General features: G+C 71.4%; 50 protein-coding genes (2 of these 50 only partly in view). 13 read left to right on the plus strand and 37 right to left on the minus strand.

The window, feature by feature from the left end:
• The 4 genes from ACQUFX_RS11255 to ACQUFX_RS11270 all read right to left on the minus strand — a co-directional run.
• Window positions 1–524, minus strand: partial view of a LacI family DNA-binding transcriptional regulator gene (locus ACQUFX_RS11255; RefSeq protein ID WP_428965955.1) — the 5' portion only. 481 nt of this gene lie to the left of the window's left edge; the window shows 524 of its 1,005 coding nt (coding positions 1–524); its start codon is at window positions 522–524; its stop codon lies off the left edge, out of view.
• A gap of 18 nt (window positions 525–542) precedes the next feature.
• Window positions 543–2,036 carry an MATE family efflux transporter gene (locus ACQUFX_RS11260; protein ID WP_428965956.1) on the minus strand — a complete coding sequence of 498 codons (1,494 nt, stop codon included), beginning with the start codon at window positions 2,034–2,036 and terminating at the stop codon, window positions 543–545.
• A 21-nt stretch (window positions 2,037–2,057) separates the two neighbouring features.
• Entirely contained in the window at window positions 2,058–3,047 is a 990-nt protein-coding gene (locus tag ACQUFX_RS11265; RefSeq protein WP_428965957.1) for a phosphotransferase family protein, read from the minus strand.
• A 207-nt stretch (window positions 3,048–3,254) separates the two neighbouring features.
• The gene (locus tag ACQUFX_RS11270; RefSeq protein WP_428965958.1) at window positions 3,255–4,250 is read right to left on the minus strand and encodes a glycoside hydrolase family 11 protein; all 996 of its coding nucleotides are present in this window, start codon (window positions 4,248–4,250) and stop codon (window positions 3,255–3,257) included.
• Between the two features lie 1,101 nt (window positions 4,251–5,351).
• Here ACQUFX_RS11270 and ACQUFX_RS11275 point away from each other — a divergent pair.
• Window positions 5,352–6,875 (plus strand): non-reducing end alpha-L-arabinofuranosidase family hydrolase, encoded by a 1,524-nt coding sequence (locus ACQUFX_RS11275; protein ID WP_428965959.1) that lies wholly within the window; start codon window positions 5,352–5,354, stop codon window positions 6,873–6,875.
• A gap of 322 nt (window positions 6,876–7,197) precedes the next feature.
• Window positions 7,198–8,589: an acyl-CoA synthetase gene (locus tag ACQUFX_RS11280; protein ID WP_428965960.1), complete on the plus strand. Its 1,392-nt coding sequence runs from the start codon at window positions 7,198–7,200 to the stop codon at window positions 8,587–8,589.
• A 65-nt stretch (window positions 8,590–8,654) separates the two neighbouring features.
• Here the strand turns inward: ACQUFX_RS11280 and ACQUFX_RS11285 are convergent, their stop codons facing one another.
• Complete coding sequence (locus ACQUFX_RS11285) at window positions 8,655–9,191, minus strand: hypothetical protein (protein WP_428965961.1); 537 nt, start codon at window positions 9,189–9,191, stop codon at window positions 8,655–8,657.
• Window positions 9,192–9,663: 472 nt separating this feature from the next.
• Between ACQUFX_RS11285 and ACQUFX_RS11290 the strand changes: the two genes are divergently transcribed.
• The gene (locus ACQUFX_RS11290; RefSeq protein WP_428965962.1) at window positions 9,664–10,014 is read left to right on the plus strand and encodes a hypothetical protein; all 351 of its coding nucleotides are present in this window, start codon (window positions 9,664–9,666) and stop codon (window positions 10,012–10,014) included.
• 66 nt (window positions 10,015–10,080) lie between these two features.
• On the opposite strand, the gene ACQUFX_RS11295 is transcribed toward ACQUFX_RS11290, so the two are convergent.
• The 3 genes from ACQUFX_RS11295 to ACQUFX_RS11305 are packed head-to-tail and all read right to left on the minus strand — an operon-like array spanning window position 10,081 to window position 12,135.
• A complete protein-coding gene (locus ACQUFX_RS11295; RefSeq protein ID WP_428962116.1) occupies window positions 10,081–10,845 on the minus strand; it encodes an ABC transporter permease in 765 nt (254 codons plus the stop codon).
• The gene (locus ACQUFX_RS11300) at window positions 10,842–11,567 is read right to left on the minus strand and encodes an ABC transporter ATP-binding protein (protein WP_428962117.1); all 726 of its coding nucleotides are present in this window, start codon (window positions 11,565–11,567) and stop codon (window positions 10,842–10,844) included. Before ACQUFX_RS11300 ends, ACQUFX_RS11295 begins: the two co-directional genes overlap by 4 nt.
• On the minus strand, window positions 11,560–12,135 hold the full coding sequence (locus ACQUFX_RS11305; RefSeq protein WP_428962118.1) for a TetR family transcriptional regulator: 576 nt from the start codon (window positions 12,133–12,135) through the stop codon (window positions 11,560–11,562). Before ACQUFX_RS11305 ends, ACQUFX_RS11300 begins: the two co-directional genes overlap by 8 nt.
• Window positions 12,136–12,294: 159 nt before the next feature.
• Between ACQUFX_RS11305 and nhaA the strand changes: the two genes are divergently transcribed.
• Complete coding sequence (gene nhaA, locus ACQUFX_RS11310; protein ID WP_428962119.1) at window positions 12,295–13,563, plus strand: Na+/H+ antiporter NhaA; 1,269 nt, start codon at window positions 12,295–12,297, stop codon at window positions 13,561–13,563.
• A gap of 235 nt (window positions 13,564–13,798) precedes the next feature.
• Here the strand turns inward: nhaA and ACQUFX_RS11315 are convergent, their stop codons facing one another.
• From ACQUFX_RS11315 to ACQUFX_RS11385, 15 genes are all read right to left on the minus strand, one after another.
• Entirely contained in the window at window positions 13,799–14,059 is a 261-nt protein-coding gene (locus tag ACQUFX_RS11315; RefSeq protein WP_428965963.1) for a superoxide dismutase, read from the minus strand.
• A gap of 5 nt (window positions 14,060–14,064) precedes the next feature.
• Entirely contained in the window at window positions 14,065–14,679 is a 615-nt protein-coding gene (locus tag ACQUFX_RS11320) for a superoxide dismutase (protein WP_428965964.1), read from the minus strand.
• A 151-nt stretch (window positions 14,680–14,830) separates the two neighbouring features.
• Window positions 14,831–16,207 (minus strand): hypothetical protein, encoded by a 1,377-nt coding sequence (locus ACQUFX_RS11325; protein ID WP_428965966.1) that lies wholly within the window; start codon window positions 16,205–16,207, stop codon window positions 14,831–14,833.
• 335 nt (window positions 16,208–16,542) lie between these two features.
• Window positions 16,543–16,851 (minus strand): hypothetical protein, encoded by a 309-nt coding sequence (locus ACQUFX_RS11330; RefSeq protein ID WP_428965967.1) that lies wholly within the window; start codon window positions 16,849–16,851, stop codon window positions 16,543–16,545.
• A gap of 50 nt (window positions 16,852–16,901) precedes the next feature.
• Entirely contained in the window at window positions 16,902–17,765 is an 864-nt protein-coding gene (locus ACQUFX_RS11335; protein ID WP_428965968.1) for an alpha/beta fold hydrolase, read from the minus strand.
• Window positions 17,766–17,914: 149 nt separating this feature from the next.
• The gene (locus tag ACQUFX_RS11340) at window positions 17,915–19,528 is read right to left on the minus strand and encodes an FAD-dependent oxidoreductase (RefSeq protein WP_428965969.1); all 1,614 of its coding nucleotides are present in this window, start codon (window positions 19,526–19,528) and stop codon (window positions 17,915–17,917) included.
• Window positions 19,528–20,235: a GntR family transcriptional regulator gene (locus tag ACQUFX_RS11345; RefSeq protein WP_428965970.1), complete on the minus strand. Its 708-nt coding sequence runs from the start codon at window positions 20,233–20,235 to the stop codon at window positions 19,528–19,530. Before ACQUFX_RS11345 ends, ACQUFX_RS11340 begins: the two co-directional genes overlap by 1 nt.
• Window positions 20,232–20,921 (minus strand): N-acetylmannosamine-6-phosphate 2-epimerase, encoded by a 690-nt coding sequence (locus ACQUFX_RS11350; protein WP_428965971.1) that lies wholly within the window; start codon window positions 20,919–20,921, stop codon window positions 20,232–20,234. Before ACQUFX_RS11350 ends, ACQUFX_RS11345 begins: the two co-directional genes overlap by 4 nt.
• Window positions 20,918–21,892 carry an N-acetylglucosamine kinase gene (locus ACQUFX_RS11355; RefSeq protein WP_428965972.1) on the minus strand — a complete coding sequence of 325 codons (975 nt, stop codon included), beginning with the start codon at window positions 21,890–21,892 and terminating at the stop codon, window positions 20,918–20,920. Before ACQUFX_RS11355 ends, ACQUFX_RS11350 begins: the two co-directional genes overlap by 4 nt.
• Entirely contained in the window at window positions 21,892–22,911 is a 1,020-nt protein-coding gene (locus ACQUFX_RS11360) for an ABC transporter ATP-binding protein (protein ID WP_428965973.1), read from the minus strand. Before ACQUFX_RS11360 ends, ACQUFX_RS11355 begins: the two co-directional genes overlap by 1 nt.
• A complete protein-coding gene (locus tag ACQUFX_RS11365) occupies window positions 22,886–23,908 on the minus strand; it encodes an ABC transporter ATP-binding protein (RefSeq protein WP_428965974.1) in 1,023 nt (340 codons plus the stop codon). Before ACQUFX_RS11365 ends, ACQUFX_RS11360 begins: the two co-directional genes overlap by 26 nt.
• An 83-nt stretch (window positions 23,909–23,991) precedes the next feature.
• The gene (locus ACQUFX_RS11370) at window positions 23,992–25,506 is read right to left on the minus strand and encodes an ABC transporter substrate-binding protein (protein WP_428965975.1); all 1,515 of its coding nucleotides are present in this window, start codon (window positions 25,504–25,506) and stop codon (window positions 23,992–23,994) included.
• A 21-nt stretch (window positions 25,507–25,527) separates the two neighbouring features.
• Window positions 25,528–26,466, minus strand: coding sequence for an ABC transporter permease (locus ACQUFX_RS11375; RefSeq protein WP_428965976.1), 939 nt, complete (start codon window positions 26,464–26,466; stop codon window positions 25,528–25,530).
• Window positions 26,467–26,478: 12 nt separating this feature from the next.
• The gene (locus tag ACQUFX_RS11380; protein WP_428965977.1) at window positions 26,479–27,402 is read right to left on the minus strand and encodes an ABC transporter permease; all 924 of its coding nucleotides are present in this window, start codon (window positions 27,400–27,402) and stop codon (window positions 26,479–26,481) included.
• A gap of 10 nt (window positions 27,403–27,412) precedes the next feature.
• On the minus strand, window positions 27,413–28,405 hold the full coding sequence (locus tag ACQUFX_RS11385) for a Gfo/Idh/MocA family protein (protein ID WP_428965978.1): 993 nt from the start codon (window positions 28,403–28,405) through the stop codon (window positions 27,413–27,415).
• A gap of 1,691 nt (window positions 28,406–30,096) precedes the next feature.
• On the opposite strand from ACQUFX_RS11385, the gene ACQUFX_RS11390 reads away from it, so the two are divergent.
• On the plus strand, window positions 30,097–30,612 hold the full coding sequence (locus ACQUFX_RS11390; RefSeq protein ID WP_428965979.1) for a helix-turn-helix domain-containing protein: 516 nt from the start codon (window positions 30,097–30,099) through the stop codon (window positions 30,610–30,612).
• A 48-nt stretch (window positions 30,613–30,660) separates the two neighbouring features.
• Here ACQUFX_RS11390 and ACQUFX_RS11395 read toward each other — a convergent pair whose 3' ends face one another.
• From ACQUFX_RS11395 to ACQUFX_RS11430, 8 genes are read right to left on the minus strand one after another with little or no spacing between them, the layout of a single operon-like run.
• Window positions 30,661–31,026 (minus strand): nuclear transport factor 2 family protein, encoded by a 366-nt coding sequence (locus ACQUFX_RS11395; protein WP_428965980.1) that lies wholly within the window; start codon window positions 31,024–31,026, stop codon window positions 30,661–30,663.
• Complete coding sequence (locus ACQUFX_RS11400) at window positions 31,023–32,693, minus strand: condensation domain-containing protein (protein WP_428965981.1); 1,671 nt, start codon at window positions 32,691–32,693, stop codon at window positions 31,023–31,025. The genes ACQUFX_RS11395 and ACQUFX_RS11400 overlap by 4 nt, the downstream gene beginning before the upstream one ends.
• 16 nt (window positions 32,694–32,709) lie before the next feature.
• Window positions 32,710–34,515, minus strand: coding sequence for a non-ribosomal peptide synthetase (locus ACQUFX_RS11405; RefSeq protein WP_428965982.1), 1,806 nt, complete (start codon window positions 34,513–34,515; stop codon window positions 32,710–32,712).
• Complete coding sequence (locus ACQUFX_RS11410; RefSeq protein ID WP_428965983.1) at window positions 34,512–35,267, minus strand: thioesterase II family protein; 756 nt, start codon at window positions 35,265–35,267, stop codon at window positions 34,512–34,514. Before ACQUFX_RS11410 ends, ACQUFX_RS11405 begins: the two co-directional genes overlap by 4 nt.
• Window positions 35,264–36,595 (minus strand): MFS transporter, encoded by a 1,332-nt coding sequence (locus tag ACQUFX_RS11415; RefSeq protein WP_428965984.1) that lies wholly within the window; start codon window positions 36,593–36,595, stop codon window positions 35,264–35,266. Before ACQUFX_RS11415 ends, ACQUFX_RS11410 begins: the two co-directional genes overlap by 4 nt.
• The gene (locus ACQUFX_RS11420) at window positions 36,589–36,801 is read right to left on the minus strand and encodes an MbtH family protein (protein ID WP_428965985.1); all 213 of its coding nucleotides are present in this window, start codon (window positions 36,799–36,801) and stop codon (window positions 36,589–36,591) included. The genes ACQUFX_RS11415 and ACQUFX_RS11420 overlap by 7 nt, the downstream gene beginning before the upstream one ends.
• Window positions 36,798–42,608, minus strand: a complete 5,811-nt coding sequence (locus tag ACQUFX_RS11425) for an amino acid adenylation domain-containing protein (protein ID WP_428965986.1) — start codon at window positions 42,606–42,608, stop codon at window positions 36,798–36,800. Before ACQUFX_RS11425 ends, ACQUFX_RS11420 begins: the two co-directional genes overlap by 4 nt.
• A 42-nt stretch (window positions 42,609–42,650) precedes the next feature.
• The gene (locus ACQUFX_RS11430; protein WP_428966932.1) at window positions 42,651–43,655 is read right to left on the minus strand and encodes a TauD/TfdA family dioxygenase; all 1,005 of its coding nucleotides are present in this window, start codon (window positions 43,653–43,655) and stop codon (window positions 42,651–42,653) included.
• 208 nt (window positions 43,656–43,863) lie between these two features.
• Here ACQUFX_RS11430 and ACQUFX_RS11435 point away from each other — a divergent pair, with 208 nt between their 5' ends.
• The 7 genes from ACQUFX_RS11435 to ACQUFX_RS11465 are packed head-to-tail and all read left to right on the plus strand — an operon-like array spanning window position 43,864 to window position 51,286.
• A complete protein-coding gene (locus ACQUFX_RS11435) occupies window positions 43,864–45,006 on the plus strand; it encodes a LeuA family protein (protein ID WP_428965987.1) in 1,143 nt (380 codons plus the stop codon).
• Window positions 45,003–46,400 carry a 3-isopropylmalate dehydratase large subunit gene (gene leuC, locus ACQUFX_RS11440; protein ID WP_428965988.1) on the plus strand — a complete coding sequence of 466 codons (1,398 nt, stop codon included), beginning with the start codon at window positions 45,003–45,005 and terminating at the stop codon, window positions 46,398–46,400. The genes ACQUFX_RS11435 and leuC overlap by 4 nt, the downstream gene beginning before the upstream one ends.
• A gap of 30 nt (window positions 46,401–46,430) precedes the next feature.
• Window positions 46,431–47,036 carry a 3-isopropylmalate dehydratase small subunit gene (gene leuD / locus ACQUFX_RS11445; protein ID WP_428965989.1) on the plus strand — a complete coding sequence of 202 codons (606 nt, stop codon included), beginning with the start codon at window positions 46,431–46,433 and terminating at the stop codon, window positions 47,034–47,036.
• An 8-nt stretch (window positions 47,037–47,044) separates the two neighbouring features.
• Complete coding sequence (locus tag ACQUFX_RS11450) at window positions 47,045–48,229, plus strand: pyridoxal phosphate-dependent aminotransferase (RefSeq protein WP_428965990.1); 1,185 nt, start codon at window positions 47,045–47,047, stop codon at window positions 48,227–48,229.
• 14 nt (window positions 48,230–48,243) lie between these two features.
• Window positions 48,244–49,473, plus strand: coding sequence for an ATP-grasp domain-containing protein (locus ACQUFX_RS11455; protein ID WP_428965991.1), 1,230 nt, complete (start codon window positions 48,244–48,246; stop codon window positions 49,471–49,473).
• A complete protein-coding gene (locus tag ACQUFX_RS11460; RefSeq protein ID WP_428965992.1) occupies window positions 49,470–50,159 on the plus strand; it encodes an HAD family hydrolase in 690 nt (229 codons plus the stop codon). The genes ACQUFX_RS11455 and ACQUFX_RS11460 overlap by 4 nt, the downstream gene beginning before the upstream one ends.
• A gap of 8 nt (window positions 50,160–50,167) precedes the next feature.
• A complete protein-coding gene (locus ACQUFX_RS11465) occupies window positions 50,168–51,286 on the plus strand; it encodes a Rossmann-fold NAD(P)-binding domain-containing protein (RefSeq protein WP_428965993.1) in 1,119 nt (372 codons plus the stop codon).
• Window positions 51,287–51,678: 392 nt separating this feature from the next.
• Here ACQUFX_RS11465 and ACQUFX_RS11470 read toward each other — a convergent pair whose 3' ends face one another.
• The 4 genes from ACQUFX_RS11470 to ACQUFX_RS11485 all read right to left on the minus strand — a co-directional run bounded on the left by ACQUFX_RS11470 (window position 51,679) and on the right by ACQUFX_RS11485 (window position 54,893).
• Complete coding sequence (locus ACQUFX_RS11470; RefSeq protein WP_428965994.1) at window positions 51,679–52,578, minus strand: hypothetical protein; 900 nt, start codon at window positions 52,576–52,578, stop codon at window positions 51,679–51,681.
• 156 nt (window positions 52,579–52,734) lie between these two features.
• Window positions 52,735–53,517: a transposase family protein gene (locus ACQUFX_RS11475; RefSeq protein WP_428961346.1), complete on the minus strand. Its 783-nt coding sequence runs from the start codon at window positions 53,515–53,517 to the stop codon at window positions 52,735–52,737.
• A 273-nt stretch (window positions 53,518–53,790) separates the two neighbouring features.
• Window positions 53,791–54,603 carry an ABC transporter ATP-binding protein gene (locus ACQUFX_RS11480; protein ID WP_428965995.1) on the minus strand — a complete coding sequence of 271 codons (813 nt, stop codon included), beginning with the start codon at window positions 54,601–54,603 and terminating at the stop codon, window positions 53,791–53,793.
• The gene (locus tag ACQUFX_RS11485) at window positions 54,600–54,893 is read right to left on the minus strand and encodes an iron chelate uptake ABC transporter family permease subunit (protein WP_428966933.1); all 294 of its coding nucleotides are present in this window, start codon (window positions 54,891–54,893) and stop codon (window positions 54,600–54,602) included. The genes ACQUFX_RS11480 and ACQUFX_RS11485 overlap by 4 nt, the downstream gene beginning before the upstream one ends.
• A gap of 66 nt (window positions 54,894–54,959) precedes the next feature.
• On the opposite strand from ACQUFX_RS11485, the gene ACQUFX_RS11490 reads away from it, so the two are divergent.
• Window positions 54,960–56,276 (plus strand): IS256 family transposase, encoded by a 1,317-nt coding sequence (locus ACQUFX_RS11490; RefSeq protein ID WP_428961222.1) that lies wholly within the window; start codon window positions 54,960–54,962, stop codon window positions 56,274–56,276.
• A gap of 290 nt (window positions 56,277–56,566) precedes the next feature.
• Here the strand turns inward: ACQUFX_RS11490 and ACQUFX_RS11495 are convergent, their stop codons facing one another.
• Window positions 56,567–56,758, minus strand: coding sequence for a hypothetical protein (locus ACQUFX_RS11495; protein ID WP_428965996.1), 192 nt, complete (start codon window positions 56,756–56,758; stop codon window positions 56,567–56,569).
• 442 nt (window positions 56,759–57,200) lie between these two features.
• Window positions 57,201–57,538, minus strand: the end of a protein-coding gene (locus tag ACQUFX_RS11500; protein ID WP_428965997.1) for a hypothetical protein. The gene runs 742 nt beyond the window's last position; only the last 338 of its 1,080 coding nucleotides appear in the window; the start codon falls outside the window, past its right edge — the gene reads right to left on this strand; the stop codon is at window positions 57,201–57,203.

The raw sequence follows: 57,538 nt of genomic DNA on the forward strand, positions 1-57,538 counted from the left end.
TGCACGGCGGCGTACGCGCCGCCGACGTTGTCGGCCTCGATCGCGGGTACCGACGGGGCCGTGGCGACCAGCGACACGGCCCGCCGGCAGCGGCGGTGGAACCGGGCGGCCATCGCCGGGGTGACCGTCGCGAGCACCGCGCCCGCCGTGGCGTTGGCCGCGATCGCGTCGATCGCGTCCGGCGTGGCGTCACTGCCCACGGCGCACAGGCGTAGCTGCACGTCGACGGCCTCCAGCACCGACATGATCCCCGCCAGCACCCGGCTGTAGTACGGGTGACCGCCCAGCCACCCCTCGTCCGGGCCGTACGTGATCGCGAGCACGTCGACGGTGCGCTGCCGGCCGGAGGCCAACGCCCGCGCGGTCTCGTTGGGCCGGTAGCCCAGCGCGGACACCGCGTCGTGCACCCGCGCCCGGACCGGCCCGGACGCCCCCGGCGCGTCGTTGAGCACCCGGGACGCGGTCGCGCGGGACACCCCCGCCACCCGTGCCACGTCGTTGATCGTCGGCTTGGAGATCCTCATGGCTGAATCCACACGTCGTCACCTGCCCGGACGCGAAGGACGCCCGGCCCCGTGCACGATAGGCCCGGAAGCGCTCTCACCAGAAGCCCGCGCCCGGGTCACCGGCCGCCGCCGGGCCGACCGGGTTCCGGTGCTGCCGCCGTCGCATCCGGCGGGCCACGGCCAGCGGCGCAGCACCAGCAGCGCCGCCCCGGCCGACACCAGCTCGGCGACCGGGACGCTGATCCACAGCGCGGTCACGCCGACGGAGCCGCCGGCCACCAGCAGCGGGATCTTCACCACCAGGACGGTCCCGATCGAGAGCAGGTACGACGGGAGGGGCTGGCCGAGGGCCTGGAACCGGGCCGAGAGCAGGGGCACGAGGCCGGCGGACGGGCACCCCAGCGCCACGATCCGCAGCGCCGTGGCGGCCTGCCCGCGCACGACCGGCTCGCTGGTGAACAGCCCCGCCAGGGGGTCGGCCGCGACGAGCAGGACCAGTCCCGCCACGACGCCGTACCCCACGGTGGCCCGCACCGTCAGCGTGGTGGCCCGCCGGACCCGGTCGACCGCCCCGCTGCCGGAGTTGAACCCGGCCACCGGCTGGAGGCCCTGCGCGATCCCGAGCTGCGGCATGGCCACCAGCGTGCCGACCCGCGCGCACAGCGCCCCCGCGCTCAACGCCACCGCCCCACCGGCGGCGACCAGCAGGTTGTTCGTCAGCGCGGCGAGCAGGGTGGCCCCCACCCCGGCCAGGAACGAGGGTGACCCGACCGCCACCAGACGGCGCAGCGTCGGCCCGTGCGGTCGCAGGTCGGTCAGGCCGATCCGGTACGGCCGGCGGTGCTGGCGCGGGCCGAAGAAGAACCACAGGCTCATCGCCGTCGACACCGCCTGCCCGGCGACCGTGCCCCACGCCGCGCCCCGGACCCCCAGCCCGAACCCGAAGATCAGCACCGGGTCCAGGACGATCTGGGTGGCCAGTGCCCACACCCACATCATGGTCGAGAAGCGCAGCCGCCCCTCGGCGCGGACCAGGCTGGAGAAGCCCGTCCCGGTGATCGCCCCGCCCAGGATGACGACCGCGTAGTCGCGGGCGTAGCCCCGCAGTTCCCCGGTCGCGCCGAGGAGGGTCAGCAGCGGGTCGACCAGGGCGACACCCGCGACGCCGCCCACGGCCGCCGTCGTCCAGAACACGACGAACGCGGTGCCGGCCGCCCGGGCCGCCTGCGCCGGGTCGCCGGCGCCGAGGCTGCGCGACACCAGCGACGCGGCGCCCGCGCCGACCGTGGCCGCCACCGCGCCGAGCGCCAGCAGCACCGGGGCCACGGTGTTGACGGCGGCGAGCGCGACCGGCCCCACCCCCCACGCGACGAACCACGCGTTGGTCACCGCGTAGAGCCCGTACACGCTGACCGACACGGTGGTCTGCGCGCACGAGCGCCACAGCAGCCGACCGACCGGCTCGGTCCCCAGCGCCGCCGCCTGCTCCCGATCGGAGCGCGGCGAAGGGGTCGTCGCGCCCCGGGTCACGCGTCCCCTCCGTCCGCGCGGCTACCGGCCGGCCCGCAGGCCCGCCAGTACCTCGGCGAGACGTGTCCTCGCCTGGTCGTACTGGGTCGGGTCGGTGTGTCCGCGGTACACCGTCTCGATCGCCATGACCAGGATCAGGTAGAGGTTGTACAGCCGACGCCGGGTCCGCTCCGCGGTGGTCACCGGCCGCCGTCCGTACCCGCGCAGGAACGGCGCCGGGTCGCCGAACGCGCCGGCCAGCTCCGTCGCGGCGAAGCCCGCCTCCATCAACGGGTCGCCGAAGAACGCCCGCTCGTGGTCGATGAGACAGACGATCGCGCCGTCGTCGACCAGGACGTTGCTCTCCCACAGGTCCCACTCGACCAGCACCGGCTCGACGACCTCGTCCAGGCAGCCGGCGTGCCCGGCCAGCACCGCCCGGACCACGTCGTAGTCGACCCCGAGGTCGACGCCCCGCCGCTGCCCGTCGCGCAGCACGTCGCGCACCATGCCGGTGAACACCGTCCGCCACGTCGCCGTGGGGTCGCCGCCGAGCAACGGGCCGAAGTGGCCGCCCCGGACCTGGTTCAGCTCCCGGTTCGCCGCCCCCAGCGCCTCCGCGTAGCGGGCGTACTCGCCGGCGGGCAGCCGGTCCATGACGATGCCGAGGTTCGCCGCGTCCACGTACTCCATGAAGAAGTAGTCCGCGTCGCACAGCTCCCGGCTCGGGTCGTGGTGGTGGACCCGGGGCACCCGGACCGTGGTCTCGCGCCGGATCAGGGCCAGCGCGTGTACCTCGGTCCGCATCATGTCCCGCTCGTAGGTCATCACCTCCACCCCCGCCGGTGGGGCGATCTTCACCGCGACCTGTCGCCCGTCGCGCAGCCGGATCCGGTACGCCACGTTGAACCAGCCGTGGCCGAGTTCCTCGGCCTCGATGTCGTCGGGGACCTGGTCGGCGCCGTACGCCCGGGTCGCCATCGCCCGCAGCACGTCCACCGGCTGCCGGTTCTTGGTAATGCTCTCCACCACGCCCCGCCCGCCGCTCGTCCCCGCGCCGCGACCCGACCTCGGCGTGGCCGGGGCTGGTCGTCGGCGTGCATGTCGACCGGACGATAGGCGCGGAAGCGCTCTCAGCAGAAGGGGCCGGCGGGTGGCCGGGGCGGCGGCCGGCTCGGGTCGGACGCGCGGGTGGGGCGCCGGCGGTGGCCGGCGCCCCACCCGTGGTCGTCCGGGCGGTCAGCTCGCCGCGCAGGTCGCGGTGGGTGTGGTGTTGTTGCCGTTCTTGTAGAGGGTGATGCCGAAGTTGTTGCCGTTGCCGTTCGGACGGGCGGTGAGGGTACCGCTGCTGCCACTGACCGAGGCGTTCCAACTGTTCTGCAGGCTCTGGCTGCCGTTGGTCCGGATGGACACGGTCCAGTTGTTGCTGCCGCTGACCGCGAAGTTCACGTTGAACCGGTCGCTCCACTCGTCGGCGCGGCTCACGCTGACCGTGCAGCCGCCGGTCGGCGGGTTGGTGGGGCCGGGTCCGGAGCCGGAACCGCCCACCGTGATGTTGGAGCTTCCGCTGCTCTGGTACCCCTCGGTGGCCATGATCTGGTAGTAGTGGTTGCCCAGGTTCATGCCCCGGCTGGCCCAGGCGTCGAAGTGGTTGCCGGTGGTGATGGTGCCGCCCACCCGCTTCGACGTCCGGACGCTCCAGTACTGGTAAAAGGTTTGGATGCCGTCGATCGAGGGCTGCTGGACCCGCTGGGTGCGGTAGATGTCGTAGGTACCGCCGTCGGTGTTGACCGTGCCCATCGAGCTCGCGCCCGGGGGCCGCCAGCTACCCCAGCTGTCCACGATGTAGTACTCGACGAGTGGGCTCCTCGTCCAGCCGTAGAGGGTCAGGTACGAGTTGCCGTTGGGGTTGAAGGTGCCCGAGTAGGTCACCGTCCGACGGGTACCCGGGTTCCAGCCCTTGCCGGCGACGAAGTTGTTGACGTTGCTCCACTGGGTGCTGTACTGGCCGCCGTTGCCCATGGTCATGGAGACGTTGCCGCTGTCCTTCCAGAAGGAGAAGAAGTAGCCGCTGTGGTTACCCTCCTGGTTCGACGTCACGGTCTGGGCCTGGGCGGGGGTGGCGACGACCGCCACCGTGCCGGTCGTGATCAGCGCGGCGGCGCAGGCGGCGCCGAGCAGCGACCGTAGGCGCCGGCGCCTACGGTCGCCTCGGGGGACGGGTCCGTTGTTCATGCTTCCTCCTCGTGGCGGCTGGCCGGTGGCCAGCGGTGCGCGACGAGCCGGCGGGTCTCGGGGGCCGGGCGACCGCCGTCGACGTGTCGGCGTGGTACCGCGCGGTGATGGTGGTGGGTGCCGGTCGTTCCGGACGGTGACCGGCGGAGCAGGTCGCACCGATCGACACCTATCTAGCTGCGTCGATGGCCATCAGTATTGGACCGGCGGCGTCAACCCGTCAACAATTTCCGGAAACACTCGGGAAACCTTGGCTTCATGACGCCTCCGTGTTAAACCTGTTGATGCTGCTCAGCAGCACGCGCCCAGGGACAGGCTGCGGGTTTCCCGCCGGAGATCGTCTACCGACGATCTCCGGCGGGACATGACGTCACCGAAAGTTTCAGCGGTATTCCGGATGGGTCGGGCCGCCCGCCCGACCCCTCGCCCTCCGCACACGCGGCTGCCGCGTCCGGGACGGGGCCGCCGCCGGGTCCCGTCGGACACCGCACCGCGGGCTGACATTAGGTGACCGTGGGTGACCGCACCGACCGTCGACATCGACCCGAGGCCGGGGCACCCGGGACGACGGCCCGGAGAGCGGGCCAGGCCGCTCCGGCGACCAGTCCCCGGCCGCCGGCCTGGCGGCGGGCGGCTGCCGTGACCGCGACGACTGCGGCGGTCGAGATCGAGCGACACCCTGACCGACCGGCCCCGTGGGGGAACAGCGTGGCCGGATCATACGGGGACATCAATGTTAACGCGCACAGAGGCCGCCCCGGCGGCGCTCATCCCCGGCGCAGGTCGGGTCGGTGGAGCGCGCCCGGCGAGGAGGGTGGGCGCGCCCAGGACAGCCGTGGCGGCCTCGGCCGCCGAGCATTCAAAACCAGAGCGTTACGACTTGACTAACGACATGTTATCGCTCACAGTCGATGGCCAAGGGCGGCGATGCCTGTGGCTTACCGGGCGAGCCTGCTTCGTCGGACCCCTGAGTCAGGCGCGCGGACAGGGCACGCGGAGGTCGTGTTACCGCGAACATCTCGACCGCGTACGCCCGACCCGCGCGTCGCGGTGCACCCGTCTCCGGGTGGACCGTCCGGATCATGGTCATTGAGGAGGATCATGTTTGCCTTCGGTAGGTCTGCAGCGATCACGTCGCCGCCACGGCGGCGGCGGTGGCTGCCGCGCGTCGTCGCCGCCGGCGTGGCGGCGGTGATGGTCGGTGGTGCCGCCGCCGTGATGGTGTCGACGCCCGCCGCCGCGGCGACGGTCGACACGAGCGCGTGGTACGTCTTGGTCAACCGCAACAGCGGCAAGGCGTTGGACGTGTACAACCTGGCCACCAGCGACGGGGCGCGGATCACCCAGTGGACCCGGAACAACGGTAACCAGCAGCAGTGGCAGTTCGTCGACTCCGGCGGCGGCTACTACCGGTTGAAGTCGCGGCTGTCCGGCAAGGTGCTGGACGTCTACAACTGGTCGACCGCCAACGGCGGCAGCATCGTGCAGTGGGCCGACAGCAACGGCGCCAACCAGCAGTTCCGGCTGGCCGACTCGGCCGGCGGCTACGTCCGGCTGATCAACCGCAACAGCAACAGGGCGGTGGAGGTGCAGGGCGCCTCGACCGCCGACGGCGCCAACATCGTGCAGTACGACGACTGGGGCGGCAACAACCAGCAGTGGCAACTCGTCCGCGTCGACGGTGGGACCAACCCCACCACGCCGCCGCCGACCGGTGGCTGCAACCTCCCGTCGTCGTACCGCTGGTCGTCGACGGGCCCGCTGGCGCAGCCGAGGGCGGGCTGGGCGTCACTCAAGGACTTCACCCACGCCCCCTACAACGGCCGGCACCTGGTCTACGCGACCACCCACGACAACGGCACGAGCTGGGGCTCGATGAACTTCGGCCTGTTCACGAACTGGTCGGACATGGCCTCGGCCAGCCAGAACCCGATGCCGTTCTCGGCCGTCGCGCCGTCGCTGTTCTACTTCGCCCCGCGCAACATCTGGGTGCTCGCCTACCAGTGGGGTGGGCCCGCCTTCTCCTACCGGACGTCGACCGACCCCACCAACGTCAACTCGTGGTCGGCGCACCAGACGCTCTTCACCGGGAGCATCTCCAACTCCGGCACCGGCCCGATCGACCAGGCGCTGATCGGTGACGACCAGAACATGTACCTGTTCTTCGCCGGGGACAACGGGCGGATCTACCGGGCCAGCATGCCGATCGGCAACTTCCCGGGCAGCTTCGGCTCGAACTACACGACCATCATGACCGACACGACGAACAACCTGTTCGAAGGTGTCCAGGTCTACAAGCTCGCGGGCCAGAACCGGTACCTCATGCTCGTCGAGGCGATCGGCGCGCAGGGTCGCTACTTCCGCTCGTTCACGGCCACCAGCCTGGGCGGCACGTGGACCCCGCAGGCCGCGACCGAGAGCAACCCCTTCGCCGGCAAGGCCAACAGCAACGCGAGCTGGACCAACGACATCAGCCACGGCGAGCTGATCCGCAGCAGCGCCGACCAGACGATGACCGTCGACCCCTGCAACCTGCAACTGCTCTACCAGGGCCGCGACCCCAACTCCGGCGGCGACTACGGCCGCCTGCCGTACCGGCCGGGAGTGCTGACGCTGCAGCGCTAGTGGCGTACGGCAGGTCCGGCTCCGGCCCGGTCCTGACGGTCGCCGGCATCGGTCGTGACGCCGGATCGGGCGAGCGGCGGCACGGGCCGGTGGTCAGGCCCGGCTGGAGGTGAGGACGGCGGGCCCGGTGCGAACCGGGCCCGCCGTGCTTCCCGCGCCAGCAGGGCCGCCGTGGGCGCGGTCGCCGGTCCCGGCGACCGCGCCGGTGCGCATATCCTTCACTCGGGTTGCGCCCGCGCGGCATCCGCAGCCTCGGCGGCCGGGCGCCGGCTGGTGGGACGACCTCGTCCGCGCCGTCACGGTGCCCTGGAGGGAGAAGCGCATGCGGTTGCTCGCGGGACTGTCCGCCCATCTGCTCGACGTGCCGGACGCGGTCCGGGTCGGCGACGCGACGCTGTCCGGGGAACGGTTGCTGGCCTGCGCCCAGGCCGTCGCCGACGACGTCCGCGGCGCCGGGGTGGTGGCGGTGCACACCGCCCCCACGGCGGAGACCATGGTGGCGGTGGTCGGGGCGCTGCTCGCGGGCGTCGCGGTGGTCCCCCTGCCACCCGACTCCGGCGACGCGGAGACGGCACACATCCTCGGCGACTCCCGCGCGTCGTTGGTCCTCGCGGCGCCGGGGACGGCCCTGCCGCCGACGGTGCCGCTCGTCCCCGTCGACCTGCTCCGCCGGTCGGACACCGGACATCCCGCGCCGGCCCCCGGCGAGCCCGCACTGATCATGTACACGAGCGGCACGACCGGGGCGCCGAAGGGTGTCCTGCTCTCGCACGCGGCGCTGGAAGCGGGCCTGGACGCCCTGGTCGACGCGTGGCAGTGGAGCCCGGACGACCACCTCGTCCACGGGCTGCCGCTGTTCCACGTGCACGGCCTGGTCCTCGGCGTGCTGGGCGTCCTGCGGGTCGGCTGCCGCCTGACCCACACCGTCCGGCCCCGACCCGAGGCGTACGCGGCAGCCGGGGGCAGCATGTACTTCGGTGTGCCCACGGTCTGGTCGCGGATCTGCGCCGACCCCGGGTCCGCCCGCGCGCTGGCGGGCAGCCGCCTGCTGGTGTCCGGCAGCGCCGCGCTGCCGGTGCCGGTCTTCCACCGGCTGCACGAGCTGACCGGCCACCGCCCGGTCGAGCGCTACGGCATGACGGAGACCCTGATCACGCTCAGCGGTCGCGCCGACGGCGACCGCCGGCCGGGACAGGTCGGCCTGCCACTGCCGGGGGTCGACACCCGGATCCTCGACGACGCCGGCCAGCAGATCGCCGCCGACGGCGAGACGGTCGGTGACCTGTGGGTACGCGGCCCGATGCTGTTCGACGGCTACCTGCACCAGCCGGAGGCCACCGCCGCGCAGCGGGACGGCGACTGGTTCCGCACCGGCGACATCGCGGCGGTCGACCCGGACGGCTGGCATCGCATCGCCGGGCGCCGCTCCACCGACCTGATCAAGAGCGGCGGGTACCGCATCGGTGCCGGCGAGGTGGAGAACGCCCTGCTCGCGCACCCGGCGGTCCGGGAGGCGGCGGTGGTCGGCACCCCGCACGACGACCTCGGTCAGCAGATCACCGCGTACGTGGTGGCAGAGACCGTCGACGCCGCCGATCTGATCGACTTCGTGGCCCGGACCCTGTCGGCTCACAAACGTCCCCGGGAGGTCCGCTTCGTGGCGGAGCTGCCCCGCAACGCCATGGGGAAGGTCCAGAAGACGCTGCTCCACTGACCCTCCCCCGCCGCGAGGCCGCCACCCCCGTACGTGACAGGTGCGGCACCGCCGAGGCCCGTCGGCTACGCGCCGCGCTCCTGGCGGGGTACTCCGTCGGGGGTGCCGTCACCACGATCCGGTCCGCGCCGCCCCACGGTGCCCCCACCGCTCGGAGCGGCTGCCCCGGCGTGGAGGACGACCGCACGGTCGGCGATCAGACGGGTGATCCCCGGATACCAGGACGTGGAGCTCGCGTAGTGCTGCTGGAGTGCCGGGCTGGAGGAGAACATGTCCACGATGTACGCCCGCCAGCCGGTCTCGCCGTTCGTGTTCAGCTCCTTCTGCCGGTGCCAGATCCATTCGAAGGTGTCCAGGACCAGTTCCGCCACGGCGCGGATCCGGTACGCGGTCGGGCCGTCGACGTCGACCGGCTTGCCGTCGTAGAAGTACGGCCGGACGTCGGGATACTCGATGAAGGTCTTGTCCAGCTCCCGGAGGAGGCCGATGACGCCGTAGTAGGTGGCGACGCGGTGCGCCTTCCTCGACAGGCGGTAGCTGTAGATCGCGGAGAGCAACGCCGTCCCGATCGCCACCATCGCCAGGATGTCTGATGATTCCATGGGGAGTCCCGCGATCTCCAATCTGGGGATGAGGTCTACCGACAGGAACAACGACGCGGACGATCGGTCACGTCACGTGTGCGATGGCCTTGACCACCGCGTACCGGTTCCGCTGTCGTTCACGCTCGCGTAGAGGAGACGCCGGCGACGGTCACGATCGTGGTGCCGGCGGGCCGACGGACGTGCCCGACGCCTGCGACACACGTCTGCTGAGTGCACCCATATCGCCATTGTCGTCATCGACCGCAAGCCGACTCGTCATTCCGCCCACCGGTCACCGCACCGCAGGACGCCCTCGCCACCGGCTCCGCCTCGCGGGCCCTGCCGGGGCGCTCGGGCCGCCGCAACACAGCGGGCGACGAGGCACCGCAGGCGAAGCCGTCCCGTCATCGATCCGGTCCCGTGACGCTCCACAAAGGAACGTACATGGACGGGCATTCCATGCGGATCCCTCAGGTGGGGATACGAGTTCATGATCGGATATCTGCGGCGGCTGGGTGCCGTCGCCGCCACAATGGCGGGCGTCAACGTCGCGATCCGGGGCGGGGGTCGCGACCAGCCCTCCGTTCCGTCGTCGGCTCCGACCACGTCGCTCAAGGTGTGCACCATGTCCGTCGACTACTCGGTGGTCGACCACATGCGGCTCGAGCCCGGCAACGGCATTCCGGTCAAGGGGGACTCGGGGGCGGGGGTCTGGTTCGGCGACCGCATCTACGGCATCTACGTGAGCTACGACGGCGACCACTCCTACGGCTACGCCGTGCAGACCTCGGTGGTCGCCGGCTGGATCGAAGGGGCCACCGACATCCCCGGTGAAGGCTGACCCCGGGTCCCGACAGCCTCTCCGCGGCAGTGGGCTGCGCTCTCCCGGGTGGGCGTGGCGCCACCGCTACCGGTCGAGTTGGAGCCGGGCCCATGCGGCGACGGTCAGTGCGGTGAAGGTGACGGGCACGACGGTGACGGCGGTGAGTTGTGGTGCGCTGACGGTGTCGGGTTGCAGGGCCCACAGGGCCGGCGCGGCGGGGGGAAACCAGGCTCCGGCGCCGGCGACGGCCGTGACCTGTGCGATGACGATCAGGGCGATGGTGGTGGCGATGCCGGGTAGGGGTCCTCGTCCGAGGGTTGCCGCCCAGGCGGCCGGGGTGGCGAGCAGCGCTGACAGGATGGTCAGGACGAGTTGTCGTCCGAGGGCGGAGCGGACGTCGGCGTGCCAGGCGCCCAGCCCGAGGAGCGTGCCGGTCAGGGCGATGAGGGCGGTCAGGGCGACGGCGACCAGTACCGCCCACAGCAGGTGGGAGAGCAGTTTGGCCGAGACGATGACGGGCCGGGAGACCGGCTGGGCGAACAGGCCGGTGATCGTGGCGTCGCTGAATTCGCGGCCGACGAGCCAGCTCAGGGCGACGCCGAAGGCGAGCAGACCGCCGGCTGCGGTGACCTGAGCGGCGACGCCGGTCAGGAGCATCCAACCGTCGGTGTCGGCCAACGGGCCGAGTTGAGCGGCGATCTGGTCGTTGCCGTTGCGCGTTGCGGAGGTGAGAGCGGACGCCAGGATCGTGATGCCGGCGACGACCAGGACGGTGGTCGTGCGGATCACCCGGGAGGCCGCGAGTTTCCGGAGTTCGACGTCGAGCGCCGCGGTCAGGGAGGTCGTCATGGCAGGCGCTCCTGTTCGTGGTCGTGGACCAGGGCGAAGAAGGCGCGTTCGAGGTCGACGGCGGCGGGTTCGAGGGTGCCGATCAGCCGGCCCCGGTTGACGACGGAGATGCGGTGGGCGATGCGGGCGACCTCGTCGAGGTGGTGGCTGGAGACCAGGACGCCGGCGCCACCTTCGGCGCGGCGGGACAGCACGGTACGCAGCAGGATCACCCCGGCCGGGTCGAGGGCGTTGGTCGGCTCGTCGAGGACGATCAGGTCCGGATGGTGCTGGATCGCGACGGCGAGGCCGAGACGTTGCCGGTTGCCCTGCGACAGTCGACGCGTGCTGATCGTGGCGTACCGGGTCAGGTCGAGCTCGGTCAGGGCCTGTTCGGCCAGGACGGCCGCTGTCCCCGCCGGGATGCGGCGAAGTCGTGCCGCCAGGAGCAGGTTGGTCCGTACGTCGAGTTCGGGGTAGCCGAGCGGGTGCTCGACCAGGTGGCCCACCCGCGCCCAGTCGCTGGCGCGGAGCTGTGCCAGGTCCCGCCCGTTGATCCGGCAGGCCCCGTCGCCGGGTCGCAGCATGCCGAGGATCAGCCGCATCAGGGTCGTCTTGCCGGCGCCGTTGAGGCCGACGAGGGCGTGGATCTCACCGGCACGCACGGTGAGGTCGATGCCGGACACGCCTGCGCCGGCACCGAAGTCCCGGCCCAGGTCCGTGGTCGTCAGCCGCTCAGTCATGCCGGACCGCCTCGATCGTGTCCAGCGCGGTGGTGACCGCCCCGGTGAGGCTGGTTCCGTCCGTGGCCGTCGCCCACTCCAGGAGGGCGCAGGTCAACGCCGCGATGGCGACCGCAGCGGCGACCCGGGCCGGGAGGGCCGGAACACCGTCGGCGATCAGCCGGTCGGCGATGGTCGACTCGGTGGCGGCGTTGGTGCGGATCATGGCGGCACGCAGTGCCGGACTGCCTGCCACGATCCGGACCCGCCGCCGGGTCACCTGGTCCTCGGGGTCGTCCAACTGTGCGAGCGCCGCCCGCAGACCCCGCGCCACCCGGACCAGCGGCGGCAGCGCGGCCGGCTGGCCGGCAACCGCCTCGGCGATCACCGGGTCGTAGGGGTCGTCGAGAACGACCATCTCCTTGCTGGCGAAATAACGGAAGAACGTCATCTCCGAGACCTGGGCGCGGGCGGCGATCTGACCGACGGTGGTGCCCTCGAACCCCTGCTGCTCGAACAGGTCCAGGGCGTGGCCCACCAGGCGATCCCGGGTGCGGGCCCGCTTGCCACGAAACTCTGCTGGCGTCACACCTCGAATGTTAGTCGCTCACATTGGTGACGCGGGTCGTGCCGGGTGCCGCGACGACGGGTTCCGGTTAGAGTGATCTTCGGTGCGCCGGGAAGCCTGGTCGGCATGCCCGTAGGCGACCCTGCCGACGGGCGTCGAAGCCGGACGGAGCATCTCTCGATGTCGCATTCTGTGACGCATGCGTCCCCACATGGCCGGTTCCGGCGGTGGGTGTCGCTGGAGACCACGAGCGGGGCCTTGCTCCTCGTCGCGGCGGTCGCCGCGCTGCTCCTGGCCAACTCACCGTGGCGCGACCACTACACCACGGTCTCCGATGCCGTCATCGGCCCCGCCGCCCTGCATCTGGACCTGTCCGTGTCGGCGTGGGCCGCCGACGGACTCCTCGCGATCTTCTTCTTCGTCGTGGGACTCGAACTCAAGCATGAGATCGTCGCCGGGAGCCTGCGCCGCCTCGGGGAGGCGGCGGTACCCGTGCTCGCCGCCGTCGGCGGGATGGTCCTGCCGGCGATCGTGTTCGTCACGGTGGTCGTGGCGCTGGGCGACACGTCCGCGTTGCGCGGGTGGGCGATCCCCACCGCCACGGACATCGCGTTCGCGCTGGCGGTGCTGGCGATCTTCGGCCGAGGACTACCGGTCGCGCTCCGCACGTTCCTGCTGACGTTGGCGGTCGTGGACGACCTGTTGGCGATCATCGTGATCGCCGTGTTCTACACCGCCAGCCTGGACTGGATCGCCCTGGCGCTCGCCGTCGCCGCGATCGTGGTGTTCCGGGCTGTCGCCCGCTCGGCCCACCCCAGGTGGTGGCTGCTGCTGCCCCTCGCGGTGGTCGCGTGGGGCCTCATGCACGCCTCCGGGGTGCACGCGACCATCGCCGGTGTCCTGCTCGGGCTCTGCGTGACCGCCCGCCCCGTCCACGGCGAGCCCACCGCACGCACGCACCGGTACGAGCACGCGGTCCGTCCGATCTCCTCCGGGTTCGCGTTGCCGGTGTTCGCGTTCTTCGCCGCCGGGGTCACGTTCCTCGGCGGAGAACGCACCGACGCCGTCCTCGCGCAACCGGTGGTGATCGCGATCGTCCTCGCCCTGGTGGGCGGAAAGATCATCGGCGTACTCGGGGTCACGGCACTGGCCACCCGGTTCACCACACTGCGCCTGCCCGACGCGATCGGCCTGCGCGACCTGCTGCCGATCGGGTTCCTCACCGGCATCGGCTTCACCGTCTCCCTGCTCATCGCCGAGCTCTCGTTCCCCGACTCCGTCCACACCGACGGCGCGACGATCGGTGTGCTCGCCGGCACGGTGCTCGCCGCGACCCTCGCCGCCGTCACCCTGCGCTGGAACGCCCGCAAGACACGGAACCAGGACATGAACGAGGACGGAATCGTCGACACCGACACGCGGCCCATCCGCGACCCTGCCGACACATAGCTGACGCCCCGCCCGACGAGCACCTGACCCAGCGTGCTCACGTCGGGTCCGAGCCCGCCTCCCGAGGCCACCGAGCACCACCCGAAGGACGAGGCGTCGGCCCCGACCTGGGGAGATCCACTCCCCCGGGTGCCCTCCCTCGACGAGGTGGTCGAGGCGCGCGGCCGGTGCGGTCCGGGTCGGAGTAGCGGCGTGCGGGTGTCGGCTACGCCGACCCGGATGATCGCGTGTCCGGTCAGGTGTCGGGCTGTCCGGCGGTGGCGGCCACGAGCAGCGACAGTTCCCGGACGAGGTCGTCCAGGGACTGGCCGCTGTGCGTCCGGAGCAGTCCGAGGGTGAGATCGGCCAGCAGGTAGAAGCCGAGGGTCTTCGCCTGCTCGGAGCTGAACGCGGCGAGCAGTTCCTCGGCGCCGGCGAGATCACCCCGGCGCGTGGCGGCGATGACCCCGGCGGCGCGTTGCACCAGCTCCGCCGAGGCAGGGGTGGGGCCGGTCACGCCACTCAGAGCTTCGGCGTGGCGGCGCGGGCGGCGTCGAACCGGGCGATCACGTCCGACCAGTTGACCAGGTTCCACAGCCGGTCGACGTAGTCCGGCCGGACGTTCTTGTACTGCAGGTAGTAGGCATGCTCCCAGGCGTCGAAGACCAGCAGCGGGGTGGTGCCCTGCCCCACGTTGCCGTGGTGGTCGTACACCTGCTCCACGATCAGCCGCTGCCCGAGCGGCTCCCAGGCCAGCACGCCCCAGCCGGAGCCCTGCACGCTCTTGGTCGCCGCTGACAGCTGCCCGGCGAACGCGTCGAACGAGCCGAAGTGCTCGTCGATCGCCGCCGCCAACTCACCGTCCGGACGGTCGCCGCCGTCCGGGGAGAGGTTGCCCCAGAAGATGGTGTGCAGGACGTGCCCCGACAGGTTGAACGCGAAGGTCTTCTCCAGACCCACCAACGTGCTGAAGTCACCCTTGGCGCGGGCCTCGGCGAGCTGCTCCAGGCCGTCGTTGGCGCCCTTGACGTACGCGGCGTGGTGCTTGCTGTGGTGCAGCTCCAGGATCTGCCCGGACATCGCCGGCTCCAGGGCACCGTAGTCGTACGGCATGTCGGGCAGGTTGTAGACCGCCATCAGAACTCCTCCACCACCTGATGCGAAGCTTTAGTTATTGCCAACATAGTGCAACAGTGTCGGATTGTGGTGCCGCGGAGTCATGATCGGTCACCGACGGAGGCCGACCCGGACCAGCCGATCGCCCACGGCACCATCAACAACACGGCGGTCACGAGTCGTCGCGCGTGGAGGTGGGGCGCGATCCGGCTGACGGGGCACTGCCGGGCGGCGTCACACCGGCCGGGGTGACGGGCCTGGGACCCGGGGCACGGCACCAGGCCGGGTGAGGATTCCTCCCGACCCGTCGCGCACCGGCGCACGTCGGCGCCGGAACCGTTCCACGACCCACATCAGGGCGGCGAGGGCCACGACCACCCGCAGGGTCTCGATGACGGTCTGCGGGCCCGACCCGTACAGCAGGGCGCACTGCGCCAACCCGAACACGCACACCGCCCGCAGGGTGGTGACAGCCCGCAGCAGCGCCGCCTCCACCCCGGCCACGGCCATGGCGAGGAGCACCGCGATCACGATCAGCCCGACCGCGCCGTAGTAGGCGACCGCCGTCCCGAGGATGGTGGGCAACCAGTCGACGCGCTGGGACAGCCCGAACGCCCGCGCGATGTAGGCCTCCTCGCTGCGGGACTCGAGGGGGGCGGCTGGCCACCTTGTCCGGCACGAGCAGGCTCGGTGCGAGCATGGTCAGGTTGTTCCCGACCGTCGCCAGGCCGATCGGCTCGCCGCTGCCGCGCAGCCCCTGGTAGACGATGGCCGCGAAGGTGTTGCCGTCGAAGCGGTACACGACGTCGTCAAGGATCGCCTCCCTACCCTCGCCGGTGTGCATCCGCCCGGCCCCCTCGACCAGGGCCGTCAGCCGCCCGCCGCTGCCCTCTCCCGCATGGAACACCTCCCGGACGGCGACCGCCCGGGTCGACGAGATCAACGCGGTGGCCGCCGTCATCACCACCACGATCATGGCGATCTGCCGCCGCGACGGCCGTACCCCGTGCATCGCCGCGCCCACGACGGTGAGCACCCCGGCGAAGACGATCATCGCTCGGGTGCCGGCCACGACCAGGGCCAGGCTCTCCACCAGGAGTACGGGCAGCAGCCACCGCATGCCGTGACGGATCACCACCACCGCTCCGGCCAACGCGACCAACGGGACCAGGAACTGCCCTGCCAGGTCCACCAGGATTCCCTCGCGTTCGGGGATCACCTCGTCCACCCGGGCCGGGGCGAGCGGTTGCAGCGCCCCCCGCCCCTGCCACGTCGCCGCGAGCAGCGGCACCACCAGCACGAGCAGCCACCGCATCCGGAGCCGGTGCAGTCCCGCGTCCCGGTCGACCGGTCCTGCCGGCCCGCGCCGCCCAGTCCAGCCGACGAGCGCACCGTAGGCCGCGCCGTAGGCGGCGATCGCCACCGAGACGAGCAGTGTCCAGGCATCGACGGCAGCCTGGTCCAGGTAGGCGCGGAAGAAGTTCCGGCCCGGCCACAGCCACTGCATCACCTCGGTGGCCCCGTGGAAGACCACCGCGACCAGCAGCATCAGGCCCCCGGTCGGCGTATCCACTCACCGCCGATGGCCAGGTGCACCCAGAGCACGGTGGCTGCCTGGACGAGCAGCCCGGCCACGACCGACATGGTCAACATCTCTGCACTCCGTCTTCCCCGGCCGCGTCGACGAACGGCGGCGGGACCGGACCGGGGCACACCAACCGCTGACTGATCAACGGAGCACGGAGCCGATGGTGACTCACCCGGTGGGACGACGCCGGCCCCGAGATCCTCGACGGCGGCTACCGCCCCCACTTCTCGGCAGGTAGGCAGCCGCTGGTCGGCTTGCCGTAGATCCGCTTCCCCTCCGGGCCCGCATAGCAGTGCTCAAGCTGGTCTTCGGCCTGAAACAGCAGGCGTCTGTCGATCTCCGCCCCACGCGCTGGTGGACGTCAGCAGCAGCCGCTGCACCGGCCCTGGTAACCAGTCACCGTGCGGCCACGGGTCGGTGCTGCCCCCGCCGGTCTGCTGGTCGGTTCCCAGTGACCGCAGGTCGCAGGTCGCGTACCCGACGTCGTTCATGAACAGCACCAGCGCGTGGTCGCCGTGCTCGATGGCCACCGCCAGGTCGGCCAGGGTCACCGGTACGGTGCGCTCGCCCCCGGCCTGCCGGTGCCGCTCCGGCGGGGAGCTCATCCGGAGGCACACCTGGAGCGGCACGAGCGGGCCCGGCGCGGGCGGTACCGTCACGAGAGGAACCGGTGCAACGCCGCCACCAGATCGTCGGGGTTCTCTTCGGCGACGTGGTGTCCGGCCTCGATCGGGTGACCGCGTAGATCGTCGGCCCACGGGCGCCAGACGGCCAGCGGATCACCGTAGAGGTCTTCCAGGTCGTCCCGGGTCGACCACAGCAACAGAGTCGGGCAGCGGACGGTGCGACCGGCACGCCGGTCGGCCTCCTCGTGCGCCCGGTCGACGCCGAGGCCGGCTCGGTAGTCCTCCAGCATCGCCCGTACGGTGGCCGCGTCATGGATGGCATGCCGGAACTCCTGGTAGTTCTCGGCACCCATGCTCTCCGGCCGCGCCTGGCTGGCGTACCAGGCATCGGGGTCGACGGTGATGGCCCGCTCCGGCCTGTCGGGCTGGGCGAAGAAGAACCAGTGGTACCAGTCATGGGCGAACTTCGCGTCACACCTGGCCAGGGCCTCACTGATGGGTACACCGTCGATGACGACCAGGTGGCCGACCGCGTCGGGATGATCCAGCGCCAGGCGTAACGCCACATACGATCCACGGTCGTGCCCGACCACGGCGAACGTCGGATGGCCCAACTCCTCCATCAGCCGCACCATGTCCGCCGCGACCACACGCTTGGACTGCTGGGAGTGGTCCGCGAGCACCTTCGCCTTGCCGGACCGCCCGTAGCCGCGCATGTCGGGACAGACGACGGTGAACCCGCGGCCCACCAGCTGCGGCGCGACCTGATGCCAGGTCGATCCCGTCCGCGGATGCCCGTGGACAAGGAGCACCGGTGGTCCCTGCCCGGCATGCCGGACCCGGAGTTCCACCTCCCCGACGTCGATCCGCTCGTCCTCGAAACCGTCGAACATGCGCGACGAGTATCCGGGCCGCCCGGCGGGCAAACACCCGCCCATCGGCTACAGATCCGCGCGACGCCGGATCCCCTCGCCGTCACGTCGCGTCGTTCGTCCGCTCAGACGCGAGCCGGCATCCAGCGATGCGCCGCCGCAGCGCGAGGTCAGTGTTGCGCTGGAACGGTCACGCCGGCCGGCCAGTGCCGGTCGACGCCGCGCCGGTCCAGTTCGGCCTGGAAGTCCTCCAGCAGCTTCGCGTTGTCGCGGACGCCGTGCGGCGGCGTCTGGCGGTCCAGGCAGTAGGCGGCGAGCGCGCCCGCCGCCTCGCCGATCGACCATTCGGCCGGATGCACGCGGTAGCAGCCGTTGGTGATGTGGGTCGTCCCGATCGTCTTGCCGGCCGCCACCACGTTGGTGACCCGTCTGGGCAGCAGCGCGCCGAGCGGGATCTCGAAAGGGTGCGCGGCCACGTCGAGGTAGCCGTCGCCGCCGGTGGTCGGGTGCAGGTCGATCCGGTAGTGGCCGGTGCCGACGGAGTCGTGGTAGCGCACCGCCCCGGCGTCTTGCCGGACGGCGACGGACAGGTCCTGCTCGGTCGGTGTCGTCACCGCCTCCAGCCGGCGGGCCTCGCGGATGTACGGGGCCTGGGCGAAGCCGTCGGGGGTGCCGGTGACGTCGGGTCGCAGCCGCAGTCCGGGATAGCCGGTGCCGCCGTCGGGCCGGGGTGCCTCGGTCTGCAGCCAGTACAGGAACGCCTGGCTGAACTCCTTGGCCCGCCGCAGGTGCCGCTGGGCGTCGGGGACGCCGAACAGCGGTCCGTCGAGGTAGTCGGTCATCGGCCAGTTGACGATCGTGACGTCGCTGGTCAGCAGGCCGGGCCGGAACGCCTGCCGGTCCAGGATCCGGCGGTAGGTCCACAGTTCCGGGGCGAGCAGCGCCTCCTCCATGGAGGTGGTGGCCGTCGCCGGCGGGTTGGGGGTGAACCGGCCGGTGATCGGCTCGCCGGTGCGCGGGTCGGGGTACGTCCAGCTGAAGAGCGGGCCGGGCCAGCCCGGTGCGGACATGGTCCGCCAGTGGGCGTAGTCGGTCGGCCGGTCGACGGTGTGGTCGCCGTCGACGTGTTCGAGCGCGAAGCAGACGGTCGCGGCCTGCATGTTCAGCGGCGCCGCCGCACGTGGTGCGCTCGGTTCGCCGGTCTGCGCCTGTGACTCGGTGCCGGTGCGGTGTTCGATGCCGGCCAGGGCCAGCAGGTCGCCGGTCTCGCTGGCCTCCAGCACCAGCCGGGCGCCGATGTGGCGGACGGTGCCGTCGGCCAGCCGTACGGCGACGCCGGTGACCGTGTCGCGGTCGGTGTAGGCGCGCTCGACCTGCGCCCGAATGTGGATGGTCAGCCGTCCGGACGCGCGCCAGGGGGCGGTCATCGCCCGGAGCACGGCCAGCGCCGCCCGGGGTTCGTGGCACAGCGGGCTGACCCAGCCGTTGCCGGGGTTGAGCAGGTCGGTGGGGTCCGCCAGCGGGTACCAGGCGCGGTAGTGGTCGCGGACGCCCTGCCGGAAGCGGCGGTAGGCGCGGGTCGAGCCGTGGGTCTCGATGAAGCGGTGCTCGTCCGGTGGCACCGCCTGGGAGGTGAGCTGCCCGCCGATCCACTCGTACGGCTCGACGACGACGACGCGGGCGCCGCCCTCGCAGGCGGCGACGGCGGCGGCGACCCCGCCCACTCCCCCGCCGACGACCAGGACGTCGGTGAACTCCTCGGCGGTTGTCGTACCCGTGCCCATCAGTCGGCCTCGCCTCGTCGTGCGGTCAGTGAGAAGTGGTAGCGGTCGCCGCGGTAGTAGGAGACGGCGCGTTCGATCGCCCGGCCGCGTCCGTCGTAGCCGAGGCGGCGCACCTCGAGCAGCGCGGCGGCGGCCGGGATCTCCAGCAGGTCGCACTGCCGGCTGGTCGGTACGACGGCGGCGATCATCTGCTGGGCGACGGTGACCTGGATGTTGTAGCGGTCCTTCATGGTCTCGTAGAGGCCGCCGCCGAGGTCCTCGACCAGCAGGCCGGGGAAGAGGTCGGCGGGGAGGTGGACCTCTTCGAGGCACATCGGGGCGCCGTCGGCGAGTCGCAGCCGTTCGATCCGGTAGAGCAGCGATCCTTCGGGCAGGCCGAGTTCGGTGGCGACGGCGTCGCGGGCGACGACCGCGTCGGTGGTGATCGTCTTGCTGCTCGGGATGAGCCCGCGGGCCCGCATGTCCTCGCTGAAGCCGCTGAGGCTGGTGTCCTTGGCGATGCGGGTGTCGGAGACGAAGGTGCCCTGGCCCCGGATGGTGTAGATCACGCCGGTGTCGAGCAGTTCGCGCAGCGCCTGGCGCAGCGTGGTCCGGCTGACGCCGAGTTCCTCGGCGAGGTCGCGTTCGCGGGGCAACGCCGAGTGCGGTGCCAGGGCGGAGACGCGGTGACGCAGTTCCGCGCGGACATGGCTGATCTTGGTGGTCATGACGGCTCCACTGTGGGGTGTGGGCAGGCCTGCGCGAACCAGCGCGTGGCGTTGACCGGGTCGGAGATGGCGGTGCCGACGACGACCGCCCACGCGCCCTCGACGAATGCCGCCGATACCTGGGCACGGGTACGGTACCGTCCCTCGGCGATCACCGGCACCGGACAGTGCCGGGCCAGGGTTCCGACCAGGGCGATGTCCGGCCGTTCCGGGACGGGGCCGGCGGTGTAGCCGGACAGGGTCGTCCCGACCAGGTCGGCTCCGGCGTCGACGGCGGCCAGGGCGGCGTCGAGGCTGTCCACGTCGGCCATGAACAGGGCGCCGGCGGCGTGGGCGGCGGTGACGAGGTCGGCGAGTTTCCCGCCGCCGGGCCGGGGCCGGGTGGTGCCGTCGGCGGCGACGATCTGCGCGCCGGCCTGGGCCAGCGCGGTCACGTCCGCGACGGTCGGGGTGATGTAGACGTCGCTGCCGGGGGTGTCGCGCTTGATCAGGCCGATGACGGGTACGCCGAGGCCGGCCATGCCGCGGACGTGGGCGATGCCCTGACCGCGCAGGCCGGCGGCGCCGCCGAGGACGACCGCCGACGCCATCGCCATCATGTGCGCGGTGTCCACGAAGGGGCTGTCGCTGTCCTGGGCCTGGCACGAGACGACCAGCCGTCCCCGGATGGCATCGGCCACGTTCATCTGTTCTCTACCTCTTCTGCGATGTCGACCCCTGCGGCGAGGTCGACGTGAACGGTGAGTGCGGCGAGGGGGGTCGGGGTGGTGCGGCCGTCGGACAGGGCCAGGGCGCCGGTGAGCGGGTCACCGGCGGCCGGCACCGGTCGGGCCTGCGGCAGCCCGGCGCGCAGCGCGGCGGTGAACGGGGGCAGCAGCAGGTCGGCGGCGGTGAACAGGCCGCCGGTGCCGGCGACGGGCACCTCGGCCGCGACCGGTCCGCTGCGCCGGACGGCGGCGGTCACCGACTCGGCGAGGAGCCGGCCGGCGCGGTCCCAGATCCGGCGGGCGCCGTCGTGGCCGGCGCGGGCCAGGTCGGCGACGGTGGTGGCGAGGCCGGCGACGTGTTCCGGGGTCGGTGGCTGGTCGCGCCAGCGGGCCGGGAGCGCCTCGACCGGGCCGAAGGCCGCGGTGACCGCGTCGAGCAGCGGGCCGGGCCGGCCGTGGTCGTGGTCCCGCAGGGCCAGCCGGATCGCGGCGCGGCCGATCCAGTGTCCCGAGCCGCGGTCGCCGAGGGCGGCGCCCCAGCCGTCGGCGCGGGCGACGGTGGTGCCGAGGGCGAGGACGACGACGCCGGTGCCGGCGGCGACGACGGCCCCGGGGACGGGGCCGAGCGCGCCGAGGTACGCGGTGACGCTGTCGTCGGCGACCCGCAGCGTCCCGTGCCGGACGAGGTCGCGGAGTCCGGCCCGGATCCGGTCCACGGCCGGGGGCTGCCCGTTGAGGCCGGTCATCCCGACGCCGACGTGCACGGGGCCGTCCGGGCGGGGTCCGAGGTCGGCCAGGGCGGCCCGGACCGCCTCGACGATCCGGGTGTCGGGGTCGGCGCCCCAGAAGCCGGCGGTGTCGGCGCGGCCGGCGCGGGGGCCGTAGGTGGCGAGGGCGCGGCAGCCGCCCTGGCCGAGGTCGACCCCGATCCGTACGGTGTCGGCGGCCACTAGCGCACCGCCGGGTCGAGGGGTACGCCGCCGGTCAGGCTCGTCTCGGCGTAGTGGCAGGCGACCTCGCGGCCGGCGACCGTCCGCAGTTCCGGTTCGGTCTCGGCGCAACGGGGCTGGGCGAGCCGGCACCGGGTCCGGAACCGGCAGCCGGACGGCGGGGAGGCGGGTGAGGGCACCTCGCCGGTGAGCACGATCCGTTCGCGGGGCGGTGCCGCCCACGGCCGGGGCACCGGGGCCGCCGAGATCAGCGCCTGGGTGTAGGGGTGGGCGGGGTTGTCGTAGACGGCGGCGGCGGGTCCGGTCTCGACGATCCGGCCGAGGTACATCACGGCGAGGTCGTCGCTGATGTGCCGGACGACGGACAGGTCGTGGGCGATGAACAGGTAGCCCAGGCCGAGGTCCTCGCGCAGGTCGGCGAGGAGGTTCAGGGTCTGTGCCTGGACCGACACGTCGAGGGCGCTGACCGGTTCGTCGCAGACGACGATCCGCGGCGAGAGGGCCAGGGCGCGGGCGATGCCGACCCGCTGGCGTTGGCCGCCGGAGAGTTGGTGCGGGTAGCGGTCGGCGAGCTCGGCGGCCAGGCCGACGCGGGCGAGCAGGTCGGTGGTGCGGTCGGCCCACTCGTCGCGGGGTACCCGGTCGCGGTGCACCCGCCAGCCCTCGGTGACGATGAACGACACCTTCTTGCGCGGGTTCAGCGACGAGTACGGGTCCTGGTACACCATCTGGATCTCGGCGGTGAGCCGGCGTCGGGTCGCCGGGTCGGCGTGGTCGACGCGCCGGCCGTCGTACCAGATCTCACCGCTGGCGGGGCGGCGCAGGCCGACGATGGTGCGGGCCAGGGTCGACTTGCCGCAGCCGGACTCGCCGACGAGGCCGAGGGTGCGGCCGGCGGTGACGGTGAGGCTGAGCCGGTCGACGGCGTGGATGTCCGGTCCCCGGTGGAAGGGGCCGCCGCCGGTGGGGTAGGTGACCCGTAGTTGCCTGACCTCAAGCCGCGCCGTGGATGTCGACACCGGTCATCACCTCCTGCGCGTAGTGGCATGCCGCCTGGTGGCCGGCGGCGACGACCCGCAGCGCCGGCCGTTCGGTGCGGCAGTTCGGGCGGGCGACGGGGCAGCGGGGGTGGAACGGGCAGCCGGTCGGTGGGTGCAGCGGCGACGGCGGCATGCCCTCGATCGGGGTGAGCCGGGCGCCGGGCCGGTCCGGTGCGGGGATCGAGTTCATCAGTCCCCGGGTGTAGGGGTGGGCCGGGGCGTCGTAGACCTGCCGGAGCGGGCCGGACTCCACGACGGTGCCGGCGTACATGACGGCGACCCGGTCGGCGACGTCGGCGACGACGCCGAGGTCGTGGGTGATCAGGATCATCGCCATGCCGTCGGCCTCGCGCAGGTCCCGCAGCAGGTCCATGATCTGCGCCTGGACGGTCACGTCGAGCGCGGTGGTCGGTTCGTCGGCGATGAGCAGCCGGGGCTGGAGGGCGAGGGCCATGGCGATCACGACGCGTTGCCGCATTCCGCCGGAGAACTGGTGGGGGTAGTCGTGGGCGCGGCGGGCGGCGTGGGGGATGCCGACGCGGTCGAGGCCGGCGACGGCCCGTCGCCACGCCTCGCGGCGTGGGAGGCGTTGCCGGATCCGGAACAGTTCGGCGATCTGCTGGCCGACCCGGACGACGGGGTTGAGGGCGGTCAGCGAGTCCTGGAAGACCATGGCGATCTCGGTGGCGGACAGTTCCCGGGTCCGGCGTACCGGTTTGGCGGAGATCTCCTCGCCGGCGTAGTGGATGGTGCCGCGTTCGACGTGGGCGCTGTGCCGGGGCAGCAGCGCCATGACGGTGCGGACGGTGACCGACTTGCCGGACCCGGACTCGCCGAGGATGGCCAGCGTCTCGCCCGCGTCGACGTGGAACGAGACGCCGTCGAGCGCCCGGTAGGTGCCGAGCGGGCCGTCGAAGGAGACGACGAGGTCGTCGACGGCCAGCAGTGGCTGGCGGGTGGGCGGTGGTGCGACCATCGGGTCCTCCGGGTCCGGGTCGGGTGGGACGGTGGTGGCGCCGGCCGGCGGGCGGTGCGGTGCCGGCCGGCGCGCGGTACGGCTCAGCTCAGCGAGACGTTGGCGAAGCTCGGCAGGTCGTTCGGGGTGGGGGTGAATCCGTTGACGCCCGTGCGCAGCACGACGTTGCCGCTGAGGTCGAGCGGGAAGATGCCGACCGCGTCGTCCCAGACGATCTTGCCGGCCTGGGCGTACAGGTCGGCCCGCTTGTCCTGGTCGAGTTCGGCGCGGGCGGCCAGCAGGATCTCGTCGAGGGCGGGGTTGGTGTAGCCGTTGCGCTTGGCGGTCGACAGGTAGAGCCGGGCGAGGGTGAAGTCGGCGTCGCCGGTGATCGTGCTGCCGGTGGTCATCGTGCTGTTCCAGTCGAGCTTGAGCAGCTTGTCCAGCCAGGTCGCCCGCTCCAACTCCTCGGGCTTGACCACGATGCCGACCTTGGCCCAGTCGCTGATCATCGCGTCGGCGAACGAGTTGCCGTTGGTGCAGCAGCCGGTGCTCCACATCATCGAGGTGGTGAACCCGTTCGGGTAGCCGGCCTCGGTGAGCAGTTGCTTGGCCTTGGCGGGGTCGTAGGGGTACGGGTTCTGGGCGGTCGCGCCGAAGATGGCCTCCGGCAGCGGGCCGGTGGCCGGGGTGCCGGCCTGGTCGAACAGGGAGCCGCTGATCGTGTCGAAGTCGACGGCGTGCCACATCGCCCGCCGGACCCGGGCGTCGGTGAACGGTTCGCGGGAACTGTTGAACCAGATGTAGTAGTTGGCGTAGGTGGGGAACGACTGGACGGTCAGGGCGTCGTTTCCGCGCAGGCCGGTCAGCTGGTCCGGTGGCAGTCCCCAGGTCACGTCGATCTCGTTGTTGGTCAGGGCGGTGACCCGGCCGGAGACCTCGGGGATGTAGCGGTACGAGATGGTGGCGAGTTTCGGCTGGTCGCCCCGGTAGGTGTCGTTGCGGACCAGCTCGACGCTCTGTCCGGCGGTGAACGAGGAGACCTTGAACGGCCCGGTGCCGTACGGGGCGTCGAAGAACGCGCTGTCGGTGATCTTGGCGGCCGGGGCGATCCAGAGCAGGGTGAGGTTGCTCAGCACGGTGCCGAGGGCGCTGCTGGTACGGATGGTCAGGGTGTGCTCGTCGGGGGTGCCGATCTCCTCGACGGTGGCCCACAGGCCGGCCAACGGCCCGTTGCCGTCGATCAGCGCCTGCAGGGACGCCTTGGCGTCGGCGCTGGTCATCGGGGTGCCGTCGGCGAAGGTGACGTCGTCGCGCAGCGCGAACTGCCAGGTCAGCGGGTCCGGGTTGGTCCAGCTCTCGGCGAGGTTCGGGGCGATCTCGCCGTTGTCGCGGACGACGAGGGTTTCGAAGACCTCCTGGACGACGGTGAGGGTGGGCTGGTCGGCGGAGTTCGCCGCGAACGGGTTCAGCGACACCACCGGGGTGGGGTTCGCCACCCGGAGAGCGCCCGCGCCGTCGCCGGTGCCGGTGGTGCTGTCGGAGTCGAAGGAGCAGGCGGTCAGTCCGAGTACACCGACGAGGGCCAGCGCACCGAGACGGGTGGTCAGAGATCTCATGTCATCCCATTTCACTGACGGTTACCGGGTGGAGAGGTTCGGGTCGGAGCGGTCCCGCAGCTCGTCGCCGAGGACGCCGACGCAGACGACGAACAGGGCCAGGACCAGCCCGGGGATGGTGGCGATCCACCAGGCGCTGGCCAGGTAGTCGCGGCCGTTGGCGATGGTGGTGCCCCAGCTCGGGGTGCCGGGCGGGATGCCGAGCGACAGGAAGCTCAGCGACGCCTCGGCGACGATGACGAATCCGAGCTGGACGGTGGCGATGACCATCAACGGGCTGGCGACCGCCGGGAGGACGCAGTGCCGGACGATGTGCCAGGAGCCGGCACCGAGGGTGCGTGCCGCGTTGGCGAAGTCCCGTGACTTGGTGGCCAGGGTCTGCGCCCGGGCGACCCGGGCGAAGATCGGCCAGGTGGTGATGGACAGGGTGAGGACGACGTTGGTGACGCTGGAGCCGAGGACGGCCGCGACGAAGACGGCGAGCAGGATCGACGGGAAGGCGAGCTGGATGTCGGCCAGCCGCATCAGGACCGCGTCGACGACGCCGCCGAGGTAGCCGCAGAGGATGCCGATCGCCGCGCCCACGACGCCGGCGAGCAGCAGGGTGGCCGCGCCGACCAGGATCGAGACCCGGGCGCCCTGCATGATCTGGGGCAGCAGGTCCCGGCCGACCTGGTCGGTGCCGAGCAGGGCCAGGCTGCCGTCGGCGAGTCGGCTGCCCGGGGGTTGCAGCCGGTCGGTGACGGAGGTGGCGATCGGGTCGTAGCGGGCGAGGATCGGCCCGATCAGGCCGGCCACCACGTAGCCGGCGATCACCCCGAGCGGGATCCACAGGCGCAGCCGCCGTCGGCGGGGCCGGCGGGGGACGGCGGCGGGCTGGCCGTCGTCGCCGGTGGGGTCGACCTCGACGGGTGGGCCCGGTGTGCCGAGCGCCACGGACGCGGTTACGGGGTCGGTCACGTCGCTCCCTCCTCAGACGCTCTCGCGCACGCGCGGGTCGAGCCGGACGTACAGCAGGTCGACGACCAGGTTGATGACGATGAAGATGGCGGCGACGGTGATCACGCAGGCCTGCACGACGGAGTAGTCGCGGGCGGCGATGGCGTCGGTCATCAGCCGGCCGACACCGGGCCAGGCGAAGACCGTCTCGACGATCACGGCGCCGCCGAGCAGGCTGCCGAACTCCAGTCCGGCGACGGTGACGACGGGGATCAGCATGTTGCGCATGGCGTGCCAGCCGACGACCCGGGTCTCGGACAGGCCCTTGGCGCGGGCGGTGACGACGTAGTCCTCGTGCAGCACGTCGAGCAGTCCGGAGCGGACCAGCCGCAGGACGACGCTGAGCAGCGGCAGGGCCAGGGTGACCGCGGGCATGACCATCGCCGCCGGTGATCCCGCTCCGGAGCTGGGCAGCAGGTGCAGCCACCGGGAGAAGATCAGGATCAGCATGATGCCGACCCAGAACGAGGGCAGGGACTGGGTCAGCATCGACAGCACGGACACGACCCGGTCGACGATGCCGTTCGGGCGGGTCGCGGCCAGCGCCCCGAGGGCGAACCCGACGACGATCGCGATGGTGAACGCGGTCGCCGCCAGCGCGGCGGTCGCGGTCAAATGGGTGAGGACCAGGCTGGTGGCGGCGTCGTTGAGCCGGAACGAGTCGCCGAAGTCGAAGGTCGCGGCCCGTTGCAGGAAGCGGACGTACTGCACCACCGGCGCGGCGTCCAGCCCGTACTCGCGGCGCAGCGCCTCGACCGCCGCCGGGTCGGCGTCCGGCCCGAGCTGGTTGACCGCCGGGTCGCCGTCGACCTGCCGCATCGCGAAGAAGACCACCGTCGCCGCGCCGAACAGGACCAGCGCCGAGATCGCGAGACGGCGGAGCGCGTACCGCAGCATCGCCGGTGCCTCAGCGTCCGGGCGGCGCGGCCGCCGCGTCGGCGTGCAGGGCCGCCTCGATGTCCTCGACGACGGCGACCGCGGCCCGGCCCTCCGCGCCGCTGACCGGGGTCGGCCCGCCGGTCAGGGCCGCGTCGACGAAGGCCTCGAGTTCGGTACGCAGGTTGTAGGCGCCGCCGCCGTCGCGGCTGGGCCAGAAGTACGTGTCCATGAAGCTGGCCGCGCCGTCGCGGCGGGCGTACAGGAGGTCGTTGTGCGAGAGGTCCATCTCCAGGACGCCGTGCTCGCCGACGATCCGCAGCCCGGCGTCGGCCCGCGACGGCCGGGAGTGCGGCAGCGTCCAGTTGTTCTCCATCGTGCCGACCGCGCCGCCGTCGAGGCGGATCGTCGCGTGCACGACGTCGTGGCTGGGCGAGAGCACCTTGCGGCCGACGGCGCCGGTGACCTCGACGTCCCGGCCGGTCACGAAGCGGACCAGGTCGGCGTCGTGGATGCCGAGGAACCAGGCCACCGAGGTGCGGTCCCAGATGCCCACGCCGACCGCCTGCGAGGTGCAGCGCCAGACCTTGACGTGCCAGATGTCGCCGAGGTCGCCGGAGCGGACGACCTCGCGGAGCCGGCGCACGCGCGGGTCGAACCGCAGCACGTGGCCGATCATCAGCGCGTCCGGGTCGGGACATCCGGCGATGATCCGGTCGCAGCTCGCGGTGGACAGCGCCATCGGCTTCTCCAGCAGCACCCGCTTGCCGGCCGCGAGCGCGGCGAGGGTCGCCTCCTCGTGCAGGTGGTCGGGGGTGCAGATGCTGACCGCGTCGACGTCGTCGAGCAGGTCGCCGATCTCCGCGACGGCGCGTACCCCGAGGTTCTGCTCGGCCCAGTCGCGGTGGTGCGGTGCGACGTCGGCGACGGCGACCAGCTCCGCCTGCCGTACGTCGCGCAGCGCGCGGGCGTGCAGTTGTCCCTGGACCCCGATACCGACGACACCAATCCTGAGGCGGTCCACGCCAGGCCTCCAACTGTTGCAGACTAGATGAGAGCTAGGTGTGTACCTAGCTGCCGATAGTTCTACACCCAGTCGGAACGTGAGGCAAGAGTCAGATCACCACCGACTCGTCGTTGACCTGGGGATTCGCCTTCGCCGCTGGCATCCCGGAGCCCGGCGAGGCCTCTCGACCGTCGAGTCGCGATCAGTCGGGCACCGGCCTCGCGCCCGGGTCTCGACCGTCCCGTGTCGCGACCCCGACCGACCCCGGGCTCGAGGCAGGCGGCGACCCGTCACCGCCTGCCTCGACGGCCTGCTGCGACGGCCCGACGGGCGGTCGACGCGACACGGCAGCCACCGATCCACCCACTGACCCGTCGAGCAGGGCGAGGATGTGGGGTCACACCGCGGGACGCCGATATTGTTTCGGCATTCGGGCCGGACGCATTGCAATGATCAGCGCATGCCGCATCAGACACCCGCGCTCGCCGACGACGACAGGCGGGTGCTCGACGAACTCGACACCCTGCGGGACAACCTGCGTTCTCCAATCGCCGGGCCGCACCGCTGAACGGGGCAGCTCCGGCGCACCCCGATCGCCCACGCCATCCCTGGCTCGAATTCGATCGAGGGTTACCAGGTCGGTTTCCCCGGACGCCGCCGTCGCACCGACGACCAAGCAACCCGCGACACGTTCTCCCCCGTCGCCCGGACGCTCCACGATCTCGCGGCCCCCGCGCATCGTCCAAGAGAATAATCAATGCCCGAAGCCACAATCCTCGACGACCGCCAGCGCAGCCACGGTCTCGGCGGCCGGCACCACCGTGACCGACCTGCACGGCATTGACGGGGCCACCGCCGCACAGATCCTCGCCCGCACGGGCGCCGTCCCCCAGGTTCCGGTCGCGGCCCGCCTGCACCTCGTACCGCGGGTCGCGCCGACAGAAGTGGCATCTCCACGGCCCGACGCGACGCCCTGTCCGACAACACCTACCGCATCATGATCCACGACACAAGCCCCCTCGGCCACCGGCAGGTTGACAAGAGAGCGCCATTGGAGACACCACCGGCCGACACCCCTCACCGAACGCCATCGCCATGGCAACCTCGCCCCGAGCGCGCTCCCACCCGCACTGCCAGCCCGGCCCGCCCGGCGGGAGACCCACCATCCACCTGACCAGCGGCGACCCAGCGTCCGACGACGGTCGCGACACAGAGGAATCGTCGAATTCAGACCCTTCCCGCAATCGCCTTGCGACCCGGAGGAGATTTACGGGGCTGCATGGAGTTGGAAACCGTGGTATGACACTTCCGTACGTTTATCGAGCACGTTCAGGGAGTGGCCATTATCACATATCAATAGGGCCATTAAGTGCCCTCTCCGTCGCCAGGACGATCGCGCCGAGCCTGGTGACGCCAACGGCGGCACATCGCACGTCAGCTCGGACCGCACCTGAAGTGGGAAGAGTGCCCACACGTCTGTGGTCTGAGGTCGATGCAGGGTAGACAACGGGGGAATTGGTGTGCAGGGATTACGGCTGTCTCACGAGGTCCGGGCCGGTAACGACACGACGGGTAGCGATCGCATCCGAGTTCTGCTCGCAGACCCCGACCCCATCTCCCGGCATGTTCTCGGGGACGTCCTGGGTCATTCGCCACTCCTCCGCCTGATCTCCTCCCTCGACGCTCGGCGATCGGTGAGAGACTGGCCCGTGCGGCAGGCGGATGTCGTCGTGCTGTCCGCCGGGCCCCCGGCCGTCTGGGGGCGTGTCCTGGAGGAGTTGGTCGCCGTCGGCGCCCGAGTGGTGCTGATCGACTCGCACTGGACACGTGCCCAGCTCACCTCGGCGATTCTCGGCGGTGCTGCCGCGTGCCTGGTGAAGAAGGTGGAGGTCGCCTACCTCGTGCCTGCCGTCGTGGCGGTTGCGTCCGGCAGCATGGTGCTGTCCCGCGAACTCGCCGCGCTGTATGTCACAGGTCAGGGGCCCACCGGGCAGGCGGCCGCCGGCCAGCGGGCCCGCGACCGGGTGGGCGCCCTGACGAGTCGCGAGCGCGAGGTGCTGAGCCTCCTCGCCGGGGGGATGACCACTGCTGAGGCGGCCGCCGCCCTGAGGATCTCACCGACGACGGTGAAGAGTCACGTGTCGCACGCGTTGCCGAAGCTGGGCGTTCGCAACCGCATGGAGGCGGTGCTGCTCGCTCAGCGCATGCTCGCGGCACCGGAATGAACCCGGCCCGGCCCGACCCGGACAAACGAGGAGCGCCACGACGCCACCTCACGCGCGCCGATGCAGGTACGTCGTCCGCCGGGCGATCCTGCCGTCGCGTAGCTGGTACGTCTCGGCGAACCTTTCCTCGACGCGTTGTCCCTGCGTGGTCTCGCCGGTGAACCGTCCCCAGCTCGCCGCGACGTCCGACTCGCCGATGACCTGCTCGGGCTCATGGCGCCCGGCGGCGATCGGGCGCTCCGACCGGTAGAACCGGCTGATCCGCTCGAGCCCGGTCAGGGCGGGGCTTCCGGGGCGTTCCACGACGCAGTCGTCGGTGAGGACGGTTGCCAGCTCGTCCCAGCGCTGGCCGTCGATGATGGCGAACAGCTCGGTCACGAGCCTCGCCGCGGTCGCCGAGGTGACTGGGGTCATCGCCCGTCCTTTCCGTCTGGCCGGCGCGTCGCGGGCGGATGCGCCCAGGGGTCGGCGGTGAGGAGCGTCAGTGCCTCGCGCATCCGGGCGAGGTGAAGCTCGGCCTGCGCAGCGGTGAGCAGGGCCGGGTCAAAGGACACGACCAGCCGACTGCCCGCGTCGGTGACGTCGACGTCGAAGTCCACCCGGAACGCGAAGCTCGGCTTGCCCTCGATCCACCACGAGTCGATCGGCGGTCCGGGTATCCCGCTGGCGTCGCGGTCGATCTGGAACTGGGTGAAGTTGAACGTCGCGTCGAACGGCGGACGTCCGAGCCCGGTTTCGATCCGGGCGAGTGGGTAGGCCCAGTACGCGCTGCCCTCGCGTTCGGCGTCGAAGACTCCTCGCGCGGTGTCGGCCCAGGTTCCCCGGGTATCGCCGATCCGCATCGGCACGGTGTTGAGGTAGGGGCCGACGACGAGGTCGGCCCCGGGGGTCTCCGGGCGCGCGTTGACGACGACGCCGGTCACGATGTCGCCGGCCCGCCGAGCCAGCGCCCGCAGCGCCCACACGTGCGCCGTCAGCCCCAGCGACTTCAGCGGTACGCCGACTGTCCGGGCCGTCTCGCGCAGTCGCCGCATGAGCTCGGCCGGCATGGCGAAGCTGGTGCTGAGGCGAGCGTCGGCCGGTCCGCTGAGCGGGCCGCGCTCGAACAACAGTGGTGGCAGGTCCGACTGCTGTCGCCAGTACCGCTCGGCTGCCTCGGAGGCGAGCGCGGCCCGTTCGGCATCGAGGAAGCGGCGGTGCGCCCCGGCTGGCACGGGGGGCAGCCCGGCCTGTTCGTCGAGCCCGGCCGCTGGCCCGGCAGCGCCGGCTGCGGCGGCGTGGTACAGCCGGAGTAGCTCGACCACGACGCGGCCGTAGCTCCAGCCGTCCACGATGGCATGGTGCATCACGACGGTGACGTCGAAGACTCCGTCGCCGGCCACCACGTGGCACCGCCACAGTGGGGCCTGGCTCCAGTCGATCGGCAGCGTGAGCGTGTTCTCCCGCCACCGTCGGGCGGCTGCTCTCGCCTCGGTGGCGTCGGCGCCGGCTGCCACCTCCACGGTGAGCGGGGTGGTGATGGACGACCACACGAGCTGTACCGGCTGGGAGAAGCCGCCCAGGTCGAACGAGGTACGCAGCGCCTCGTGGCGGGCGACCAGCGCGTCCAGGGCGGCGCGGAACCGCGGCTCGTCGAAGTCCGCTCGGACCTGCCAGCCGATGAGCGCCTGGTAGAGCTGCGGATCGCCGCTGTGCTCGATCAGGTAGATCATGCCCAGTTGCAGTTCGGTGGTCGGTGCCGCGCTCGCCACGCCCGCCGGCAGCAGGGCCATGTCGGCAGGTGGGAGCAGCTCGGTGTGGGCGTCCCCGGAATACGGCGGGGGGTTGGGGTCCTCCTTGCCGACTGCGGCGACCAGCTCGCGGATCGTCGGGTGGTACAGCAGGTCTCGCAGCCCGATCTGGATTCCGCTGCGCTGCGCGTCCGTGACCACTCGCAGCGCGATCAGCGAGTCGCCGCCCATGGCGTAGAAGTCGTCGTCGAGCCCGATCGGCTGATCGGACAGGTGCGTGCTCATGATGGTGGCGAGCGCGGTGGCCAGGTCGGTGGCCTCCGGCGCGGGACGCGTCGTCGAGTGCGTCATCACATCCCCCGTTCGTTCACAGTGCCGGCGACGCGCCGGCCGGGTCGGGGGCTCTGCCGCGGCGCAGAGCCCCGGCCAGCCCGGCCGGTGTCGGGTCCAGATACAGGGCGTCCAGGGTCAGGGCGACGCCGAACCGCTCGCCGAGCTGCCCGATGACGGTCATGGCCAGAAGAGAGTGGCCACCGAGTTCGAAGAAGTCGTCGTCGGCACCGATACCCACGATGCCGAGCTGGTCGGTCCAGGCGTCGGCCACCGCTCGCTCCAGCCCGGGGCCCGGTTCGCGGTAGGCCGCGTTCAGCTCGGGCCGCGCGGTGGTGTCAGCGGCGGCCAGCGCGGCGCGGTCGAGCTTGCCGTTGGCGTTCAGCGGCAGCTCGTCCACGATGCGGACCAGCGAGGGCACCGCGTACGACGGCAGCACGGCGTCCAGGCCGGCACGGACGGCCAGCGAGGAGATCGGGCCCGGTCGGTTGCTGACCACGTAGGCGACCAGCCGCCGGTTCCCGCCCGTCGACACCGGCACGACGGCCGCCTGCCCCACCTCCGGCAGGGCCAGCAGTGCGGCCTCGACCGCTGCCGGCTCGATCCGGTACCCGCGGATCTTGACCTGGCTGTCCTGGCGGCCGACGAACTCCAGCAGACCGTCGGTGCCGGCGCGGACGAGATCACCCGTGCGGTACATGCGTTGTCCGGGAGTGTCCGCGAAAGGGTCGGCGACGAACCGGGCCGCTGTTTCGCCCGGGTCGTTCAGGTAGCCGTTGGCCAGCCCGGTGCCGGCCGCGTAGAGTTCACCGGTCTCACCCGGGGGCACCGGGCGCAGGTGATCGTCGAGCACGTAGACCCTGGAGCCGCGGATGGCCCTGCCGATCGGGACGGTCGGGCCGGAGAACGCGCCGCGCAGCCGGTGGCAGCAGGTGAAGGTGGTGTTCTCGGTCGGTCCGTAGCCGTTGACCACCGTCGTGCCGGGCAGGGCGCGCACCGCCGCGTCGACGTGGCCTGGTGAGAGCGTGTCGCCGCCAGCGAGCAGGTATCGCAGGCAGGGGAGGTCACCCAGGCCCAGCTCGACCGTGCGGTGGAACAGCCCGGCCGTCAGCCACATCACGGTCACCCGCTGCGCCCGGACGAAGGCCAGCAGGTCGGCCACGGACAGGTCGCCGGGCGGCGCCACGGCAACCCGTGCGCCGTTGGCGAGGGCTCCCCAGATCTCCAGGGTGGACGCGTCGAAGGCGACCGGTGCGAACTGGAGGAAGACGTCGTCGGGCCCGACGGTGAGGTAGTCGGGTTCGAGGACCAGCCGCAGCACCGCCCGGTGCGGCACCACGACGCCTTTGGGGCGACCGGTGGACCCCGACGTGTAGGCGATGTAGGCGGCCGCCGAGCCGTCCACGCGGACGTCCGGTGGCGTCACCGGAAGCCGTACGGCCGCCGGACCGTCCAGCAGCTCGGGGCCCAGTACGGTGAGGTCGTCGTGGTGGCCGTCGTGAGCCGGCCGCCCGGCGGTGTCGGTGAGCAGGACGCGGACGCCGGCGTCCTGGGACAGGAGCCGGCGGTGCCGTACCGGATCGCCGGGATCGAGGGCCAGGTAGGCGGCGCCCGCCCGGAGGATCCCCAGCAGCATGACGATCATCTGGGTGGACCGGGCCGTGGACACCGCGACCGGTTCACCGGGCCGGACCCCGTGTCGGTGCAGGTGGTGGGCGAGCTGGTTGGCGCGGGCGTCCAGCTCGGCGTAGGTGAGCGCGCCGTCTGGGCCGCTCACCGCCGTGCTGTCCGGCCGCAGGCGCGCCTGTCGGGCGACCGCGGCGCCGATCGTGTTCACGTTCATCGGGTGCCGTCCGTCGTAGCCGCCAGCCCGGCGAGCAGCTCCCGCAGCGCGGCGGGGGCGTCGAGGATGTCGTAGTGGCCGCCCGGCAGGTCGACGAAGCGCACCTCGCTGGCGTACTCCTGCCAGGGCCGGAGCTGGGCGTCGGTGACCTCGGGATCGTCGGTCCAGCGCACGACCGCCACCGCCGCCGGCAGCCGCACCGGTTCCTCCCGTCGGTACACCCGGCTTGCTCCGAGGTCGAGCCGCAGGACGCGCAGCGCCAGCTCGATCAGCATCGGGTCGGGTTGGGCGCCGCGCTGCCCGACGAGCTCAGCGAGCTCGTCGGTCAACTCCTGTTCGGACAGGTCGAGGAACCGGTCGTAGGGGCAGTGGTGTGGAGCCACCTGGGCGGAGACGACGAGCCACGCGGGTGCCGGCAGGCCGAGGGTGGCCAGGCGCACTGCGGTCTCGTACGCGGGCAGCGCCCCCGTGCAGTGCCCGACGAACAGGAACGGACGGTCCAGGTACGGCTCGATCGCCTCGACCACCCCTGCGGCCAGGTGTTGGTACGTGCCGAAGTGCGGCTCGCGGCTGCGGTTCTCCCGGGCCGGGGGCTGGATCGGGCAGATTTCGGCGCCGCCGAGGAACCGTGGCCAGCGATTGAACATCGAGGCGCCGATGCCCGAGTACGGGAAGCAGAAGATGCGCGCGGGCGCGTCCGGGGTCGGCCGGCGCAGGAGCCAACGGGTGCCGGTCCGGGGCGTCGTCGTCATGTCGCTCCCCGCGTGTCCGTGCCGCCGTCGCGGCCCCCCGCCCGCGGCTCGGCCGCGACGGGATCCGGCTCCGGTGCGCTGTCGGGTTGGGGCTGGGCGGGCACGGTGGTGGGTGTCGCGCGCACGTGCCGTACCGAGGGCAGGAGCAGGACCAGCAGGCCCGATGCGACGATCAGTGAGCCGGCGCCGAGCAGGGCGGTGCGGGTGCCGACAGCGTCGGCCACCGGTCCGGCGATCGCGACGCCGAGCGGCACGAACGCGAACGATCCCAGCGCTTCGTACGACATCACCCGCGACAGCGCCTCGGGTGGGACGTTGCGTTGCAGTGCCGTCTCCACCGTGACCTCGTACACGTCGATGCAGATCGCGGAGGTGAACGCGCCGATCGCGAGTGCCACCACCGGCACCGGTCCGGCCAGCAGGAACAGGGGCAGCGCGAACGCAGCCGTCAGGAGGGCCGCGGTCCGTGCGGGGTATCGGGGGCGGTACCTGATGGCGACGACCGTTCCGGCGATGAAGCCCACCGCCTGTGCGGTCAGCACGGCGCTCCATGCCGGTGCGCCGCCGAGCGAGCGTTCGGCCACCACCGGTCCGATGACGTAGAAGCCACCGGAGAGCAGGATGTTGACGAACGCGAGCTGGCCGACGATCGCCCACACCCACTGCCGGGAGGTGAACTCCTTCCAGCCTTCGAGCACCTGGGAGAGCAGCGTCCGGGAGGGCGCGGTCACGGGCGCCTGCCGGGGTGGGCGCAGGGTGAGCAGGACCAGCGCGGAGATGAAGAACGTGGCCGCGTTGACGCCGAGGGTGACGCCGGGGCCGAAGGCGGCGATGAGCACGCCGGCGAGCGCGGCGCCGACGATGGTGCCGGCGCGCATGGCGAACTTCAGCAGCGCGTTGGCCGACTGCAGCGCTTCTGGGGGCACGAGTTGGGGTGTCATGGAGCGCGACGCCGGCTCGAACAGGGCCAACGCGCCACCGTTGAGGGCGGCCAGCAGCGCGATGGCCGGGATGTTGGCGTTTCCGCCGATCAGCAGCACGGCGGTCGCGGTCTGCGCGAGGCCTGCCGCCACCTCGGCGCTCACCATGACCCGGTACCTCGGGAGCCGGTCCGCGATCACCCCGCCGATGAGGACCAGGGTGACCTGCGTGAGCGTGCGCGCCATCAGGACCAGGCCCAGCGAGGTGGCCGAGGCGCCAGGCATCCTGAGGATCGCGAAGGCGAGCGCGATCGGCATGATCGCGTTGCCGAGCAGGGAGATCGAGCGGGCGGTGAGGAGGGCGGCGACCTGACGGTTGCGCAGGACCGCGAGATCGTCCTTCAGCACGGGTCCGTGCCCTTCGTCGCGGCGTGGAGCACAGCCTGCGGAGGGTGCCGCTCGACGTAGTCGAGGCAGCGTTCTCGGCTGTCCTCACCGTGGACGACGGTCCAGCCGCGTGGCACGTCGGCGACGAGCGGCCACAGGGAAAGCTGCTGCTCGTCGTTGCGCAGCACGAGGAAACGTCCGTCCTCGTCGTCGAATGGGTTGGTCACTTGTTCCCTCCATCGGGGGCCGACACGACCGGCCCGGTGTCGCGGGCCGCCATCGTGTCGGCCACGATCTGCCCGATCTGCGTCAGCGGCTCGGGAGCCCCCATGCCCAGGTGGGTGGCGGCGACGGCATGCCAGACCACCTCGCCGGTCACGTGTTTCCCCCACACCTCTGGCATGGGCGCGTCCGGCATGCGGCCCTCGGTGGCGAGGAAGAAGAGGATGTCGCCGGTCAGGGTGCTGGCCGGCCGGTAGTCGCGGCCGATGGCCCGGTTGTGCGCCATCGCCTGCAGGATCGCCTGGATCCGGGTCTCGTTCAGGGCGGCAAGGGCCCCGCCGTTGTCGCGGACCATCTCCACGGCCCGGGCCAGGTTCTCCGAGCCCTCCTGCGGCACGTCGTGCGGCCGGGTGGGGTCCAGCAGGGAGGCGAGCATTTGCCGCGAGTCGATCCGGTAGTGGATCGGCACGTCGGGGAAGCAGTCCATCAGCGTCAGCAGGTCGACGGTGGCGCCCTGCGCCTGTAGGCGCAGGGCGACCTCGAAGGCGACCAGGCCGCCGAACGACCAACCGAGCAGGCGGTACGGCCCGCGCGGGTGGACCTGCCGGATCCGCGCCGTGTAGTCCGCCGCCATTTCCTCGACGGTGGGCGGCATGTCGTCGGGTCGCAGCAGCCCGCGCGCCTGTACGCCGTACACCGGCACGTCGGTGGGGAGGTGCCGGAGCAGCCCGGCGTACGCCCAGCTCAGCCCGCCCCCGGGGTGGATGCAGAACAGTGGGGGGCGGTCTCCGCCGGTCCGGAGCGGCAGCATGGTCTCCAGGCTGCTGTCCTGGGTGGCTGCCAGACCGGCCCGTTCGGCGAGCCCCGCGACGGTCGGTTTTTCGAAGATGGTGCTCATGGCCAGTTCCAGGCCCAACGTGCGCCGGATCCGGCTGAGCAGCCGGGCGGCGAGCAGCGAGTGTCCGCCGAGGGCGAAGAAGTCGTCGTCGATGCCGACCGAGGCCAGCCCCAGGGTCTCGGCGAACAGTTCGCAGAGCACTTCCTCTCGGGGGGTCCGTGGACCTCGGCCGGACACGGGGCCCACCTGCTCCGGCGCCGGCAACAGGTCCCGGTTGAGCTTGCCGTTGCCCCGCAGCGGTAGTGCGTCGAGGACCGTGAACGCGGCCGGCACCATGTGCTCTGGGAGCAGCCGGGCCAGGTGGTCGCGCAGGTCGCCAGGTGTGGGGGGATCGGTGGGATCGGCCGCGACGAGGTACGCGGCGAGCCGCCGGTCGCCGGGGCGGTCCTCGCGCACGATGACCGCGGCGCGTGCCACCTGCGGATGCGTGGCCAGCACCGATCCGATCTCGCCCAGCTCGACCCGGAATCCGCGGATCTTGACCTGGTCGTCGGCCCGGCCGAGCAGGTCCAGTGTGCCGTCTGGCAGCCACCGGCCCACGTCGCCGCTGCGGTACATGCGCGTTCCGGGTGCCCCGTGGGGGTCGGCGACGAACCGGGTCGCGGTGAGCGTCGGCCGGCCGGCGTAGCCACGACCGATGCCCGAGCCGGCGAGGTAGATCTCGCCCGGTACGCCGATCGGGGCGGGGTTGAGCGCGGTGTCCAGCACGTAGACCCGGGTGCCGGTCAGTGGTCGGCCGACCGGGAGCCGGCCGGTCAGGTCGGTGGGGCGCACCGGGTGCACGCAGGCCATCATGGTGGTCTCGGTCGGGCCGTACTGGTTGACGATCTCGCATCCCCAGGTGGCGGTCACGAGGCGGGCGGTCTGCGGTGGCAGTGTCTCGCCGCCGGTGCCGACCAGCCGGATCGAGGCCAGGTCCGCAGCCGTGGCACCACAGGTGGCGATCGCTTCCAGCATCGACGGAACCACGCACAGTATCGTAGTGGGTCGGCTACGGCGGATGACGTCGATGACGGTCTCGGGATCGCGGGGCCGTACGGGTGGCAGCATGACCACCGAGCCGCCGATCGAGAGCGGCCCGAATATCTCCCGGGCCGGTGCCTCGAACCCGAGGGAGATGAGCTGCAGGTTCCGGTCGGCGGAGGTCAGCGCGAAGTGCCGGTGCACGTCCAGCAGCCGCTGCACGATGCCCGCGTGCTCGATCAGGACGCCCTTCGGTCGCCCGGTGGAGCCGGAGGTGTAGACGACGTAGGCGAGGCTCGTGCCGTCCGCCGCTGCCGGCAGGCGGGTCGTGGGCTGCGCGGCCAGTCGCGTGTCGGTGTCCGTGGCGATGGCGGGCACGTCCAGGTCGGCCAGGTCCGCCTCGGTGAGCAGGATGGTGGCCCCGCCGTCGCGGAGCATGTAGCGGCGTCGTTCGGCCGGGTAGTCCGGATCCAGCGGAATGTACGCGGCACCGGCCTTCCACACGCCGAGCATCGCGGCCACGGCCGCGAACCCCGGCCGGTACGCCAGGCCGACCCGGCTGCCCGGACCTGCACCGATCTCCCGCAGCAGGTGGGCGATCCGGTTGGCCTGCTGGTCGAGGTCACGGTACGTCCACCGAGAGCTGCCCTGGATCACGGCGACCGCGTCGGGTGTCCGGTCGACCTGTTCCTCGACCAGGGCCGCGACGGTGGCCTGGGCCGGTGGCCGCACGGCGGTGCTGGTGAGGGCGGGCACGAGGTGTTCGAGTTCGCCGGCCGCCAGCAGGTCGATCCGCCACAGCGGGGTGTCCGGTCGCTCAGCCACCACGGTGAGCAGCCGCAGCAGCCGCTGGATGATCCGTTCGACGGTGCCACGGTCGAACAGGTCGGCGCTGTACTCCAGTGCGCCGCGGATCCCGAGCGGCGCGTGGTCGGTGTCGTAGCGTTCCTCGAACTTGACCGACAGGTCGAACTTGGCGGTGCCGGTGCCGACCGGCTGCGGTTCGACCGTCAACCCGGCGAGCAGGGGTCCGCTCGGAATGCTGTTCTGCGCGCCGAGCATGACCTGGGCGAGCGGGTGCCGGGCGGGCGAGCGGACCGGGTTGAGCATCTCGACCAGCCGGTCGAAGGGCATCTCGGCATGGTCGAGCGCGGCCAGGTTCCCTGTCCTGACCCGGCGCAGCAGCTCGACGAAGCTGGGGTTTCCCGACGTGTCGGTACGGGTGACGACGGTGTTGACGAAGAAGCCGACCACGTCGTGCAGCGCCTGGTCGTCGCGGCCGGCGACGACGTTGCCGATCGGGATGTCGGTACCGGCGCCGAGCCGGGTCAGCAGCGCCGCCGTCGCGGCCTGCAGCACCATGTTCACCGTGGCGCCGCTCTCGCGGGCCAGCTCGAGTAGGTGGCGATGCAGGTCCGCGTCGATCCGCAGGGGCAGCATCTCTCCGTCGAAGCTGGCGGTCGCGGGGCGCGGCCGGTCGGCGGGCAGGTCGAGCTCCTCCGGTACCCCGTCGAGCAGGTGCGACCAGTACCGCAGGTGGCGGCTGATGCGGCTGTCCGGGTCGGTGGTCTCCCCGAGCAGGTCACGCTGCCAGATCGCATAGTCCGCGTACTGCACCGGCAGCGGATCGAACCGTGGCTCGAGCCCGGTGCGGCGGGCGGCGTAGGCCGTCGCGAGGTCGCGGATCAGCGGCTCCAGCGACCAACCGTCGGCCGCGATGTGGTGCAGGGTCAGTACCAGCACGCTGGATTCCGCGCCGGTCACCAGAAGTTCGGCGCGCAGCGGCAGGTCCGTGGTGAGGTCGAAGGGGCGGCGGGTGGATTCGGTGACGGCCTCGTCGAGCAGGCCCGCCGGCACCGTGCGGGTCACGAGGCAGGTGCCGATCCGCTCCGGGGCGAGGATCTGCTGCACGGGTTCGCTGTTCCGCTCGGGGTAGCGGGTGCGGAGGATCTCGTGCCGCACCATCACATCGCGGACCGCGGCGGCGAGTGCGGCGGAGTCCACCCGGCCGGTCAGGTGCAGCGCGTGCGGGATGTGGTAGGCCGGGTTCGCGCCGTGGATCTGGTGCAGGAACCACAGGCGACGCTGGGCATACGACAGGGGTGCCTCGGGGCTCCGGTCCTGCGCGGTCAGCGGTGACCGGCTGTCGGTGTCGGCCGTGGTGCGCCGGATGAGCGCCGCCGGCGTGCGCGCCTCGAACAGGTTCTTGACGCCGACGTTCCAGCCGAGGACCGCGCGCACGCGATTGACCAGCCGGATCGCGGTCAGCGAGTTGCCGCCGAGGGCGAAGAAGTCGTCGTCCATGGTGACGGCCGGGCGGGCGAGCACCTGGGCGAAGATGAGACACAGCAGTTCGTCGGCCGGGTGCCGGGGGCGCGAGGGCGCCGTGTCGCCCGCCACCGTCGCCGTCAGGTCGGGCAGCCGAGTCCGGTCGATCTTGCCATTGACCGTCATGGGTACGGCGTCGAGCACGCCGATCGCCGTCGGGACCATGTAGTCGGGTAACCACGCGTTCAGGTGTCCACGCAACTCGGGCTCGCCGGGGACGGCGGTGCCGGCGGGCACGACATGCGCCACGATCTCGACCTCTCCGCCGCCTCCGGGCCGGGTGCTGGCCACGGCGTGTCGGATCGCCGGGTGCCGGCGTAGGGCATGCTCGATCTCGCTCAGCTCGACCCGGAAGCCGCGGATCTTCACCTGCTGGTCGGCCCTGCCGAGGTACTCCAGGCCACCGTCGGGATGGCGGCGCGCCAGGTCTCCGGAGCGGTAGCCGCGGACGGGCTGTCCGTGCTCGTCGCGGAGGTCCAGGAACCGTTGCCGGGTCAGCTCCGGGCGGTTGAGGTAGCCCAGCGCGACGCCGGGGCCGGTCACCACGATCTCACCGGTCTCGCCGGGCGCGACCTGGCGCAGCTCACCGTCCACCAGGAGCACCCCGAGGTCGGGCAGCGGGACACCGATCATGCTCCGCTGGTCGCTGACGTCGTGGGCGCGGACCCGCTGGTATGTGCCGTGCACGGTGATCTCCGTGATGCCGTACATGTTGACCAGCTCGGGGGCGTGGTCGCCGTACTTGGCGACCCATGGGGCCAGGTCGGCGAACGTGAGGGCCTCGCCGCCGAACACCACGAGGCGCAGTGGCAGCCGGTCCGGCCAGTTGGGCTCCTCGTGGACAAGAGTCCGGAAGGCGGTCGGTGTCTGGCTCAACACGGTGACGGCCTGTTCGCGGAGCAGCCGGCGGAAGGCGGCCGGGTCGCGGGCCGTCTCCTCGGGCACGACGACGAGGTGCCCGCCGTGTAGCAGCGCGCCCCACATCTCCCACACGGAGTAGTCGAACGCGAACGAGTGGAACAGCGACCACACGTCCTCGCAGCCGAAGCGGAACAGGTCGTGGCTGGAGGTGAACAGCCGGGTCACGTTGGTGTGCGAGACCTGCACGCCCTTTGGCCTGCCGGTCGTGCCGGAGGTGAAGATGGTGTACGCGACGGAGGACGCCGGCACCGGGGGGAAGGTGGCCGGCTGCGTGGGTGCCTGCCGTGGGCCGTCGAGGAGCAGCGTCGGGGTAGCGTCCGGTAGCTGACGTGCGTCGTCCGTGGTGCTGAGGACCAGCGCGGGCCGCGCGTCGTCGAGAATCAGTTCCAGCCGGCTGCCCGGCGCGGCCCGGTCGAGCGGCACGTAGGACGCGCCGGCGCGCAGCACCGCCAGGGCCGCCACGACCAGGTCGACTGAACGCGGCAGGAGCAGACCGACCCGCGCACCCGGCTGTGGTACCCGCCCGAGGATCTCCGCCGCCAGCCGGGTGACGGCCCGGTCGAGCGCCGCGTAGGTCAGGAGGGTGTCGCCGTCGCTGACCGCCGTCCGGTCCGGGTACCGCGCCACGGCCTGCGCGAAGCGCTCCATCAGGTTGAGGTCGTCAGCGGCGGCGGCCTCGGCCGCGTGCGGGTCGGCGCTCACCACGGCTGCCCGTCCTGGCGAGGGGTGCCACCGAGGACACGCTCAGTCGGAGATGAGGCCGCGCACGCCCCCGTGCCATCTGTCGGCGAACCGGTCGGCCGCCGCGTCGTCGGCGAAGGTGTACGTCTTGAGCAGCCAGCGAGTGCGTGCCCGTTCCGCATCGTTGATCTCCATCTTGTCGCGGCTGTGTAGTCCGGCCTGGTTCGCGAACAGCAACAGGTCGCCGGTTCGCAGGCGGTGGCGTTGTTTGCCCGCAAGGACGAGCGCGTCGCGCAGGGCGAGCAGGGCGTCCTTGGCCGCCTCGGGGGCGCCGGGGTTGACGCGGGTGAAGGTGTCGAGGTAGCGCACGTCGTGGTGGCCCTCGAAGATGGCGTGTGGGTCCGACACCGACTGCCGCCGGTTGGTGTCCCGCGAGTACACGTCGAAGCTCGTGACGAAGTGCGGCCGGCGGAGCACAGCCTCGTGTTCCGCGGACAGGTGTTCCAGGAGCCGGGCCCCGTCGACGTAGCTGGTGTAGATGAACTCCTGCTCGGGGCACCGCAGCCCGAGCAACGCGATGTAGTCGGCGCGCGCCCAGTGCGCGGTGCGGTCGTTGTGGTAGACCAATTCGCTGTCGCTGAATCCAGTCTGCATCCCGTGGTATTTGTCGATGGCCACCACGTCGGTGAAGAAATCTCCGTCGTTACGGCTGCTGTACGCCATGAGCGGTGTTCGGCTCAGGGCCGCCACCAGCGCCAGGAACGCCTCACCGACGAACGTCTTCTTCTTCGCGCGCTTGTCCGCGACCGGGTCCGCACCGGTCAGCACCGGGATCTCCTCGTCGATCGGGCAGTTGCGCAGGACATGGGCGTTGGACGTGCCCTCGGCGCGTTCGGTACGGATCCGCCCGAGCACCCGGGACAGCGATGCGGGAATCTCCGGGCTGGCGGCCAGCCTCGCCACCGAGTGGGAGAACGCCTCGTACTCCTGGTAGGGATGCTCCGCGATCCGGCCCAACGCCGCACATAGTCGGGCACGTTCGCCATCGGTGAAGACATACATCGGCATCACGCCGCCGAGCCTAGGGACCGCCGCCGCCCGTCGTCATCCCCTGCGGGTGGAGCCCGTGCCGGGCCCGTCATCCGCAGGAGGACGGACTCCTCCCCCGGATGATCGAATTCCGACCCCGACGGATTTACATTCGCCACCACATAGAGCTGGATGGAAGCGGGCGGACCCATCGGCGAAAGGCGCTGGAGTGGACGACAAGCGGCGCGTGTCGATTTTCGATACGACCCTCCGAGACGGCGAGCAGGCACCCGGCAACGCGATGACACCCGAGCAGAAGGTGGAACTCGCACTACGCCTGGAAGCGCTCGGCGTGGACACCATCGAGACCGGTTTCCCGGCGTCTTCCCCGCTGGAGGCGGAGGCGGCCCGGCTCATCTCGAAACGGTTGACCACCGCGCGTTTCACCACGTTCTGCCGGGCCGTGAAGGAGGACGTGGCGGTGGCGGTCGACGCCGCCGGCACCGACCGCCACGAGGTGCAGATCCTGGCCACCGCGAGCGACCTGCACCTGACCCACAAGCGGCGGATCTCCCGTGCCGAGGCCGTCCACGAGATCACCGAGACGGTGCGCTTCGCCCGCTCGCTCGGCGTCGAGTCGGTCTCGATCGGTCTGGAGGACGCCACCCGCGGCGCCCCGGAGCTGTTGCGGGCGCTGATCACGTCCTCGCTCGACAGCGGCGCCAATGCCGTCGTGGTCGCCGACACGTCGGGCTGCTCGACGCCCCAGGAGTTCGGCGACCTGATCTCGACGGTCCGCGGCTGGGCGCCACCGCCGGTGCGGTTGGCCGTCCACTGCCACGACGACCTCGGGCTGTCCCTGGCCAACAGCATCGCCGGGCTGCAGGCCGGCGCCGACGAGGTGCAGACCACGCTCGGCGGGATCGGCGAACGCGCGGGCAACACCGCGTTGGAACAGGTGGTGGCGCTTCTGCGGTACAAGGGCGACCAGCTCGGGCTCTACACCGACATCGACAGCGCCGCGATGTACGAGGTGTACACCCTGCTGCGCGGCGTGATCGGACTCGACGAGGTGCGCAACCAGCCCATCTTCGGCCAGTACGCGTTCGGCACCGCCGCCGGCATCCATCAGCATGGGGTGCTACGCAACCCCGCGACGTACGAGTTCGTCGAGCCGGCGCACGTCGGCCGGGAACGCTCCCTGATTGTGGCCCGCCACTCCGGCCGTTCCGTCCTGCACCACCTGCTCGGGCAGCTCGGTGCCGAGCTGACGCCGGAGCAGACCGACACCCTGTACCGGCGGCACATCCTGGAGCGGCCGGGCGGCGACTGCGAGGACATCTCGGTGCTGCGGGCCCGGCTGGCCGAGGACCTGGGCCTACCGCGATGACCGGTCGCACTCTGGCGGAGAAGGTGTGGCAGGCGCACACCGTGCGGCGCAGCACTGCGGGTGAGGATCTGCTGTACATCGACATGCAGCTGCTGCACGAGGTGAACACGCCACAGGCATTCGACGGTCTGCGCGCGGCCGGCCGGCGGGTGCGCCGCCCGGACCTGAATGTCGGTACCGAGGACCACAGCACGCCGACGCTCGCCGTGGACCGGCCGGAGACCGACCCGGTTCGGCGCCGTCAACGGCAGCTGATGCGACGCAACTGTCACGAGTCCGGCGTGCCGTTGCACCGGCTCGGCGAGCCGGGGCAGGGGATCTACGCGGTCATCGCCCCCGAGCTGGGGCTGGTGCAGCCCGGGATGACGATCGTCTGCTGTGACTCGCACGCCACCACCCTCGGTGCTTTCGGCGCGTTGGCGTTCGGCATCGGCACGAGCCAGGTCGAGCACGTTCTCGCGACCCAGACACTGCCGATGCGACGTCCGCTCGACATGTCGGTGACGGTCGACGGTCTCCTGCCCGACGATGTCACGGCCAAGGACCTGATGCTGGCGCTGATCACCCGGATCGGCACCCACGGCGGCCAGGGGCACGTGGTCGAGTACCGCGGACCGGCGGTCCGTGCACTCTCCATGGAAGCCCGTATGACGCTGTGCAACATGTCGGTGGAGATGGGTTCGGCCGCCGGCATGATCGCCCCGGACGACGTGACGTTCGACTACCTGCGCCGGCACGCCCGGCTCGACGAGCGCTTCGACGACGAGCTTCGGTACTGGCGGACACTGGCCACCGACGACGCGGCGACCTTCGCGCGCGAGGTCGTGGTGGATGCCACCACACTCGTGCCCTTTGTTTCCTGGGGTACCAATCCCGGGCAGTGCGTCCCTCTCGACGGCTCGGTACCCGACCCCCGCGACTTCGCAGACCCGGTTCAGCGCAGCGCTGCGGAGCGGGCCATCGCCTACATGGACCTGCGTCCCGGCACGGCGATGCGCGACGTCACCGTCGACGTGGTCTTCGTCGGCTCGTGCACCAACGGTCGCATCGAGGACCTGCGGGCCGTGGCTGGGGTGTTGCGAGGCCGGCGCGTCGCGGACACCGTGCAGATGATCGTGGTGCCCGGCTCGATGCAGGTCCGCGCACAGGCGGTCGACGAGGGGCTGGACCGGATCTTCGCGAAGGCCGGGGCCGACTTCCGGGCGCTGGCCGGGTGCTCGATGTGCGTGGCGTTGAGCGAAGACCGACTGACCAGCGGGCAACGGGCGGCGTCGACCAGTAACCGCAATTTTGAGGGCCGCCAGGGGCGGGGGTCGCGCAGCCATCTCGTCTCGCCTGCCGTCGCGGCGGCGACTGCGGTGGCCGGTCGCCTCGCCGCCCCCGCCGACCTATGAATCCTGAGACCCAGCGCGACGAGGTTGCCGATGGAACCCTTCACCGTCCACAGCGGACTGATGGCGCCGCTGCGCCGCAGTGACGTCGACACTGACCAGATCATCCCGGCCCGGTACTGCACCAACCCCACCCGCACCGGCTACGCCGACGGGCTGTTCGCCGACTGGCGACAGGACCCGCGGTTCGTCCTCGAGCGGCCCGAGCACCAGGGCGTGACGGTTCTCGTCGCCGGAGAGAACTTCGGCAGTGGCTCGTCGCGCGAGGCGGCGGTGTGGGCGCTGCAGAACTACGGTTTCCGCGCGGTGATCGCCCGCCGATTCGGCGACATCTTCCGCGCCAATGCGCTGATGAGCGGTCTGCTCGCGGTGACTCAGCCAGCTCAGGTGGTCGAGGAGTTGTGGCAGGCCGCCGAGAACATGCCGCGCTCGCCCGTAACGGTGGACCTGCAGCGGTTGGAGCTGCGCTGGGGTGGCCGGGTCGAGCCGTTCGACCTCGATGCCGATGCCCGGCAGCGGCTCCTGGCGGGGCTCGATCCGATCGCGGCCACGCTGCGTTTCGAGGAGGAGATCGCGCGGTACGAGGCGGGCCGCCGGCCGGCCCTTCCGACGTCCCTGACCACCGGGCCCGCCTCGTGAGCCGCCACGTGGCCGGCAGGTTCGGCCAGGTCGGCAGTTCCCCGACGTACGAACTGTTCGACCGCGTGCGTTCGATGCGCGGCCGTGGCGTGGAGGTGCTCGACTTGGCCAGCGGTGAACCCCTTTTCGACTCGCCGGCGCACGTCGTGACGGCGGCGGTCGCCGCGCTCGAGGCCGGCCGGACGCGGTACGCGCCGAGCCGCGGCCTGCCGGAGCTGTTGGAGGCCATCAGCGCCAAGCTGAAGGACGAGAACGCGGTGGTGACCGACCCGGCGACGGACATCGTCGTCACGCCGTCGGCCAAGCACGGTCTGTTCGTGGCGCTGGCCGCCGTCCTGGACCCCGGGGACGAGGTGCTGATTCCGACGCCGGGCTGGGTCAGCTACGCCGCGATGGCCCGCCTGCTCGGTGCGGTGCCCGTTCAGGTGCCGATGGCGCCTGAGGACGGCTTTCGGCTGAGCCGCAGCAGGCTGGCAGCGGCGGTCACCAGCCGCACCCGGGCGCTCGTGGTGAACACGCCGCACAACCCGACCGGGCACGTGTTGGACGAGGCCGAGGCCGAGGAAATCGCGGGCTTCGTCCACGACCACGACCTCGTGGTGATCACTGACGAGATCTACGAGAAGATCAACTTCGGCGCTCGGCCGCACCTGAGCATGGCATCGGTACCGGGCTGCGCCGACCGCACGCTGACCGTCAACGGTTTCTCGAAGTCGTACGCGATGCCGGGCTGGCGTCTCGGCTTCGTCGCCGGGCCGGCCGACATCGTCGCCGCCGTGCTCGCGGTGCACCAGCACACCGTCGGGTCAGCCGGCACGTTCGTCCAACACGGTGGGGTGGCGGCGCTCGGCGGCCCGCAGCGTGCCGTGTCGGACATGACCGCCGAGTACGCCGAGCATGCCCGGCTGACCGTCGGTGCCCTGGCCGCGATCCCCGGGGTGACCTGCCCCGCGCCGGAGGGCACCTTCTACGCGTTCCCCGATATTCGCGGAACCGGCTGGAGCAACTCCGTCGACTTCGCCCGGTGGCTGTTGGAGGAGACGGCGGTGGCGGTCACACCGGGCAGCGTGTTCGGGGCGGGCGGTGAGGGCCACGTGCGGGTGGCGTTCTCGGCACCGTCCGCCGTCCTGACCGAGGCGTTGCGGCGCTGGCGCTCCGCCGCGCCGTCGGCCTGTCCGAGGAGTGAGGCATGACAACGGCCCTCCCGGTGCTGCTCGTCGTCTACGACCACGGCAGTGTCGCGCCGCTGCGTCTGGCTGACGTCGCCGAGCGGATCGGCTGCCGGATCGTGTTCGTCTGTTCGGGGTCGGCGCATGCGGTGCAGATGCGCCCGATCCTCGCCCATGTGGCGGGCGTGGTCACCGGCGACGACCTGCCGCCCGGCGCCTTGGTGAGACGGCTGCGCGAGATGCGGCCGGCCGGGATCACCACGTTCAGCGAGTACCAGATCGGATACACCGCCTGGCTCGCGGCGGAACTCGGCCTGCCGTACCAGGATCCCTCGGACATACCAGCGATCACCACCAAGGCGGCGCAGCGCGAGCGGTTCCGGCACCGTGGGCTGGACAGCCTGCGGTCGATGGCGGTGACCAGCGAGGAGGACGCCGACCCCGCGCTTCGACACATCGGCCTGCCCGCGATGGTGAAGCCGGACCGGGGCTTGTCCAGCCGGAACACCGTCGCCGTGCGCACGGAGGAGGAGTACCACGCGACCGTCGCCGCGTTTCTGGGCGGTGGTGATGGTCAGCCGCCGGAGCGTCGGCTCGTCGTCGAGGAACTTCTCATCGGCCGCAAGACGGCCGAGCCGTGGGGCGACTACATCGCGGTCGACTGTGTGGCCGAGGGCGGCGTCGTCCGGCCGTTGTTCGTCACCGCGAAGTTCGCACTCGCGGAACCCTTCCGGGAACGCGGAGGGTACGGCCCACCGGTGCTGCCCGCCGAGGAGATCCACCACGTCGAGGACCTTGCCGTGCGGGCGGTGAGCGCGCTCAACTTCCGGCAGGGCGTCGCCGACGTCGAGATCAAACTCACCGACGCGGGCCCACGGGTCATCGAGGTCAACGGTCGCCTCGGTGGCTGGGTGGACGACCTGGCCATGCGCAGCGGCGCTCCCGGTGCTGCCGACGCCGCGATGCGCAGCGCCCTGTCCCTGCCCGTCGATCTCACCGGCGGCGAGTCCCGAATCGCCTTCCACTATGTCGCCATCGCGCCGATGTGGGCCCAGCGTGTGCGCGCCGTGCCTGGCCTCGCGACGCTGCGCGGCCTGGATGGTGTCGAGCGGGTGACACCCGACGTCCGCCCGGGCAGCCCTCTCGACTGGCGGGGCGGCACCCAGACCAGCAAACTCGCCGCGATAACCGGTGTCGCGGCCTCCCACGACCAGCTCGCCAGCCTGGTCGGCACGTTCGAACGACTTGATTGGATCGAACTCGAATGAGGAACGCCGACCTTGCCGCCGGATGGCTCGTCATCTTCGACTGCGACGGAGTGCTGGTCGAAACCGAGCCCGGCGAGACCGAGGCGATTCTGATGGTCGCCCGGCGGTACGGCTACCAGATGGGCCTGTCCGACGCGGTCGCGGCGTTCCGTGGGCGCAAGCTGGCCGAGGTGCAGCAGCTCATCGAGCGGGCGATCGGCGCGGCGCTGCCGGATCGGTTCATCCCCGAGGTCCGCGCCGCCTGCGCTGCCACGGTCGACGCGACCGTGCGGGCGTCGCCGGGCCTCCCAGCGGTCCTGGCCGCCTTGGGCCGCCCCACGTGCGTGGCCTCGAGCAGCCCACCGGACGTCATCGAGCGGCGGCTGACCACCGCCGGCCTGATCGACGCCTTCCGGGGCCGGATCTACTCCGCCTACGACGTCAACTCGTGGAAGCCCGATCCCGGCCTGTTCCGCCACGCCGCCGCCGCGTCCGGGTTTCCGCCGCAGCGGTGCGTGGTGGTCGAGGACAGCCACGTCGGCGTGACAGCGGCGATCGCTGCCGGCATGGTGCCGGTGGCCTACGACCCGGCGCCCGGCCTGCGGCCCGGATGGCCCGGTGCCCACCGGCTGCGCCATCTCGGGGACCTGCCCATGCTCCTCGACGCGGTTCTGCCTGCACTCGAATCCCGCACCCTCGACGCTTAGGAGTACCCATGCACGAGCCTCGCAAGATCATGGTGATCGGCGCCGGTGACATCGGTACCCGCACGTTCTTCTCGCTCGCTCATTCCGCGCAGCCACGCGATCTGCTCCTGGCCGGCCGGGACGAGCAGGCGGTCGGCCGGTTCGGGAACCTGACCCGGTTCAGCAGCATCCAGCGCGGTTACCACCCGCAGATCCGAACGCGCCGGGTGGACCTGGCCGACATCGACCGGACTGCCGAGGAGATCGCGGCGTTCGGGCCGGACATCATCTTCGCGGCGGCCAGCGTCCAGTCGTGGTGGGTGTTGTTCGACCTGCCGCCGGCGAAGTTCGAGAAGCTGTACCAGGCCCGGTTCGGCCCGTGGGTCCCCCTGCACCTGGCCCCGGTCGCCCAGCTGATGCAGGCGGTGCGGGCTGCGCGGTCGAACGCGGTCGTGGTCAACGCCGCCTTCCCCGACGCCGTTCATCCGGCGCTCGCCGCGGATGGTCTGAGTCCGCACGTCGGCATCGGCAACGTCGCCAACAACGTGCCGGGAATCCGCGCGTCGCTCGCCGACACGCTGGGCGTCACCGTCGATCGGGTGGAGGCACGGTTCGTCGCCCACCACTATGTCAGCCACCGGCTCAGCCGTACGGGCGGCGCGGGGAGCGCCCCGTTCGACCTGCGTGTGCAGGTGGACGGCCGGCCGATGCGCGACCTCGACACGGGTCAGGTCTTCCGCACGCTCCGCGACCGGTACGGCCGTACGGGTGGTCTGCGGGGCCAGGCGATGACGGTGGCCTCGGCGTTGAGCGTCCTGGAACCCCTCGCGCAGGGGTCGTCGGCGATCACGCACGCCCCGGGTCCGTTCGGCTTGGTCGGAGGCTACCCCGTGCGCATCGGCGGGGGCACGCTCACGCTGGACCTCGGTGACGAGCTGACCCAGGACGAGGCGGTGAAAATCAACATCGAGGGCCAGCGCTACGACGGGATTCAGGCGATCACGGAGTCCGGGCACATCGAGTTCGAGGAGTGGGCGGCAGACGTCCTGGAGACTGAGCTCGGCTACTCGTGTCGGCGGATGCACTGGCGGGAAGCGGTCGACCGGGCCACCGAACTGCGCGAGCGGTTCGTGTCGTACGCGAGCTGAACGGCGTGCCGGAGGGCTTGGTGGCAGGAAGGAGAGTTGCCGACTCGTCGAGCGTCGCAGGAGTCGTCAGCCACTCCGGCCGGCACCACTTCGCATCGGACGTCGTCGGCCTCTCGGCGGAGCTGGTCGAGCGGGCCCGTATCCACCACTAACGGCGGCGTGGATAGTTCGGCCCGAAGTCAGCGGGCCACCAGCAAATGATCCCGGAAGCGCCGTACGTCGGAGCATCGAACCCGCAGCTCGACGACTCACCCCCATGGATCGCAGACGCCGCTCAGGAAGCAGACGCTTCGTCCCCTACCCTACGAGGGCGTGCGCGCCTAGTTCGTGACCTGCGGGGTCACCTCGGCGGCAGGGCGTCTGCTCGATCTGATCGGGGAGGCTGGAGCCGCCTAATTGTCCCAGACGGTCGCGTCGAAGCCCCACTCATCAAAACCCTTGTTGACGAGCTTCAGACGGGCGATCCGTCCCTCATCCGTCAGCACGCAGACGGTCTGACCTTCCTCCAGATCGTCCGTATCGACTGTTTCGATCCCAGCGGCCGTGGCGACGTGTCGGCAATCCTCGTAGGTCGGCACGCTCCGTGCGTTCCACACCGCGATGCTGGCGTCCTCATCGGCGTTGAAGCCCTTGTAGCGGCCGTACCAGAGCTCCCCGCCGGTAGTGAGGCTCCTCCTCGCAGGCGGCACCAGGTCGAGGTCTTTGTAGTAGGAGTCGAGCACGAAGGGGCCCTGGTACTGCACGCTCACTTCCGTGGCCGGTGGCACCGTGGGCCCGCTCGCGGAGGCAGCCGTCGACGGCGAGGTCTCAGCGGAGGGCATCGGCGTCTCGGGTTCAGGCGTCTGCAACTCCACCGACGGAGACGACGAGGGCGACGGAGACGGAGACGAAGACGAAGACGAAGACGAAGACGAAGACGAAGACTCGCCCGCCACGACCGGCTGCGCCGGGCCGTCCGACCCTCGCGACACGACCATGACCAGCAGGGATACGACCATCAGGATCAACACGACGAGCAGCCCCACCACCCCCCAGAACCAGGTCGTCGGCACCGTGACCAGCCTGCTCCCCTGTGTCGCCACCACCACGGTGGGAACAGGCGCCGCACCGGCCCGCTCGATCGGCCGTGGTCGCAGAACCTGTGGCGACGTCGCGTCCGAGTTGCTGCGACCACGATCGACTCCCCGCGAGGATCCGGAGATCTCGACCTCATTGCCCGTCTGCGGGGCGGCGTCGTCACGACGGTCGGATTCCTGGAAGCCACTGTTCTCGCCGGAATTGCGCCCGCTCACCCAACCTGCCTTCCGAGATGGTCAATGCCACACCAGTCACAGACCAGATGCATCCTAGGGGCTTGCGGCAACCTCCGTCATTGACGTCTTTCCGATGACGCCATCGGTCAGGCCGGGGTCCGTCCGATCCCCGCACTCGCCGACATCGAGCCTTTTTCATCCTGCGTAGCGGTTGGCTTCGACGTGGTGCAGAACGAGGATGGCCTGCACGATCGGGGTCGCTCGTCGTGGGCAGCAGCGCAGCCTGACCAGGACCTTCCAGGTCTTGAGGGCGGCGATCGCCCGCTCGCCTCGGGCGCGGATCGTGGCGTGGGCGCTGTTGACGGCCTTCTGCCGGCGTGACAGCTTCGGGCGGTAGCGGCGCCGTTTGAACGGCGTGCGTACGCTGCCCCGGGCTCCTTGGTAGCCCTTGTCGGCGAAGGTCATCACGTCCGCGCTGGTCAGCGCTTCGAGGATGCCGTGGGTGCGGGCGGCGGTGAGGTCGTGCGCTGAGCCGGGTAGTGCCGGTGAGGCCCAGACGAGTCGGCCGGCCGCGTCGGCGATGACCTGCACGTTGACGCCGTGGCGCTTGTGCTTGCCGGAGTAGTACGGCCTCTGGTTGGCGACCCGGTCGATCGGGATCAGGGTGCCGTCCAGGATCGCGTACGCCAGCCGGCGTATCCGGTCCATGGCCGTGGTCAGGGTGTCGGCGGCGGCTGCGAGCAGGGCGATTGCTTCCTGCACGTAGCGCCAGGCGGTGGCGATGCTGACATCGAATCCGGCGGCGAGGCGGGTGTAGGTGTCGCCGTTGTGGAGGTGGGCCAGGGCGAGCAGCGCCTGTCGGCCCGGGTCGAGGCGTCGCCATCGGGATCGGCGCTGGTTACGGTGCTGGCGGATGCGGTCGGCGAGGTGGTTCAGGGTCCGGCTGGACAACGAGATCGCGGAGGGGTAAGACAGCACAGGCGAGGCTCCCGGTTGGGGCATCGGGTTTTGGTCGATTTGCTGTCTTACCTGGAGCCTCGCCCTCATCGATCACCGGGCTGCGCCCACCACTCCTGACCTGCGCGGTCACGTTGAAAAGGGCTCATCAAAGCGGACTCACGCATGATTGACAATGCCCAGACGCGAGACGGAGAGCATCATGGCTCCCCTTCCGCTCGGCCTCTCACCCACGCTGGCGGTGGCTTCAGTAGATGTCCGCCCCATCACCCGGCACCTTGCCGGTGGTCTGGGCTACGACATCGCGGCTTGGGCGTGGTGGCGGCCGATCGGCAGCATCAGCGGCTTGCCGGAGACCGGGTCGAGGATGACCTGGCTGTCCAGGCCGAAGACGGCGCGGACGCAGTCCTCGGTCAGCACCACGGCCGGCTCCCCCGCCGCGTGCAGGCCGCCGTCCGCCAGGGCGATGAGGTGGTGGGCGTAGCGGGCCGCCATGTTCAGGTCGTGCAGCACCATGACGATGGTGGTGCCCCGGTCGGTGTTCAGGTCGGTGAGGAGGTCCAGCACCTCGACCTGGTGGCTGACGTCGAGGAAGGTGGTCGGCTCGTCGAGCAGCAGCAGGTCGGTCTGCTGGGCCAGGGCCATCGCGATCCACACCCGTTGGCGTTGCCCGCCGGAGAGCTCGTCGACGGACCGGTCGGCCAGGTCGGCGGTGTGGGTGGCGTCGAGCGCGGCGGCCACCGCGAGGTCGTCCTGCCTGCTCCACCTGGACAGGATCCGCTGGTGGGGGTTGCGGCCCCGGCCGACGAGGTCGGCCACGGTGATGCCTTCCGGCGCGATCGGTGACTGCGGGAGCAGGCCGAGCGTGCGGGCCAGTTCCTTGGCGGGCATCCGGTGCACCTCCCGGCCGTCGAGCAGGACGTGGCCGGCGCGTGGTGCCAGGAGCCGGGACATCGACCGGAGCAGGGTCGACTTGCCGCAGGCGTTGGCGCCGACGATGGCGGTGATCCTGCCGGGGGGCACGAGCAGGTCGAGCGACTCGATGACGACGCGTTCGCTGTAGCCGACGGTCAGTTTCTCCACGGTCAGGGAGTGGGTGGTGGTCACAGTGAGCCTCCCGCGCGGTTGGTGCGGACGAGCAGGTAGATGAGGTACGGGGCGCCGAGTACGCCGGTGATCACACCGACCGGGAAGCGGGTGTCGAAGGCGAACTGGCCGAGGAAGTCGGCGACCAGGACCAGCAGCGCGCCGACCAGTCCGGCCGGCAGCAGCAGGGAGCCGCCGGGTCCGGTCAGCCGGGCCGCGATCGGGCCGGCCAGGAAGGCCACGAAGGCGATCGGTCCGGTGGCCGAGGTGGCGAAGGCGATCAGGCCGACGGCCGCGACGATCGACACCAGTCGGGTGCGTTCGCCGGGGGGACTGTAAAAACAACGGTGTAACTCCGATCAAGGGAGTAGCACCTGATGACGATCACGACTGATGCGGTGGACACTGCCGCTGTGTCCGGTGATGAGACGGCCAAGCGGCCGCGTACGAAGACGACGCCGGGGGGTGTCGATCCGGCGTTGGTGTCGCAGTTGGTGACCCAGGCCCGTGAGCAGGGGCTGCAGCTGTCCGGCGAGGGTGGCCTGCTGCAGCAGTTGACGAAGATCGTGCTGGAGTCGGCGCTGGATGGTGAGATCACTGACCACCTCGGCTACGACAAGCACGACACGGCCGGGGCGAACTCCGGCAACTCCCGCAACGGCAGCCGGTCCAAGACCGTGCTCACCGATGTCGGGCCGGTGCAGATCGATGTGCCGCGGGATCGGGCGGGTTCGTTCGAGCCGGCCATCGTCCGTAAGCGTCAGCGCAGGTTGTCCGGGGTGGAGGACCTGGTGCTGTCGCTGTCGGCGAAGGGCTTGACCACCGGTGAGATCAGCGCCCATCTGGCCGAGGTCTACGGCGCGCAGGTCTCTCGCCAGACGATCTCCACGATCACTGACAAGGTGATGGACGGGATGGCCGAGTGGCAGAACCGGCCGCTGGATCCGGTCTACCCGGTGGTGTTCCTCGACGCCATCAACGTCAAGATCCGGGATGGGAAGGTCGCCAACCGGCCGATCTACGTCGCTCTCGCGGTCACCGCCGACGGCACCCGCGACATCCTCGGTCTGTGGGCCGGCGACGGCGGCGAGGGCGCCAAGTTCTGGCTGCAGATCTGCACCGAACTCAAGAACCGGGGCGTCGACGACGTGCTCATGGCCGTCTGCGACGGACTGACCGGGCTACCGGAGGCCATCGGGCAGGTCTGGCCCCGCACCGTGGTCCAAACCTGCGTGGTGCACCTGCTGCGCAACTCCTTCCGCTACGCCGCCCGCCAGCACTGGGACGCCATCGCCAAGGCCCTCAAACCGGTCTACACCGCACCCACCGAGGCCGCCGCCACCGAACGGTTCCTCGAGTTCGCCGAGGCATGGGGCGGCCGGTATCCGGCGATCGTGAAGCTGTGGGAGAACGCCTGGGCCGAGTTCGTGCCGTTCCTGGCCTTCGACGCCGAGATCCGCCGAATCATCTGCTCCACCAACGCCATCGAAAGCGTCAACGCCCGCATCCGCCGCGCCGTGCGCGCCCGCGGACACTTCCCCCACGAGCAAGCCGCCCTCAAGTGCGTCTACCTCGCCGTCATGAGCCTGGACCCGACCGGGCAAGGCCGCAAACGCTGGGCCACCCGCTGGAAAAGCGCACTCAACGCCTTCGACATCACCTTCGACGGACGCCTCTCCGCCGGCCGCAAGTAGACATCAACCAACCCCAGTTACACCGTTAACTTGACAGCCCCATGTCGCGCTCCCCCGGGCTCGGCGGGTATGACGCGCGGTGGCAGCCTCCCGGGCGGCGGCACGCTGAGGTGACGTCGCGGGACGGCTTTCGACTGCTGCTGCTCCGGCTCGGAGCCGGTCCTTTCCGAGGGGCCGGCCGGCGTGCGGTGGTCGGCCCGCCCTCTCACGGGATGGCGGGCGCTCGGGTCACTGGACGTTGACGGTGTCGCCGAGGTTGCCGACGATGCTGTCGGCGCCGTCCTGGCCGGTCAGCCGTCGGGCGCGATCGCGACGGCGTACGAGGACGTCCCCACGCCGACCATTGCCGCCACCGTGTTCGTGGACGTGTCCCGCACCGAGACAGTCCCGGCCCGGTAGTTGGTGACATAGCCGTACGCGGTCGAGCTGGCGGTTGCCGGGGTGCCCGGCGGAGCCACGATCCCGACACCCAACGGCAGCACGACGGCAGCCCGGAGTGCCAGTCCCGTTGGCGGGACTCCGTGTGGCACCAGTGACATTCCTGCCCTTTCGAGAGCCTTGGCGCACCCGAGCCGCCCCGCCTGCGGATCCGCGCAGACGGAGGTCGGAGGAGGGTGTGCGAACAGTTCCCCCACGCCAGGTGGAAGCCACCCGTCGAGTGAGCCGGACGATTTCAGAGGGGGTCGACCCACCGTACGCACCAGCGAAGATCGATGAACATAGTTAACCTGTCGGTTTTCCGGCATCGGCCGAATCCCCGCGTTAACCAGAAAGCACCAATGCTTCACTGTGGATCCGAAGGCTCAGGCCCCGGCCGCGTCCGCTCCCCCGAGCGTCGGGAGAGTGCGGAGATGTCGCCCTGTCGGGTACCCGTCAGCGGCACCGGCGGGCAGCCGTGATCGTCACGCCCGCGCCGCGTCACACTCAGATGACGAAGTGGGTCCAGTAGGCGAGCCAGAGGACGAACAGGGCGCCCTGGAGCAGTCCGAGCACGGCGGTCGACCAGACGTCGATCCCGGGCCGCCGCGCCCAGCGGGCCAGCACGAGAGCCACCGGGAACACGGCGAGCAGGTAGCGCAGCAGGCTCTTGTAGACGGGCGGGCCCATCGACAGCGGCACCAGCACCATCAGTACCCCGTACACCAGGTAGGGCAGGCCCAGGCGGCGGGCGCCGGCGACGAGGACGGCCAGGACCAGGACGGCGATCCAGACCCGGACGGCGTCGCGCGGCGGCGCCCCGGTCAGGCCGTGCCAGAGCACGC

Origin of the sequence: Micromonospora fluostatini (genome assembly GCF_050410825.1) — a bacterium.
Taxonomy (GTDB): domain Bacteria; phylum Actinomycetota; class Actinomycetes; order Mycobacteriales; family Micromonosporaceae; genus Micromonospora; species Micromonospora rosaria.

Coding starts and splice junctions, on each gene's coding strand:
- ACQUFX_RS11490 (WP_428961222.1), top strand. CDS start 54,960: ATGACGATCACGACTGATGCGGTGGACACTGCCGCTGTGTCCGGTGAT.
- ACQUFX_RS11460 (WP_428965992.1), top strand. CDS start 49,470: ATGAGGAACGCCGACCTTGCCGCCGGATGGCTCGTCATCTTCGACTGC.
- ACQUFX_RS11295 (WP_428962116.1), bottom strand. CDS start 10,845: ATGACGACCTCCCTGACCGCGGCGCTCGACGTCGAACTCCGGAAACTC.
- ACQUFX_RS11350 (WP_428965971.1), bottom strand. CDS start 20,921: ATGAACGTGGCCGATGCCATCCGGGGACGGCTGGTCGTCTCGTGCCAG.
- leuD (WP_428965989.1), top strand. CDS start 46,431: ATGGAACCCTTCACCGTCCACAGCGGACTGATGGCGCCGCTGCGCCGC.
- ACQUFX_RS11340 (WP_428965969.1), bottom strand. CDS start 19,528: ATGGGCACGGGTACGACAACCGCCGAGGAGTTCACCGACGTCCTGGTC.
- ACQUFX_RS11280 (WP_428965960.1), top strand. CDS start 7,198: ATGCGGTTGCTCGCGGGACTGTCCGCCCATCTGCTCGACGTGCCGGAC.
- ACQUFX_RS11370 (WP_428965975.1), bottom strand. CDS start 25,506: ATGAGATCTCTGACCACCCGTCTCGGTGCGCTGGCCCTCGTCGGTGTA.
- ACQUFX_RS11335 (WP_428965968.1), bottom strand. CDS start 17,765: ATGTTCGACGGTTTCGAGGACGAGCGGATCGACGTCGGGGAGGTGGAA.
- ACQUFX_RS11345 (WP_428965970.1), bottom strand. CDS start 20,235: ATGACCACCAAGATCAGCCATGTCCGCGCGGAACTGCGTCACCGCGTC.
- ACQUFX_RS11410 (WP_428965983.1), bottom strand. CDS start 35,267: ATGACGACGACGCCCCGGACCGGCACCCGTTGGCTCCTGCGCCGGCCG.
- ACQUFX_RS11300 (WP_428962117.1), bottom strand. CDS start 11,567: ATGACTGAGCGGCTGACGACCACGGACCTGGGCCGGGACTTCGGTGCC.
- ACQUFX_RS11290 (WP_428965962.1), top strand. CDS start 9,664: ATGATCGGATATCTGCGGCGGCTGGGTGCCGTCGCCGCCACAATGGCG.
- ACQUFX_RS11285 (WP_428965961.1), bottom strand. CDS start 9,191: ATGGAATCATCAGACATCCTGGCGATGGTGGCGATCGGGACGGCGTTG.
- ACQUFX_RS11270 (WP_428965958.1), bottom strand. CDS start 4,250: ATGAACAACGGACCCGTCCCCCGAGGCGACCGTAGGCGCCGGCGCCTA.
- ACQUFX_RS11330 (WP_428965967.1), bottom strand. CDS start 16,851: ATGAGCTCCCCGCCGGAGCGGCACCGGCAGGCCGGGGGCGAGCGCACC.
- ACQUFX_RS11275 (WP_428965959.1), top strand. CDS start 5,352: ATGTTTGCCTTCGGTAGGTCTGCAGCGATCACGTCGCCGCCACGGCGG.
- ACQUFX_RS11325 (WP_428965966.1), bottom strand. CDS start 16,207: ATGCTGCTGGTCGCGGTGGTCTTCCACGGGGCCACCGAGGTGATGCAG.
- ACQUFX_RS11320 (WP_428965964.1), bottom strand. CDS start 14,679: ATGGCGGTCTACAACCTGCCCGACATGCCGTACGACTACGGTGCCCTG.
- leuC (WP_428965988.1), top strand. CDS start 45,003: ATGACCGGTCGCACTCTGGCGGAGAAGGTGTGGCAGGCGCACACCGTG.
- ACQUFX_RS11395 (WP_428965980.1), bottom strand. CDS start 31,026: ATGACCCCAGTCACCTCGGCGACCGCGGCGAGGCTCGTGACCGAGCTG.
- ACQUFX_RS11380 (WP_428965977.1), bottom strand. CDS start 27,402: ATGCTGCGGTACGCGCTCCGCCGTCTCGCGATCTCGGCGCTGGTCCTG.
- ACQUFX_RS11365 (WP_428965974.1), bottom strand. CDS start 23,908: ATGGTCGCACCACCGCCCACCCGCCAGCCACTGCTGGCCGTCGACGAC.
- ACQUFX_RS11405 (WP_428965982.1), bottom strand. CDS start 34,515: ATGAACGTGAACACGATCGGCGCCGCGGTCGCCCGACAGGCGCGCCTG.
- ACQUFX_RS11465 (WP_428965993.1), top strand. CDS start 50,168: ATGCACGAGCCTCGCAAGATCATGGTGATCGGCGCCGGTGACATCGGT.
- ACQUFX_RS11430 (WP_428966932.1), bottom strand. CDS start 43,655: ATGCCGATGTATGTCTTCACCGATGGCGAACGTGCCCGACTATGTGCG.
- nhaA (WP_428962119.1), top strand. CDS start 12,295: ATGTCGCATTCTGTGACGCATGCGTCCCCACATGGCCGGTTCCGGCGG.
- ACQUFX_RS11400 (WP_428965981.1), bottom strand. CDS start 32,693: ATGACGCACTCGACGACGCGTCCCGCGCCGGAGGCCACCGACCTGGCC.